This is a genomic window from bacterium (assembly GCA_013360215.1).
Taxonomy (GTDB): Bacteria; CLD3; CLD3; order SB21; family SB21; genus JABWCP01.
Map to the genome: position 1 here is coordinate 1 of JABWCP010000019.1, position 57,671 is coordinate 57,671.

General features: G+C 45.2%; 49 protein-coding genes and 1 pseudogene (1 of these 50 running past the window's edge). 12 read left to right on the forward strand and 38 right to left on the reverse strand.

Annotated features, from left to right (window positions below):
- The 17 genes from HUU58_11395 to HUU58_11475 all read right to left on the reverse strand — a co-directional run.
- The coding region (locus HUU58_11395) for a hypothetical protein (protein NUN46275.1) at nucleotides 1–97 on the reverse strand (97 nt) is incomplete at its 3' end.
- A gap of 31 nt (nucleotides 98–128) precedes the next feature.
- Entirely contained in the window at nucleotides 129–2,210 is a 2,082-nt protein-coding gene (fusA, locus tag HUU58_11400; protein NUN46276.1) for an elongation factor G, read from the reverse strand.
- 44 nt (nucleotides 2,211–2,254) lie between these two features.
- Nucleotides 2,255–2,725, reverse strand: coding sequence for a 30S ribosomal protein S7 (gene rpsG / locus HUU58_11405; GenBank protein NUN46277.1), 471 nt, complete (start codon nucleotides 2,723–2,725; stop codon nucleotides 2,255–2,257).
- 32 nt (nucleotides 2,726–2,757) lie between these two features.
- A complete protein-coding gene (locus tag HUU58_11410) occupies nucleotides 2,758–3,147 on the reverse strand; it encodes a 30S ribosomal protein S12 (GenBank protein NUN46278.1) in 390 nt (129 codons plus the stop codon).
- Between the two features lie 600 nt (nucleotides 3,148–3,747).
- Entirely contained in the window at nucleotides 3,748–5,172 is a 1,425-nt protein-coding gene (locus HUU58_11415; protein ID NUN46279.1) for an SDR family oxidoreductase, read from the reverse strand.
- 214 nt (nucleotides 5,173–5,386) lie between these two features.
- Nucleotides 5,387–5,827 (reverse strand): GNAT family N-acetyltransferase, encoded by a 441-nt coding sequence (locus HUU58_11420; GenBank protein ID NUN46280.1) that lies wholly within the window; start codon nucleotides 5,825–5,827, stop codon nucleotides 5,387–5,389.
- Nucleotides 5,828–5,860: 33 nt separating this feature from the next.
- A complete protein-coding gene (locus HUU58_11425; protein ID NUN46281.1) occupies nucleotides 5,861–6,529 on the reverse strand; it encodes an FMN-binding negative transcriptional regulator in 669 nt (222 codons plus the stop codon).
- A gap of 169 nt (nucleotides 6,530–6,698) precedes the next feature.
- Nucleotides 6,699–7,283: a Crp/Fnr family transcriptional regulator gene (locus HUU58_11430; GenBank protein ID NUN46282.1), complete on the reverse strand. Its 585-nt coding sequence runs from the start codon at nucleotides 7,281–7,283 to the stop codon at nucleotides 6,699–6,701.
- Nucleotides 7,284–7,395: 112 nt separating this feature from the next.
- Nucleotides 7,396–8,079 (reverse strand): 1-acyl-sn-glycerol-3-phosphate acyltransferase, encoded by a 684-nt coding sequence (locus HUU58_11435; GenBank protein ID NUN46283.1) that lies wholly within the window; start codon nucleotides 8,077–8,079, stop codon nucleotides 7,396–7,398.
- Entirely contained in the window at nucleotides 8,080–9,033 is a 954-nt protein-coding gene (locus tag HUU58_11440) for a phosphatidate cytidylyltransferase (GenBank protein NUN46284.1), read from the reverse strand.
- Nucleotides 9,030–9,632: a CDP-alcohol phosphatidyltransferase family protein gene (locus HUU58_11445; GenBank protein NUN46285.1), complete on the reverse strand. Its 603-nt coding sequence runs from the start codon at nucleotides 9,630–9,632 to the stop codon at nucleotides 9,030–9,032. Before HUU58_11445 ends, HUU58_11440 begins: the two co-directional genes overlap by 4 nt.
- Before the next feature lie 244 nt (nucleotides 9,633–9,876).
- Nucleotides 9,877–10,050 carry a hypothetical protein gene (locus HUU58_11450; GenBank protein NUN46286.1) on the reverse strand — a complete coding sequence of 58 codons (174 nt, stop codon included), beginning with the start codon at nucleotides 10,048–10,050 and terminating at the stop codon, nucleotides 9,877–9,879.
- A 10-nt stretch (nucleotides 10,051–10,060) separates the two neighbouring features.
- Nucleotides 10,061–10,393 carry a hypothetical protein gene (locus HUU58_11455; GenBank protein NUN46287.1) on the reverse strand — a complete coding sequence of 111 codons (333 nt, stop codon included), beginning with the start codon at nucleotides 10,391–10,393 and terminating at the stop codon, nucleotides 10,061–10,063.
- A gap of 145 nt (nucleotides 10,394–10,538) precedes the next feature.
- The gene (locus HUU58_11460; protein ID NUN46288.1) at nucleotides 10,539–10,871 is read right to left on the reverse strand and encodes an antibiotic biosynthesis monooxygenase; all 333 of its coding nucleotides are present in this window, start codon (nucleotides 10,869–10,871) and stop codon (nucleotides 10,539–10,541) included.
- Complete coding sequence (locus HUU58_11465; protein ID NUN46289.1) at nucleotides 10,871–11,170, reverse strand: cytochrome c; 300 nt, start codon at nucleotides 11,168–11,170, stop codon at nucleotides 10,871–10,873. The genes HUU58_11460 and HUU58_11465 overlap by 1 nt, the downstream gene beginning before the upstream one ends.
- An 8-nt stretch (nucleotides 11,171–11,178) precedes the next feature.
- A complete protein-coding gene (locus HUU58_11470; GenBank protein ID NUN46290.1) occupies nucleotides 11,179–11,970 on the reverse strand; it encodes a hypothetical protein in 792 nt (263 codons plus the stop codon).
- Between the two features lie 565 nt (nucleotides 11,971–12,535).
- The gene (locus tag HUU58_11475) at nucleotides 12,536–14,248 is read right to left on the reverse strand and encodes a tetratricopeptide repeat protein (protein ID NUN46291.1); all 1,713 of its coding nucleotides are present in this window, start codon (nucleotides 14,246–14,248) and stop codon (nucleotides 12,536–12,538) included.
- Nucleotides 14,249–14,570: 322 nt separating this feature from the next.
- On the opposite strand from HUU58_11475, the gene HUU58_11480 reads away from it, so the two are divergent.
- Together HUU58_11480 and HUU58_11485 are read left to right on the forward strand one after the other, a co-directional pair.
- Complete coding sequence (locus HUU58_11480; GenBank protein ID NUN46292.1) at nucleotides 14,571–16,427, forward strand: SurA N-terminal domain-containing protein; 1,857 nt, start codon at nucleotides 14,571–14,573, stop codon at nucleotides 16,425–16,427.
- 92 nt (nucleotides 16,428–16,519) lie between these two features.
- On the forward strand, nucleotides 16,520–16,810 hold the full coding sequence (locus HUU58_11485; protein ID NUN46293.1) for an ATP-dependent Clp protease adaptor ClpS: 291 nt from the start codon (nucleotides 16,520–16,522) through the stop codon (nucleotides 16,808–16,810).
- Between the two features lie 12 nt (nucleotides 16,811–16,822).
- Here the strand turns inward: HUU58_11485 and HUU58_11490 are convergent, their stop codons facing one another.
- From HUU58_11490 to HUU58_11570, 17 genes are all read right to left on the reverse strand, one after another.
- Nucleotides 16,823–17,812, reverse strand: coding sequence for a cation transporter (locus HUU58_11490; protein NUN46294.1), 990 nt, complete (start codon nucleotides 17,810–17,812; stop codon nucleotides 16,823–16,825).
- 193 nt (nucleotides 17,813–18,005) lie between these two features.
- Complete coding sequence (locus HUU58_11495) at nucleotides 18,006–19,484, reverse strand: glutamate--tRNA ligase (GenBank protein NUN46295.1); 1,479 nt, start codon at nucleotides 19,482–19,484, stop codon at nucleotides 18,006–18,008.
- Nucleotides 19,481–20,704: a bifunctional phosphopantothenoylcysteine decarboxylase/phosphopantothenate--cysteine ligase CoaBC gene (coaBC, locus tag HUU58_11500; GenBank protein ID NUN46296.1), complete on the reverse strand. Its 1,224-nt coding sequence runs from the start codon at nucleotides 20,702–20,704 to the stop codon at nucleotides 19,481–19,483. Before coaBC ends, HUU58_11495 begins: the two co-directional genes overlap by 4 nt.
- Nucleotides 20,705–20,804: 100 nt before the next feature.
- Nucleotides 20,805–21,089: a DNA-directed RNA polymerase subunit omega gene (gene rpoZ / locus HUU58_11505; protein ID NUN46297.1), complete on the reverse strand. Its 285-nt coding sequence runs from the start codon at nucleotides 21,087–21,089 to the stop codon at nucleotides 20,805–20,807.
- A gap of 291 nt (nucleotides 21,090–21,380) precedes the next feature.
- Nucleotides 21,381–24,245, reverse strand: a complete 2,865-nt coding sequence (gcvP, locus tag HUU58_11510) for an aminomethyl-transferring glycine dehydrogenase (protein ID NUN46298.1) — start codon at nucleotides 24,243–24,245, stop codon at nucleotides 21,381–21,383.
- A 36-nt stretch (nucleotides 24,246–24,281) separates the two neighbouring features.
- Nucleotides 24,282–25,319 (reverse strand): diguanylate cyclase, encoded by a 1,038-nt coding sequence (locus HUU58_11515; GenBank protein NUN46299.1) that lies wholly within the window; start codon nucleotides 25,317–25,319, stop codon nucleotides 24,282–24,284.
- On the reverse strand, nucleotides 25,316–27,526 hold the full coding sequence (locus HUU58_11520) for a response regulator (GenBank protein NUN46300.1): 2,211 nt from the start codon (nucleotides 27,524–27,526) through the stop codon (nucleotides 25,316–25,318). Before HUU58_11520 ends, HUU58_11515 begins: the two co-directional genes overlap by 4 nt.
- Before the next feature lie 24 nt (nucleotides 27,527–27,550).
- Nucleotides 27,551–27,931 carry a glycine cleavage system protein GcvH gene (gene gcvH / locus HUU58_11525; protein ID NUN46301.1) on the reverse strand — a complete coding sequence of 127 codons (381 nt, stop codon included), beginning with the start codon at nucleotides 27,929–27,931 and terminating at the stop codon, nucleotides 27,551–27,553.
- 60 nt (nucleotides 27,932–27,991) lie between these two features.
- Nucleotides 27,992–30,403, reverse strand: a complete 2,412-nt coding sequence (locus HUU58_11530) for a tetratricopeptide repeat protein (GenBank protein ID NUN46302.1) — start codon at nucleotides 30,401–30,403, stop codon at nucleotides 27,992–27,994.
- A gap of 20 nt (nucleotides 30,404–30,423) precedes the next feature.
- A complete protein-coding gene (locus HUU58_11535; GenBank protein NUN46303.1) occupies nucleotides 30,424–31,875 on the reverse strand; it encodes a glycosyltransferase in 1,452 nt (483 codons plus the stop codon).
- 125 nt (nucleotides 31,876–32,000) lie between these two features.
- On the reverse strand, nucleotides 32,001–32,528 hold the full coding sequence (locus HUU58_11540) for a hypothetical protein (protein ID NUN46304.1): 528 nt from the start codon (nucleotides 32,526–32,528) through the stop codon (nucleotides 32,001–32,003).
- On the reverse strand, nucleotides 32,525–33,817 hold the full coding sequence (locus tag HUU58_11545; GenBank protein NUN46305.1) for a sigma-54-dependent Fis family transcriptional regulator: 1,293 nt from the start codon (nucleotides 33,815–33,817) through the stop codon (nucleotides 32,525–32,527). The genes HUU58_11540 and HUU58_11545 overlap by 4 nt, the downstream gene beginning before the upstream one ends.
- A gap of 1 nt (nucleotide 33,818) precedes the next feature.
- Nucleotides 33,819–34,388: a guanylate kinase gene (gene gmk, locus HUU58_11550; protein ID NUN46306.1), complete on the reverse strand. Its 570-nt coding sequence runs from the start codon at nucleotides 34,386–34,388 to the stop codon at nucleotides 33,819–33,821.
- Between the two features lie 180 nt (nucleotides 34,389–34,568).
- Nucleotides 34,569–34,982, reverse strand: coding sequence for a hypothetical protein (locus HUU58_11555; GenBank protein NUN46307.1), 414 nt, complete (start codon nucleotides 34,980–34,982; stop codon nucleotides 34,569–34,571).
- 53 nt (nucleotides 34,983–35,035) lie between these two features.
- On the reverse strand, nucleotides 35,036–36,007 hold the full coding sequence (locus tag HUU58_11560; protein ID NUN46308.1) for a DUF1028 domain-containing protein: 972 nt from the start codon (nucleotides 36,005–36,007) through the stop codon (nucleotides 35,036–35,038).
- A gap of 342 nt (nucleotides 36,008–36,349) precedes the next feature.
- Nucleotides 36,350–37,318, reverse strand: a complete 969-nt coding sequence (locus HUU58_11565) for a hypothetical protein (GenBank protein NUN46309.1) — start codon at nucleotides 37,316–37,318, stop codon at nucleotides 36,350–36,352.
- Between the two features lie 69 nt (nucleotides 37,319–37,387).
- Nucleotides 37,388–38,542, reverse strand: a complete 1,155-nt coding sequence (locus HUU58_11570; GenBank protein ID NUN46310.1) for a hypothetical protein — start codon at nucleotides 38,540–38,542, stop codon at nucleotides 37,388–37,390.
- An 817-nt stretch (nucleotides 38,543–39,359) separates the two neighbouring features.
- Between HUU58_11570 and HUU58_11575 the strand changes: the two genes are divergently transcribed.
- The 3 genes from HUU58_11575 to HUU58_11585 all read left to right on the forward strand — a co-directional run bounded on the left by HUU58_11575 (nucleotide 39,360) and on the right by HUU58_11585 (nucleotide 44,772).
- Entirely contained in the window at nucleotides 39,360–41,291 is a 1,932-nt protein-coding gene (locus tag HUU58_11575) for a M13 family metallopeptidase (GenBank protein NUN46311.1), read from the forward strand.
- Nucleotides 41,292–41,407: 116 nt separating this feature from the next.
- Entirely contained in the window at nucleotides 41,408–41,983 is a 576-nt protein-coding gene (locus HUU58_11580; protein NUN46312.1) for an HNH endonuclease, read from the forward strand.
- A gap of 128 nt (nucleotides 41,984–42,111) precedes the next feature.
- Complete coding sequence (locus tag HUU58_11585) at nucleotides 42,112–44,772, forward strand: insulinase family protein (GenBank protein NUN46313.1); 2,661 nt, start codon at nucleotides 42,112–42,114, stop codon at nucleotides 44,770–44,772.
- Between the two features lie 18 nt (nucleotides 44,773–44,790).
- Here the strand turns inward: HUU58_11585 and HUU58_11590 are convergent, their stop codons facing one another.
- The 4 genes and pseudogenes from HUU58_11590 to HUU58_11605 form a co-directional block, all read right to left on the reverse strand.
- Nucleotides 44,791–45,432: an NAAT family transporter gene (locus HUU58_11590; protein NUN46314.1), complete on the reverse strand. Its 642-nt coding sequence runs from the start codon at nucleotides 45,430–45,432 to the stop codon at nucleotides 44,791–44,793.
- A gap of 36 nt (nucleotides 45,433–45,468) precedes the next feature.
- Nucleotides 45,469–47,148, reverse strand: a complete 1,680-nt coding sequence (locus HUU58_11595) for a M1 family metallopeptidase (protein ID NUN46315.1) — start codon at nucleotides 47,146–47,148, stop codon at nucleotides 45,469–45,471.
- A 37-nt stretch (nucleotides 47,149–47,185) separates the two neighbouring features.
- Nucleotides 47,186–48,601, reverse strand: a complete 1,416-nt coding sequence (locus HUU58_11600; protein NUN46316.1) for an MATE family efflux transporter — start codon at nucleotides 48,599–48,601, stop codon at nucleotides 47,186–47,188.
- Nucleotides 48,602–49,084: 483 nt separating this feature from the next.
- Nucleotides 49,085–51,319: pseudogene (locus tag HUU58_11605) on the reverse strand (aconitate hydratase).
- Between the two features lie 314 nt (nucleotides 51,320–51,633).
- On the opposite strand from HUU58_11605, the gene HUU58_11610 reads away from it, so the two are divergent.
- The 7 genes from HUU58_11610 to glgA all read left to right on the forward strand — a co-directional run.
- Nucleotides 51,634–52,878, forward strand: coding sequence for an acetate kinase (locus HUU58_11610; GenBank protein NUN46317.1), 1,245 nt, complete (start codon nucleotides 51,634–51,636; stop codon nucleotides 52,876–52,878).
- A gap of 179 nt (nucleotides 52,879–53,057) precedes the next feature.
- Entirely contained in the window at nucleotides 53,058–54,143 is a 1,086-nt protein-coding gene (locus HUU58_11615; protein NUN46318.1) for a radical SAM protein, read from the forward strand.
- Nucleotides 54,144–54,158: 15 nt separating this feature from the next.
- A complete protein-coding gene (locus HUU58_11620; GenBank protein ID NUN46319.1) occupies nucleotides 54,159–54,998 on the forward strand; it encodes a hypothetical protein in 840 nt (279 codons plus the stop codon).
- Nucleotides 54,998–55,750: a DUF3108 domain-containing protein gene (locus HUU58_11625; protein NUN46320.1), complete on the forward strand. Its 753-nt coding sequence runs from the start codon at nucleotides 54,998–55,000 to the stop codon at nucleotides 55,748–55,750. Before HUU58_11620 ends, HUU58_11625 begins: the two co-directional genes overlap by 1 nt.
- A 43-nt stretch (nucleotides 55,751–55,793) precedes the next feature.
- Nucleotides 55,794–56,507 (forward strand): esterase family protein, encoded by a 714-nt coding sequence (locus HUU58_11630; GenBank protein NUN46321.1) that lies wholly within the window; start codon nucleotides 55,794–55,796, stop codon nucleotides 56,505–56,507.
- Nucleotides 56,508–56,535: 28 nt separating this feature from the next.
- Entirely contained in the window at nucleotides 56,536–57,243 is a 708-nt protein-coding gene (locus tag HUU58_11635) for a hypothetical protein (GenBank protein ID NUN46322.1), read from the forward strand.
- Between the two features lie 8 nt (nucleotides 57,244–57,251).
- A protein-coding gene (gene glgA / locus HUU58_11640; protein NUN46323.1) for a glycogen synthase GlgA crosses the window boundary here: on the forward strand, nucleotides 57,252–57,671 show its 5' portion. Its footprint extends 1,065 nt past the window's final position; the window shows 420 of its 1,485 coding nt (coding positions 1–420); it begins with the start codon at nucleotides 57,252–57,254; its stop codon lies off the right edge, out of view.

Here is a 57,671-nt window from a genome sequence, read left to right on the forward strand (position 1 = left end):
TGATCGCTGCCGTCAATGTCGTCTTACCGTGATCCACGTGGCCTATCGTGCCCACATTCACGTGCGGCTTTGAACGGTTAAATTTCTCTTTTGCCATGGTTAAGTCTCCTGGTGGATATCTATTTATATTAAGCTTTTACTTTTTCAAGCAACTGCGCTTCGACAGCACGCGGCACCGGATCATAGTGATGGAAGTGCATCGAATAAATCGCACGACCTTGTGTCGCGGAACGCAACGCCGTAGCATAACCGAACATTTCGGCGAGCGGTACGTGCGCGTGCACGACTTGTGCATCTTTACGTTGATTCATACCCATGATCTGACCGCGACGGGAGTTAAGATCACCCATTACGGCGCCGAGATAATCTTCGGGTACAACTACTTCCACAAACATGATCGGCTCAAGGATGATCGGGCCGGCTTTTTTAGCGGCCGCTTGGATGGCCATCGAACCGGCGATTTTAAACGCCATTTCGCTGGAATCCACATCGTGATATGAACCGTCGAACAATTTAACTTTGACGTCTTCGAGCGGGAAGCCGGCAATCACACCGTTCTTCATCGCTTCTTTGATACCTTCTTCGGTAGGCTTGATATATTCTTTAGGAACCACGCCGCCCACAATACCGTTGGTAAATTCAAAACCTTTACCGGCTTCATTCGGTTCGACTTCGATCCAGACGTGACCATACTGACCGCGACCACCGGACTGACGAACAAACTTACCTTCGGCTTCAACTTTTTTAGTGATACCTTCTTTATAAGCTACTTGCGGTTTACCGACGTTCGCTTCCACCTTAAACTCGCGGAACATACGGTCCACGATGATTTCAAGGTGCAATTCGCCCATACCTTTGATGATCGTCTGACCGGTTTCTTCGTTAGTCGAAACACGGAATGTCGGATCTTCTTCGGCAAGCTTGCTAAGCGCTTCAGAAAGTTTTTCCTGATCGGCTTTGGTCTTGGGTTCGATCGCAACTTCGATCACCGGCTCAGGGAATTCCATTTTTTCTAAAAGGATCGGAGAATCTTCCGCGCTGAGCGTATCGCCGGTTTTTGTAAACTTCAAACCGACAGCTGCGCAGATATCGCCTGCGTAACACGCGTCAATATCTTCACGGTGGTTGGCGTGCATCTGAAGCACACGACCGATACGTTCTTTTTTACCGCTGGTAACATTGAGCGCATACGAACCGGCTTTGAGCATACCCGAATAAATACGGATGAATGTCAATTTGCCGACATAAGGATCCGTCATAATTTTAAATGCCAGAGCGCAGAATTTTTCACTGTCATCGATACGGCGTTCAATCACTTGCGTGTGATCATCCGGATTATGACCTTTGAGATTACCGCCTTCAAGCGGATTGGGCAAGTATTCGAGAACGGCATCCAGCAAGCGCTGTACGCCTTTGTTTTTGAAAGATGAGCCGCAAAGTACCGGGGTGATTTTGCATTGCAAAGTACCGGCGTGAATGGCTTTTTGAATTTCTTGTTTTGTAATATCCTGACCATTGAGATATTTTTCCATCAGGACTTCATCGTAATCCGCAATCTGTTCAAGCATGAACTGGCGCGCATTGTCCGCTTTTTCTTTCAAATCAGCGGGAATTTCAATCACATCCCAGCGCATACCTTGGGAAGACTCGTCAAATACGATTGCTTTCATGTCGATCAAATCAATCACACCCGTAAACATATCACCTTCGCCCATCGGGAAGGTGATCGGCACCGGATGCGCACCGAGACGTTCTTTCATCATCTTAACGACGTTGAAGAAGTCGGCACCGATACGATCCATTTTATTGACAAACGCGATACGGGGAACGCCGTATTTATCAGCCTGACGCCATACCGTTTCCGATTGGGGTTCAACACCGCCGACTGCACAGAACAACGCGATCGCACCGTCCAATACACGCAACGAGCGCTCTACTTCCACAGTAAAGTCAACGTGGCCAGGCGTATCTATAATATTAATACGGTGATTTTTCCAGAAGCATGTAGTTGCCGCAGAAGTGATCGTGATACCACGCTCTTTTTCTTGCTCCATCCAGTCCATGGTAGCCGCACCATCGTGCACTTCACCGATACGGTGCAGAACGCCCGTATAATAAAGGATACGCTCTGTCGTCGTGGTCTTACCCGCATCAATGTGAGCCATGATGCCGATATTGCGTGTTTTTTCTAACGAAATTGATCTGGGCATTTTATTTATAAGTTCCTGTTATTCGTATTTTCTATTTCTGACTATTACCAGCGGAAGTGCGCAAACGCTTTGTTTGCTTCGGCCATCTTATGCACATCTTCACGTTTTTTGACGGCAGCGCCTTCGTTATTGGACGCGGCTAAAATTTCATCCGCCAATTTAGAAGCCATGCTTTTGCCGGCACGTTCACGGGAATAGCCGATCAACCAACGCAAAGCCAATGTTTGACGACGTTCGGCACGCACTTCGACGGGCACTTGATAGTTGGCGCCACCGACGCGTCGGGAGCGTACTTCTAAAAGCGGAGCGACGTTTTTGATCGCTTTTTCCAAGATTTCCAAACCGTTTTTACCGGTCTTCTTTTCGACGGTTTCCATCGCATCATACAGGATGGATTCGGCAACACCGCGTTTACCTTGCCACATGATCACATTGATCATCTTCGTGACTAAGACGCTGTTGAATTTGGGATCCGCCGGAATGCGGCGCTTGGGACTTCTTTTTCTTCTCGACATATTTCCTCTATATCAAACTTTTATATCTAAGATTACTTCTTAGCGGCGCCTTCTTTACCTTTTTTGGTGCCGTATTTGGAACGACCTTGTTTACGATCTTGAACACCTTGCGTATCCAAAACACCACGAACGATGTGATAGCGCACACCCGGGAGATCTTTCACACGACCACCACGGATAAGCACAATCGAGTGCTCCTGGAGATTATGGCCTTCGCCGGGAATATAGGCGATCACTTCGATACCATTGGAGAGACGCACCTTGGCTACCTTACGGAGGGCCGAATTAGGCTTCTTGGGGGTTGTCGTATACACGCGCGTACAGACGCCGCGACGCTGGGGGCATTCCTGCAAAGCGGGTGACTTCGTTTTCCAAGTCTTGGATTGTCTGCCTTTGCGAATAAGCTGTTGGATCGTTGGCATTAATGCACTTCCTGCTAAACTGTTATTTAGTAGTTATACTGTAACAAACTCTGTTTTTACTCTTATTTGACAGAAAACCTGGGGGTTTTTTATCATTGCCTGCGCATCCGAACTCCGCTTCCGCGGAAACCTGAGGCAGGTTGAGTATCTAAAAAGGCTTGCAAATATATACGAAAGAGGGTCGCATGTCAAGAGAAAATATGAAAATTTTTAAAATAATTTTCGTTGTGAAATAAAGACTTAGCGTATAGTTAGGTTTCTCTGTTTAAAAATGAATCATGACGTGATGTCGTATACTTGATTTGATCTTTGTAGACACGCCGCCCATGTTGCCGTATCCATATCCCTGTTAAACCTCATTACTTATTAATTTCGACTCGCTGACATCAAAGCAAAAACATAAATTTAAGTCATGACTTTAAATCAATTCGGCGGTTGAAGGTAACTATGGTAGGCGTTTATCATATAATGTAATGAGCCGGCAATTATATATTATATATATTGGGATGGATGATGTTTCATGCGCTTGAGTAAAAATTTTTCTATCTCTACCAAGGCCGTCGATAATGCTCTGAGATTAACAAGAATAAACAAACTTCTTCAATGTTCGGCGATCTTATTGATCATACCTCTAAAAATCAGCCCATGAAACGGAAAAACAGTATACCAATATATGCGCCCCAATACACCTAAAGGTCTGAAGGTTGCTGTTTGGGTAAGAATGTTATTTTTATCAATGCTAAACTCAAGCCAGGCTTCTCCCGGCAATTTCATTTCTGCATATAGTAACAGCCTTCTGTCATCTTTGTCTGACAAAAGAACACGCCAAAAATCAAGAGCATCGCCGGCATATATTTCTGTATCACTTTTTCGCCCTCTCCTCATACCTACACCGCCAAAAAGTTGATCTAAAAAACCACGGATCTCCCAAAGCCAGTTACAATAATACCAACCCGTTTTACCTCCGATAGCCCAGATTTTATTAAGTGCTGCATCGGGTTTTGCTAAAGCAATAGAACGAATATCTTTATAACATCCTTCAACAGGTACCTCAATCAATTTAGTCAACCCCGGGCTTAGAAGACTGGTGGTTTGTGCGTCTTTCCAACTTGAAAGCACCTGATTTTGTTCTATTTTTTCAAAGGCTAATCGTATGGATGTGTCATAATCAATAAGCTTAATCCCAAGCACTTCGGCCAAATTATTAGGCTTGCAGGTCACCTCAATTTTCATACTGTTCACTAAATTTTTTGCTAATGCATAAGATGTAGCCGTAACAAAGTATAACCAATAAGAAGAAACCCGTGGAGTCATTACCGGAACGATCACAATATGTCGTTTTAAGCCGCGTATTTTTGCATAACGCAACAACATATCCTTGTAACTTAAAATATCCGTGCCGCCGATATCATAACTCTTATTATATGTTTCTGATTTGCCTATTACTCCGATTAAAAATTCTATCACATTACGAATAGCAATAGGCTGGCATTTGGTTTTTAACCATCTCGGAGTAATCATAATCGGAAGTTTCTCCACCAAATCACGAATAATTTCAAATGAAGCGCTTCCTGAGCCAACTATGATTCCCGACTTAAGCGTGGTGAGCGCAAAACTTGATCCGGATAAAATCATTTCCACGTTTTTTCGTGAGGTGAGGTGTTTTGATAACTGTTCTGCGTTGCTGATCCCGCTAAGATATATGACTTGTTTAACATTTGCTGAAATCATGCAATGTCTAAAATTCAATGCACAGAGTTGCTCCATTTTTTCAAAATCACCGCTTTGTGTTGACATGGAATGAATGAGATAAAAAGCAACATCTATATTTCTTGGTATTACGTGCAAACTTTCTGCATTTAAAAAATCCGCCTCAACGACTGAGATATTCGGGTTCGAATAATTTTTTTCATTAAATCGATTTTTGTCCCTTACGCAACATATGACTTCATGCCCGTTTGCCAATAAAACGGGCAACAGTCGTTTCGCAATGTATCCGGTTACACCGGTTAACAAAATTTTCATGTTATGAATTTGAAAAAAATTTGAACAAAAATGAATTCATACTCAAAAAGGACTTATTCATCAAAGTTTTTTCCGACGACTAACAAACGCCTGGTATATGAACTTTTAAGAGAAGCTCGGATTCTATTGTTTGAAAGCAACTGCGTTGTATACATATCTAATTTTGTACAACATCACCATATGCCGGTTGGTGTTTTTTTGCAGATGCGCTCTATTACTTTAACGCATATGTGAAATGTATCGCATCCATTTCGTAACTGAAAGCCGTTTTTTTATAAAAATTAACCGCATCGGTATCATCACCTTCGGCTTCGACGTATGCGTTTTCAAATCCGTTCACTTGACAATAACGGCACACCTTCGTGATCAAAGCTTTCCCTAAACCTTTTCTTTGGAACTCCGGCGAAATGCCTACGTCATAGATATACGCTTCCGGTTTCACACTGTAGTATCGGTGCAAAACATAGATCGTCAGGCCGCCTACCACATTGCCACCGCTCAGGACGACAAACACCATAAAATCCGGATTGGAAAGCACCCGCCGTAAATGATCCACTGGAGGAATATCCTCATCATTTTCAAAAACATCTTTGAAGATTTCAATTAATCTTTTGAAGTCCGACACTTCATCGGCAGTGAGTTTTTTTATCTCCATGACCTTATGGTGTTTTCTCGTTTATTAGTAAGATTACGAATCAAATTTCGAGGCATCCCATGCAACGCCGGGAGGGAATAATTCCGATTTTCTTTTGATCATTTCTTGAGCGATAAGCGCACTATTGCCGCCTTGCGCTTCAAGTTTGGAAATGATATTCATATAGCTTTTTTCATCCCGATTTTGGCTCAGCTTAAACACGTTATCTAACGTATCCGCTTTGATCTCAAATCCGGCAATAGCCGGCATCATTTTATTCAAGAAGGATTCGGGCAGATTATCATAAATAGTCTGTGACTGCGTGTTGCCTTTTTCAAATTTCAGCGTAAACTTTCGCATAAACCGGATCAACTCCTCCGACGACATGAACTTCATCTTCCCACTGATATACACGCTCATATAATTCCAGGTCGAACCGATTTGAGGATTACTATACCACGAGGCACTCACGTACGTACTGGGTCCTGTAAAAACAACCAGAGCATTCGGATTTTCGACCAAAGCCTTGTGGTGGTCCGTATTTCGCATGATGTGCCCTTGCAAATACAACTCTCCGTCGCGCTCTTCGAACAAAATCGGAATCTGCGTTCCCACTTGGACCCCGGACAAAAAACTACCTGTCAAAAAGGCAAACGGATTACCTTCCATAAACTCCCGTATTACTTGCCGTTCTTTTTCTTTGAAATACGAAAAGTTATACATACGAATCTCCTTCGGTTATATGTTTAGAATACCTGTTTTGTCCTATCGCATGGGATGCACCTTGAGCGGTATCATAAAAATTTTATGCCCGTATGTCTGAAACGACATAACCCTGTCCGCTCAAAATGACAATATTAAACTACAACCTTTTTGATCTAAAAAAGTTGTCTTAGGACAATTTATGTTTTCGGGTGATTTGCCGTCGTATACGGCTTAGCGAGGTGGGGGTAACACCGATGAAGGAAGCGAGGTATTTTTGCGGGATCGTTCCTAAAAAGTCCGGTTTGCCAAGCAGGTCCAGATATCTTTTTTCGGCCGAATCGGTCTGAAGCGCCGTAAATCGTTTGATCAGGTTAAGAATGACATCTTCCCAAAAGTTACGCATCATCTGTTGCATGTTCGGATGACGCACGTAGAGTTTTTTGAGTTCGGTCTTGGAAAGGTAGAGTACTTCACTCTCTTCGATGGCTTGCAGGTAATAATCGGACGGATTTTCACTGATAAAACTGTATATCTCGATCGCGGAGGATTGCGCAAAAGAAAACCAGACGGATACGTCTACGTCGTCTTTTCGATAAAATAAACGCAAACAGCCTTTTTGAACAAACACGATATTTCTGCACACTTCACCTTGCCGCAGCATATAACTATTCTTTCGAAGCCTCTGGCTTTTGAACTTTCCGGCAATGTTTTCCAATTCCGCTTCCGAGAAGTCCGCATACCGGCTGAGAAATTTTTTTAGATCGGTGGTCATGTGAAGATTAGAGTTCTTTGTTTGTTTAAGCAGAAGATTAGCTTAGGATGTCAATAACGTCAATCTGATATAGAAATTATGGGATGTGGCTAGGCTAGGAATCGAATGCTGCTCATGATCTAGAATTAACTGATTCATAACCATTTTTGATAATTGGCGTTTGATTGTTTGAGTTTTTTAAAGTTTCAAAGTCATTTTGAATTTGCCTTAATATATCCCGTATGTTAGCAGTCTGAATTTTCGTCGGTTTTCCGAATGTCAATGACGAACTAAACGGTACGATGAGATTATCACCTTTAGGCATTGCTTTTCCCAAACCCGTCATGAATACAGGCACGTATGTTATGTCGGGTCGTTGTGAAAGAACAAATCCGATACCCGGCTTTAAGGGCTGTTCCTTTTCCGGTTCACCTCTTGTCCCCTCGGGGAAAATTATCAATGAATACCCCCTTTCTAAGGTTCTTATCATCTTAATGATTGGGTCATTATCCGGATTCTCTAAGTCTCGTTTCCTTTGTATGAGAAGTGAATTGATAAAAAAGTTACTCAATTTTTCTTGGAATTTCGTTTTACCGAAATGATCCTGAGCCGCCACCGGTTTAATTTTGTGAATTATTTTTCTTGGAACCGAGGCCAATATACTCATGGTATCCAAATGGCTGTTATGATTAGCAACGATGATAAATTGCTCTTCGCTAAGCAAAAACTTTGAATCATCAAGTTTTACGCCAACGATTAATTTCAAAAACCAACGAATCAAAAAGCTGTAAATAAGCTGGAGTACGATTTTTTGCATTTAGTATGCGATATAATAAACGAGATGAAAAAATGTTGGAGCCGTATAGGCTAATGAGTCAATACGATCTAATACGCCGCCATGACCAGGAATTGCCGAACCCGTATCCTTTACACCCACGTCGCGCTTAATTGACGACATTACGATGTCTCCAATGAAACCTGAAAGCGCAATCATAAAACTAACTAACAAAACCTGATAGTTGTTTAATGGAGTCAAAAATGCGAGTAAATATCCTATACTTGTCGTACAAATGAGCCCGCCAACTAAACCTTCCCACGTTTTATTAGGACTGACTTTGGGAATGATTTTGTATTTGCCTAACAGCTTACCCCACGTAAACTGCATAACATCATTTATTTCGGTCAGAAAAACCAGAAACAATAATAACCCTCTGCCGCCAGAGTTAAAACCTTCTATTTCTGGAAGTGAAAGCAAATAAGCCATGTGACTAAGTCCGAATACTGTAAGCATCAGTATCCATTGAAGCACCGACATCGATTTGGTAATTCCGGCGGTATCACCTTTAAGAACGAGACGAAGCGGGAGCAAAAGAAACATGACTACAGGAATGAAAATAATGAATGCTCCATACCAACCGATATACGCTAAGTAGTATTGAATCGGAATAGACACGAATGCCCAAAAAATCGCCCTTCGGTCAGACTGACGAAATCCAACCAAAGAGTATAGTTCCCTAAATGCCACAAATGACAAGAAAGCAATTGCTACGTATGAAATGTTAGTGTTAAAAATGGTAGCTCCAATGAATACAGAGGCCATGATCCACCACGATTTCGTCCTGGTTTTCAACTCTTGTAGGTTGGCATTTGGATTTATTTTTCCGATTAAAAAAAACAAAAGTGAAGCAAAAGTTAAAATGCCAAAAATAAGCGCAACAACGATGAGTAATTCGTTGTTGTCTATGAATTGTAAGTGAAATACTTCTTTCATGTTGCTTTCAGCGCTTTGTTAATTCTGATGGCTGTACTTATTACAAGCAATATAATGATTACTGAAAAAAACCAATTCGAATACAGTTTAAAGTCTATGCTTAGAAATGAAAATACGCCGTATATTCCCATTACAAAGGCCCTGTCACTTTTACCCATAGGGCCATCATATCTCCGCTCCCCAGACAACGCTTTTCCAATAAGTCCTGCAAATTCATTAATGATACTAAGGCTCATAAATAGGACAACTAAATAAATGATCTGTTTTTCAAAAACCAATAATGGAAAATAAATAAACACATCTGAAATCACGTCGCCAAGCTCGTTTAATACTTCCCCTTCTTTTGTTTGCTGGTTATAAGTTCTAGCCATCATGCCGTCAAGGGCATTAAGAGCCATCCTAACCAAAAGCCCAAAAGGTAATGCAAGAAACAAAAACCGATAAGCATCAGCAAACCAAAAAGCAATTCCAATCAGCAACGAAAGGAAAATGGATGACCAAGTTATTTGGTTGGCTGTTACTCCGATTTTGTGAAGACCGACCAGAATCGGTGATAGGAGTTTCTGAAAACCGGGTTTTATTTTATATATTGAGATCATTTTTTCTCTTTATGGTCAAAAATTTTTACATATATATATATTTATATGTATTTTTAACTGTAGTAAAAACTTATCACTTCATAAGATCATGATCGGCGTGAGAGAATATACCGTTGTGACAGAAAACGTACATAATCTGTTTCAGGATGTCAACCGGAGGTTTGATGTTTTTTCGACGCGCTGTGTGAGTGAGATATAAGATAGAAATTAAATACGGTGTGTTTTGACTAGAGACCATCAGTAATTAAGATTCATACGATACTTCGCACACGAAACGGTTTCTTTTGAGATTTTGAAGGTATTCGAATACTTCTTTGCGACGCAGATCGGCATGGCGCTCCCGCAGCTTGGCCAGTACGGGACATTCGCGGCAAGCCTTCCCTTTTTTCTTATAGTTTTTGCAGCAATCGGGTTTCATCGTTGATCCCTCAGTTATAATACGTCGTGCGTTGGCTTGTCAAACTCAGTACCGTATCCGCTTTTTCCAATAAATCCGTCAGTTTAGAAAGCTCCGAACTCGTGAGCGCCAAATGCCATGCCCTGGAAGAAGTTTCGATGAAAATATTTTTCTCGCGCGGATTGGGTTCCGATTTCAGAGCCCTCCGCTCACGAATAATACGTTCTCTGAAATCGGAAAATTCCCGCCGTGTAAAATTAGCCAGCGCCGTACCAAAACCGACCTGTATGCGTTCGCACGTTTCGCAGACGGAGACGTAGCCCAACTCGTTTTGTTGGACGATGCGGTGATGACAATCAGCCATTCGGTAAATCCGTCATTTTAGTGATACTAGTTGCACACCCATACCGTGACCATGGGCACAATGAGCCACAATACGCCTTTGATTAAAAAAAACAAAAAACCGATGATACCGAGTTTTTTGGCCCACGGCCAGCGATTCGTAAAATTCATCGCGCGATCACCGCGTAGGTTTTAAATTTGGACTCCATAGGTGCGGCTTCTCCGCGCGCTTTGGCAGCACGTACATCGGCAAATCCGCGCTTGTGGCCTTCGATGAATTCCGGCGATTGGGTCCAGGTATCAAACGCTTCCTTGCTATCCCAATGACTCACAATCAGATACGGCTCGCCCGGTTGATCGGGTTTGAGAACCTGCATATCTACAAATCCCGGCATGCGGTCAATGGCATGCGCGCGTGAACTGAAAAGTTCTTCAAACCGTTCGCGATAAGTATCGTTGCAGGTGATATAATTGATCGCCACAAAACGATGCGTACTCATTATTTTTTCTCCGGTTTTTTATAGCTGGTAAGATATTTTAAAATCCGTTCTTTTTGATGATCGGAAATTTTAGCACGCGTCTGCATTTGATCCAGATGCGCTTCCCATGCTTCATCGGAAAAATCCGATGGTACAAAAAGGCTGTGGCAACTGCCGCAATGCTGCACATACATCGCGCGCCCTTCGTTCAAAACCGTAAGTTCGGCGGGATCACTCGTTGTAGCGGCGCTCGGTACATAGAGCGCCGGTGCACAACTAGGCATAAGCAGCAGCGAAAGACAAAAAAAGTATTTTTTCATGGCTGTGCTCAGAATATGTAAGAAAAGATCAGACGCGTTTCGAGGCGCTCATGTTCATCCAATACCAAACCGTTTTTGGTGGCACCTTTTAGCGCTTTAATCTGCGGCAGGATAGTCAGATTGACCCAAAAATTTTCCATCGTGTAGCTCAGTGTAGGACCCATAAATAGCGCGGAATGTTCCCACTTGCCTTCGACCACTTCATTGTGATTGCGGGCTTCAATACCCAAGTACAATCCGTTGCGAACGCGGTAACTATAGCCGAGATCCAATTCGTAAACCGTTTCTTTTTCGTTTTCGATCTCACCGTGTTCTGCTTCTTTTTCAAATTCCAGTTCACCGACAAGGTTGAGTGCCAGAATGGAATTCCCGATACGCTTATCAAAGATCAACTTGCCTTCGATTTCGATCTCATTGCGTCCGATACCGTATTCGCCATACAATGCAAATCCTACCGGATCGGCCACGGCGTCAAATACTTTGTATTTCCATTCATTAGAAAAACTCAGTTCGGTTGCATTTTCTATTGTCGAGTCATTGGTCTGAGCCGCCGATGTTTTTGCGTTGATATAAAACGCCGTTTGAAGATTTTTAGCGAAGCCGAGTTCATATTCGATGCGATTTTCAAATGCTCTGTAAAATTTTTCGCGGCCCCATTTGAAGGTGACCCAAGGTTCGACTTCACGTTGGCCGACATTGAGCACATTACTTTGGTACGTGTAGTTAAAAATACGATCCTGAGCAGTTAATGCATTAAATCCACACCATGTCAAAATCAGGCCCCAAAAAAACGTTTTCATAAAACAATCCTCGGTTATTATTTAATTGGTTACAATTGAAATTGAGATTCAGTCTCAATATTGGAAATAAAGAAAACAAAATTTATTTTCATATTATCTAATAATTGAGAACAGTTCTCAATGATAATTGTCATGTTTTTATGTAATTATAATGATTATTTATTTTATTTAATTGAAATTGAGACTTAGTATCAATTGATGGTTAATATATATTCATTATTGATTATTTTGTCAAGAATTATTTTTCAATAACTGATACTTACGAAGTTACTGAGAACCTCATCGTCTATAGTTCTTCCAAAATCTATGGTTTTGGTATATACTCGTATAATCCCTTATTCACAAAAGGGCTCGTATTAAACAAAATTGCGTTATCTTACTTTTAAATAAAAAGCATAATAGCCACTGTATTAAGTTGCAAACTCGCGCTACATCAGAAGAAGAAATAGACTTTCAAATAAACGCCGACCTTAAAACATTAAGAAAAAATTTGGAAGTAAATACGTCAGGGAGGATAATCAAAAGAAGGAGAAAAATTTATTCGAAATGGAATAACGATCTTACACTATTCCGCTTCTTTGGCACGTTTAACAAATTCGGGATAAAGTGTGTTAAGGCATTCGGGGCAGACACTGTGGGTAAACTCCGCATCGGTATGTTTCTGAAGATACGTTTCGATTTGGCTCCAAAATCCGTGGTCGTCGCGCACTTTTTTACAGTTGGCACAAATAGGAAACATGCCGCGTAACTCTTTGACATTGTGCAGCGCTTCTTCGAGGTCACTGTTTATTTTCGTCAATTCGGCATTTTTGGCATTCAGCAATTCTTCCGATTGACGTTTGACGCGATAGCGTTGCCACAGTAACACCAAAACCACGATTAGCGCCAAAAACCCGCCGATCAGCGAATGGCGTACAATTTTACTCTGACTGATTTCAAGCGATTTGATCGTACTATCACGCTGTAGAAGTGCGATCTGCTGATCCTTACGCTTGGAATCGTAGAGCAACTGAAGCTCGGCTGTTTTACGGTTTGCTTCTACACTCTGTAAAGAATCTTTGATCGCGATGTAACCCTTGTACCAAGTCAATGCCTGCGGCAAATACCCCATCGCTTCATAGATTTCCGAAAACACAAGGCGTACATCACGAATACGATTGCGATTACCCGATGCAAGGTAAATCTGATGCCCCATTCCTGCGTATTGCAAGGCCATATCGTACATTCTGAGTTTTTTATAATTTTGAGCCAAGCTGACATACGCATTACCTTCGGCGGTTAGATCTTTCACAAACTTTGCCATTTCGAGTGATTGGCGCAGGTATGTCGCCGCCTCCGCATAATTTCCTTTTCGATTGTGTACGTCGCCAAGGCTTACCAATGTCCACGCCACGCCGGATTTATTATCCAGCTGCTTATACAGCCCGTATGCTTTCCGATATAAATGTAAAGCGCTATCCAAGCGTTCCTGCTTTTCATAAACAGAACCGATATTTAGAAAACAAAGTGCCGTACCGGATTGGGAACCTATCTTTTCCTGTATTTCCAACGACTTCTGATAATACTCTAACGCTTCAACATATTTGGATTGCTCCAAAAAAACATTACCGAGATTGATATACGATGTGCCTAGGCTTTTTTGGTCGCCGGCTTCTTGGGCAATTTTGAGCGATTTGAAATAATATTCCAAAGCCTCCTCATGATCGCCCATTTCTACATACACGTTGCCGATATTGTTGTATGCGACAGACTGACTTTGTAAATCTGCTCTTCCCTGATACACACCCAACATGTTTTCGTAATAACCCAACGCTTCACGGTATTTACCGCCGATCATGGCAATGCCGGCAAGACTATTGTAAGCACGCGACAAACCGACCGTATCATTATTATTCATCGCCATTTTCAATGCATCGCCATAGAGACGCTTGGCGTCATCTACCCGGCCTCGCTGCTCAAAAACGTAACCGAGATAATTGACGGCCTTGACTTCACCAAATTTGTATTTAAAAACACGGCTGAGTTCTTCGGATTTGCGGATATAATATTCGGCCGAGTCGAGATCCACTTCCAGATATTGGAATGCCAGATCGTGCATCAGATTGACTTTACCGGAATCATACGCCACTCCCTGAATGGCGGTTTTTAAAACTTCAATGCCCTCTTGCTGAGTCCATCCGTCGTTATAAACCATACCGGCACAAAAAACCGATGACAAAATAACCCAACGGCGGATGTGTCGAAACCAATGATTACGGAAAGAAAACAAGTAGCGCATGTTTAATGAATGTATGTTGAGAAAACCGAAAGATATGCCTTGAACGCTTTAAAATACCGTTATGAGACCTCAGAATCAACAGCTTATTGGGCGATTGTACAATACAAGTAGTTCTACGTACTTATTTCCTAACCCTAAAATGGCGAGATATTTTCATATTTCTCCATGTTTTTTGCCGGTTTTTCATCCGCTTTATAAAACAACTCTAAATAGGAAAAAGAATTGCATTTATTGAGGTTTTGGCCTATCTTGCCCAGCTTTAATATGAAGCCGTAAATAATTATCAAATTGACTATAAAGTTATTGCAGGAGAAATGCTCGTATGATGACGTGGATTCGTGAAAAAACGCACTGGTTACTCTATGCGTTGATCGTGTTTTTTATCGCCCTGATCGTGATCGAATGGGGCGCCAACTACACTGACATCGCCAATAAATCCCGCGGCACGATCGGCAAAATCAACGGTGAGGATATTCGCTACGCCGACTTTGCTACCGTGTATAACAACCAGATGAATAATGCCCGCGCCCAAAAAGACGGCGAAGCGTTGACCGATGCGGAGATGGAGCAACTCAGCGACCAGATTTGGAACCAAATCGTCGAAGAAAAATTGCTGCGCGAATACATGAAAGAAAATCATGTTGCGGTCGGCGATACGGAAGTGGTATTTGAATTGCGCAACAATCCTCCGGAGTTTATCAAAAACACACCTGCGTTTTTGACCGACGGTAACTTTGATATGAATAAATACCAGCAAGCGCTCAATAATCCTCAGTACGCCAAAGAATGGGCGCAGGTCGAACAAATGCTGCGTATGCAAATGCCGTACAATAAGCTTCAGGCTATGATTGCTACCTCACCTCGTATCAGCGAAAGCGAATTGCGTCAAGAGTATGCCCGCCGCAATATCAAGCTGAACGGTCAGATTGTATTTTTTAGCCCCGCAGATATTCCCGCATCCAGCGTACAAGTGACCGATGCGGAAGCGCAGTCGTATTACGACAACCACAAAGATGATTACAAACAGGAAGAAAAAGCACGCCTTGCTTTTGTTTCGTTCAGCACGGAAGCTACCAAAGAAGATTCCGCTGAAGTCATCGAACGTGTCAATGAAGTAAAAAAACAAGTTCTCGAAGGTAAAGATTTTGCCGAATTAGCCAAACTCAATTCGGTGGATCGTGCGGCCAATCAACAAGGCGGTTCGCTCGGTTGGTTTACCAAAGGAGCGATGGTTCGTGAATTTGAAGAAGCCTGTTTCAACGCCAAAAAAGGTGATGTGATCGGCCCTGTAATTACGTCTTTCGGTTATCACATTATTAAAATTGACTCCACGCGTTTTGTCAAAGATAAAAAAACACGTGCGAAAAAAGCCGGCGAAGCCGAAGACCGTGATAGTGTCTTGGCGCGCCATATTCTTATTCGCATGGAAGCCAGCCAGACGACGATCGAGACAGCCCGTGAGAATGCCAACGCATTTTATGAAACAGCCAAAGATAACGGATTTGACAAAGCGCTCGAAAAATACGCATCACGCTTTAACCTAACGCCCGACACGACGCTGGACATCGTCAATAATGAAAACGGTATCGTTGCCGGTTTTGCCGAACGCATGAAAAACGTGACACGTTTTGCCTTTACCGAAAAAGTCGGTGCGGTCCATCGCCCGCATCAAACCGGACGCGGCGTTACAATTTTTGCAATCGTTTCGCGCACCGATAAAGGTATTCAACCTTTTGAAGCCGTCAAAGAACGCGTTCGCAATACGGTGATGGAAGAAAAACGCATGACGATGGCCTATCAAAAAGCTCAGGAGTTACGTTCCAAAATCAACTCGCTGGCTGACTTAAAGGCACTTGATTCTACATTGACTGTACGCGATCTGACTAATTTTACGATGAATAACTCCATCATCGGTGTCGGCCGTGACGCTAAAATCAACGGTGTGTTATTTAGTACCGCCGTCGGTGCACTGAGTGAAGCTATCAAAGGCAATCGCGGTGCCTACATTGCATTTGTCGCTACTCGTGATGATATCAACGAATCCCAATTCCGCGATGCCCGGAATGATCTACGTCGCCAATTGCAAAGCACAAAACAACAACGTGCTTATCGCGACTGGGTCGAAAGCATGAAAAAGCAAGCGTCCATCAAAGACTTCCGACCGGAATTTAATTTGTAAGCGCTTATTCAAAAATCGTTCTTCAGGAAATCCGGATGATGAATCCGGATTTCTTATTGGATGATGATTAGTTTTTTAATAGATTCCTCATTATGAAACCCATTACGGCAATCGCCACCCAAACGGAACATGAAGTTTCCGAATCAACCACGTTAGATCATCCTTTACGTGTCATCCTTTTCAATGACGACATCCATACCTTTGATGAAGTGATCGCTCAGGTGATCAAAGCCATCGGGTGTACCGCTCAAAAAGCCGAAGCTATCGCATGGGAAGTGCATACCCGAGGAAAAGCCGTCGTTTATGAAGGTGATTTAGGGGAATGTTTGCGGGTCAGCAGCGTACTTGAGGAAATCGGCTTACACACTCAGATCGAACCCTGATCGGTTCTCTCCTTATTCGTTTTTTCCATTTCGCATTCTTGTACTTGTGATATGCGCTTCGTTGTGGCCTTCGATAGGTTCCAGATGCGATGTGATTTCTGTTTCTATCGGAAATGTATCGGCGATAACTTTTTCGATAGCCGTAGCCTGGGCATGTGCCTGCACGATCGTCAAGCTTTCATGAAACAAAAGATGAAACTCAATGATGATCCGATTTCCTGAACTGCGGTGCTTTAAATCATGAAAACGAATTCCGTACTTTTGTGTTTCCGCTTGCAGGATAGATTCTAATTTGGTTTGCGTCTCCGGATCGGCTTCATCCATCAATCCGCCAAACGCCTGACGTATCAATTTGCCTCCCGACCATAAAATATTGAGCGCTACTAAAATAGCCACGATCGGATCAAACGATAACCATCCCGTCACCATTGTTAACACTAATCCGAAAATCACCCCGAAACTGGTCCAACTGTCGGTCAGAACGTGTTTGCCATTGGCTATCAAAATCAGCGAGTGATTCTTCTTACCTTTATGAACGAGATACCAACCCAAGGCCGCGTTGACGGCTGTGGCTATCACTACGAACATCGTGCCCGACTCAATATTATTGATTTCCAATCCGCGAATCCATTTCATCACCGATTCGTAAATAATATACAGCGCCGCCATCACGATCATTGCACCTTCCAATCCGGCCGAAAAAAAACTGATACGATCGTGCCCGTAGGGATGATTTTTATCGGGGGGTTGCGTACTCAACCAGAGGCTATACGCGGCAAAGGATACCGCCAGAACGTGAACTACCGACTCTGCCGCATCCGAAAGAATCGCAGCGGAACCGGTAATAAAGTAAGCGTATATCTTCATCGCAAACATTCCAAATCCGATAAACAATGACCAACGCATGGCGATTTTATTGTCATGCACGGTAAGTGCGGCAGTTTTGGTGTCCGTTTGCGAAGAAACGTGAATCGGATTTTCGGGTGCTATAGATTTTTCCATAATTTTTTTTAAATTGAAAACCGCATCAATGTACGTATCTGAAAAGCTAAACAATAACATTTTTTTGCTTAGCATGAGACAAGGTCTCATGCGTGTGCATAAAATCAAATAACCCGACCTATGGGCCGGGTTATTGAATTACAAAATCTTCAACACAAAATGCGGTTTTACATTATCGAATCATAACCGTTTCTTATTTCGCAGATTGCGCTTCACCGACGATGCGATCATATACATCAATAGCGCGACGCATACGGCGTATGACGGCTTCCTTACCGATCACTTCAAGAAGTTCAAATAATCCCGGTCCAAGAGTCATTCCGGAAATCGCAATGCGTACCGGATGAATAAGTTCACTGGCCTTGATTTTGAGTTCTTCGGAATAACCGCGAAATACGGCTTCGATGTCCGCATGAATGAATGACGGCGTATTTTCTAAGCGGCCGGCCAATTCCGTCAAATAGGTTTGAGCCTGTGGTGTCCAGCGTTTGCGTACTCCTTCCGGATCATAGGTATCGGGATCGCGGAAAAAATAACTCGAAAACGTCAACACTTCGGATATAAAATTGACGCGTTCTTTCATCAAGCTTATCGCACGCAAAACATATTGTTTGGGATAATCGGAATAACCCGCTTTTTCCAAATCCGGTTTAAGGATCGCATAGATTTCATCATCCGAAAGTTTTCGAATATACATCGTGTTGATCCAATTCAACTTTTGAATATCAAACACGGCACCGGCTTTGTGAATACGTTCGATCGAAAATTCTTTGATCAGTTCGTCCATCGAAAAAATTTCGCGATCATCACCGGGATTCCAACCCAGCAAAGCAATAAAATTGACCAGCGCATCGCGCAGATAACCTTTGGGCGGATACGCGCGCGCCTCGGTATCACCTTGGCGTTTGCTCATTTTGCTGCGATCGGAGTTGAGAAGGAGCGGAAGATGAGCAAACTCCGGCGCTTTCCAGCCAAAATACTGATATAGCAGAACGTGCTTCGGCGTGCTGGAAACCCATTCTTCTCCGCGAATCACATGGGTGATTTCCATAAGATGATCGTCCACGACATTGGCAAGATGGTACGTCGGATACCCATCGGATTTCATCAATACCTGATCGTCCACGTTGTCGGAAGTAAACTCCACATCGCCGCGAATATGATCTTTAAAACGAATTACCGTATTATCCGGCACACGCATACGAATAGTGTGCGGCTCTCCGGCCGCGATTTTTTTCTCAACTTCCTCTGCGGATAGACGCAAACACGTGCGATCATATTTGGGAGGGAGTTTGGATTTTTCCTGAAATTTACGCATTTGATCAAGACGTTCCGCCGTACAAAAGCAGCGATAGGCCTTACCTTCCGTGAGCAATTGCTCCGCATACTGTTTATATAAATGAAGGCGTTCGGATTGATAATAGGGGCCAAATGACCCGCCGATGCCTGGTCCTTCGTCAACTTGTATGCCGGCCCACGCCAGCATATTCATAAAATCATCCACAGCGCCTTCGACCAGGCGCGTACGATCCGTATCTTCGACACGTAAGATAAATTTTCCGCCATGATGACGTGCAAATAAATAATTATACAAGGCTGTGCGAAGACCGCCGATGTGAAGGAAACCCGTAGGGCTTGGGGCATAACGAACACGAACTGACATACTTTTTATATCTCCTTTGCAACTTTTTCGAGAATCTTCCGGGCGACTTGCGCTTTGCTCATTTTGGGCCAGCGCAGAATACTATTTTTATCTATGATTGTTACGATATTGGTGTCGGTATTAAAACCTGCACCTTGTTCTTTGGGGTTATTGGCTACAATAAAATCCAGGTTTTTTGCATGCAATTTGCGCTGCGCATTTTCTATTTCCTGATCGGTTTCAAGAGCAAATCCCACGACATATCGGCGGCCTTTTTGTTTGCCGATATTCGCCAAAATATCCGGCGTGCGTGTCAATTCTAAAGTAATATTTTTCGCGTCGGTTTTTTTAATTTTTTGTTTTTCCTGTCGTACCGGTTTAAAATCGGCGACCGCAGCGGTCATAATCAACGCATCATGTTTGGTAAACTGCCCACGCACGGCTTTATCCATAGCATCGGCTGTCGTAACTTGCATCACCGACACACCCGGCGGCACCGGAAGTGCGGTAGGACCCGAAATCAACGTCACTTCAGCGCCCATCAACGCCGCTTCACGAGCGATGGCGTAACCCATTTTACCCGAGGAATGATTGGTCAAAATACGCACCGGATCAAGCGGCTCTTGGGTCGGTCCGGCGGTGATCAAAACGCGCTTGTTCTTCAGTTCATTTGTGCCCAGCAAAATTTTATCCGCTTCCCAGATCAACGATTCAAACTCGGCAAGGCGCCCTACACCTTCATAACCTTCAGCTAAAAAGCCGTTACCCGGATCAATAATATGATAACCGTGGTCACGCAATTTTTTGATGTTTTGTTGAACAATGGAATTGGTGTACATGCGATCATTCATCGCAACAGCCAACGCTACGGGTTTGGAACAAGCCATGACGATAGTCGTCAGTGCATCATCGGCAATACCTGAAGCGATTTTACCGATCACATTACCGCCGGCCGGTGCGATCAGCATGATATCCGGCCACTGGGCGATATTGACATGATGCGTACCCCACATTTCAGGATAATGCGCATCGTGTCCCGGAAACGTATCGGTTGTAACGCGGTTATTGGAAAGCGTTTCGATCGTCAGCGGCGTAATAAATTCCGTAGCATTTTTGGTCATGACCACGCGCACTTCCGCACCCGATTTGACAAAATAACGGATCAGCTCGGCGATCTTATATGCCGCGATACCACCGGTAATACCGATCAGTATTTTCTTTCCGGAATATTTTTCAGAATCGTTTGCCATCATGCCAGAGGTTTGCTGTATCATCCATAAACGGCAAATTCCAAATAACCGGCGTTATACCGGCATTTGGAATTTGCATCGAAACTTTTGTAAAACGCGGTTATTCTTCTTCGCGATTGAGATATTCGTGCTTGATTTTACCAGCGAGCAATTCATCCAACGCCGTTGCGACAGGTTTGGGAAGTTTTTCCAAATCTAAAATATCATCGCGGTTAATTTTTACTTCTTCACCATCCATAGCTTCATCGCCTTCTGTCAACGTGCGCACATGTATCATTTGTTCGTCATTGATCTGACGTGCACGACGCGCCGCAACGATCACGGCTTCGTAGACATTTTCGATCGATGCATCAATTTTATCAAAGGGAAACGCTTTGACCGGCATCGTGAACTCCTTATTGAAATTATTACACTTATATTGCCAAATGGGACGCCAATATAGACGTTTTGTCCTATTCGCGCAATAGAAAAATATATATTCATCATTATTTCTAATAATAACGAATACCCGATCTCTGATTTCTAATTTTTATAGACGGTTTATATACAATTTTTAGTGCTTGTGAAGTATTAACCAATAATCTTATAGCTTTGTCTTCAGGTGATGGCAAGCTTCGATAAAAAAAGCTCCGAAATTAGTTTTCGGAGCTTTCGAATATCTGTTATTTAAATCGTGTCATGCATACGATTCTACCGGCGGGCAACTGCAAATCAGATTGCGGTCGCCGTACGCATCATTGACGCGGCCGACGGAAGGCCATATTTTATTGGTACGCAACGTCGGCAATGGGAACGCTGCTGTTTCTCTTGTATAAGCGTGCGTCCATGTATCGGAAACCACCGTTTCAGCCGTATGCGGTGCATGTTTGAGCACGTTATCTTCTTTGTGCGCTTGACCATTTTCGATTTCTCGAATTTCATTGCGTATGGATATCATCGCTTCACAAAAACGATCCAGCTCGGATTTGGGTTCGGACTCTGTCGGTTCCACCATCAGCGTACCGGCCACCGGAAACGAAACAGTCGGCGCATGAAATCCGTAATCCATCAGACGTTTGGCCATATCAATTACTTCGATATTGGCGGTTGTTTTAAACCCGCGTGTATCCATGATCATCTCATGCGCTACAAAACCGTTTTTCCCGACGTAGAGCACATCGTAGTGATCTTTGAGACGTGCACGAATATAGTTGGCGTTGAGAATGGCATATTGGGTCGCATCGGTCAATCCCGCCGCGCCCATCAGACGGATGTACACGTATGATATGAGGAGAATGCTGGCACTGCCCCATGGCGCTGCCGAAACCGCCGTCATCGCTTTATTACCACCTGTTTTGACTACCGCATGACCCGGTAAAAATGGAACAAGATGTTTGGCAACACAGATCGGACCCATGCCGGGGCCACCGCCGCCGTGCGGAATACAAAATGTTTTATGTAAATTGAGGTGGCACACATCCGCGCCGATCATTGCCGGACTGGTAAGGCCGACTTGTGCATTCATATTTGCACCATCCATATAAACCTGGCCGCCATTGGCATGAATGATCTCGCATATTTCATGAATGGCTTCTTCAAATACACCGTGCGTCGAAGGATAAGTCACCATCAGAGCCGCGAGTTCATTTTTGTATTGCTCGGCTTTAGCGCGCAAATCTTTCACATCTATATTTCCCATATCATCGCATTTTACGACGACGACTTGCATTCCGGCCATCACGGCGCTCGCAGGGTTCGTGCCGTGCGCCGAGGACGGGATCAATGCGACATGACGATGCGACTGGCCGATGCTTTTCAGATATTCACGGATCACAAGTAAACCGGTATACTCGCCCTGCGCACCCGCGTTGGGTTGCAGCGAAGTACCGGCAAATCCGGTGATCGCATTAAGATACGACTCCAGTTCGCTAAAAAGCTGTTGATAGCCGGCCGTTTGATCCGACGGAGCAAACGGATGCAGGCCGCCAAACTCGGCCCAGGTTACCGGTTCCATCTCGGTGGTCGCATTCAGTTTCATAGTACACGAACCGAGAGGGATCATCGAATTGGCCAACGACACATCTTTCAATTCCAAATATTTGATGTATCGCAGCATTTCGGTTTCACTGTGATACGTATTGAATACCGGATGTGTAAGGTAAGCGCTTTGACGAACAAATGGTTTACCCCACGACGGCGTTTGTAAATCCGAATGTTTTACAGTGACCGAAGCGGATTTCGCTTTAGCAAAAATTTGTGTCAGAATTTCTATATCTTTTGCACCGGTCGTCTCATCCACGGCGATCGTGATTGTTTGCGATCCGTGGTAACACAGATTGATTTGTGCTGCCAGTGCCGCGCTTCGAATCGCATCATACGTTTTGGCATCGCCGGTATCAATTTTGATCGTATCAAAATACACCGCGTTCAACTGACGGTAACCGGCGGACACGAGCGCACCGGCAAGTGTTACGGCACGATTGTGAACGCGTAAGCCGATTTCCCTCATCCCTTTGGGACCGTGGTAAACTGCGTACATACCGGCCATATTGGCCAACAATACTTGCGCTGTACAAATATTACTCGTCGCCTTTTCACGGCGAATATGCTGTTCTCGTGTCTGCAACGACATACGTAATGCACGTTTGTTATTCGCATCAATGGTCACCCCGATAATACGACCCGGCATCTTACGTTTAAATTCATCTTTCGTCGCAAAAAAAGCCGCATGCGGTCCGCCGTAACCCATAGGAACACCCAGACGCTGCGTGGATCCGACAACGACATCCGCACCCCATTCACCGGGCGGTGTTAACAGCGTGAGGGCCAATATGTCCGCCGCTACGGCGACGTAAATACCTTGTTCGTGGCATTGCTGTGTAAATGCGGCGTAATCATAGATCGCGCCATCCGCTGCGGGATATTGGATCAACGCGCCGAAATATTCTTTCGAAGGTTTAAACGTCGTATGATCGCCGACCACGATTTCGATGCCCAAAGGATTGGCGCGTGTTTTCATCACATCTATCGTTTGCGCAAAACACGACGAGGCAACAAAAAATTTATTGCCGGTACCTTCATTGGCGGACGCATGGAACATGTGCATGGACTCCGCCGCAGCCGTACCCTCATCCAGGAGCGAAGCGTTGGCAATTTCCATTTTGGTGAGGTCCATGACCATGGTTTGATAATTCAGCAACGCTTCCAGGCGGCCTTGCGCGATTTCAGCCTGATACGGCGTGTACTGTGTGTACCAACTCGGGTTTTCCAGTATGTTCCGCAGAATTACGCCGGGCGTGATCGTATCATAATAGCCTTGCCCGATGTACGACTTGTAAATTTTATTTTTTGCCGCTAAAGCACGCAGTTCAGCGAGCATCTCATATTCACCGATGGCCGGGGGCAAATTCATCGGCGAAGTCAGTCGAATGGAAGGGGGAACGGTTTTTTCGATCAGTTCATCCAAGGAGCCCACACCGATGGCCTGGAGCATGGACTTCAAATCCTCTGCGCGTGGTCCGATATGACGCTTTTGGAAGCTGTCGTTATGCAACGTATTCATATTAACTCCTTATGGGAAAATTCGATATAAGCGGGATTACTTGCGGGCAAAAAATACATAGTCTTGATTTGAGCGGTTTTGCAATAAGGATCGTTCAAAAGCTTCGATGAGATCGGCTTCCGTGCGCACCCAGTCATGATTTAATCCGGTCAACGATATTTTTGCACGGATTCGGATTTCTTTTTTATCCAGTTCATTTATTTTTTCAGACGGAATAAGATCATCGTAAATGGGAAATGGGTATGCGGCTACGGCTTCCACGATCATACGCGCTTTGATCAACGCACTGTCTTCGGAAGTGTGCGTAAAAATAACGGCAAATTTACCGCCATCAAAACGCGTCACAATATCGGAATTACGGACGCTATTGACCAACAGGCTGGCCATTTCCTTAAGAATGACGTCGGCTTGCGGTACACCGTACTGTTCGTTAATGCCGCTATAGTTGACGATATCTACCATCGCCGCACTGGCTTCGGCTTTGTAGCGTTTGACCGCGCTGATTTCCTTATTGATGCGTTGGTGAAAATATTTACGATTGAAAAGCGCCGTGAGCGGATCCGTTACCGTAAGCGACTTCAGATGTTCGGTTTTTTCTTCGAGCTTATTATTTACTTTTTTTAGTTCTTCATTATGCTGTTGAAGCTCCGCTTTCATGCGATCAAGTTTGCTGACTTCCTGGAGCAAACTATCGTATAGAACTTTATTGCGCAGGAGTGCTTTTACTTTGATCGCCAGTTCACGCGGATCGTACGGCTGGATCACATAATCATCACCGCCTTTTTCAAACCCATGAACCTGATCAACAAACTCTTTAAGATTGGCCGTAACAAAAACAATGGGCAGATGCGCGGAAATTTTTCGAATACTTTCACAAATCTCAAATCCGTCAATGCCCGGCAAACGTACGTCCAGCAACATGATATCGGGATCGTGCGCCGTTACGGAGCCCAATGCATCTTCGCCGCTGTGCGCTTCAAAAAACACATACTCCGGCCGTTGCAACGTTTTGCGCAGGGAGTACACATGGTCGGGATTATCGTCAACGATTAAGATTTTATACGTGCGGCTCATGGTTTTGCGGCGTTACGCTCAGCCTCCATGATGCGGTGAATTTGCTCCAGTAATTTTTCGCGTGAGAATGCGCTTTTCTGGAAAATATAATAATGGTTACCTGAAAGTTTCCGATGATCTTCCTGCGTAAGTAATTTGCCGGTCAATACGAGTACCGGTAAATTTTGTGTGATCGGGTCACTCTGTAAACTCGATAAAACGGCAAAGCCGTCAATCTGCGGCATCATCAAATCAAGAATTACCAAGTCGTAGGATTTGCGTCGGGCCGCCTGGATGGCTTTTTCACCGCTGGTCGCGACCTCTGATAAAAAATCATCGCTCTCCAAAATTTCTTCGATCAGTTCGGCCTGTGACAAGTCGTCATCCACGATCAAAATTTTACGCAATCCCTTCATCTCCGTCAGCTTTTGAATGCGTTTCATAAACGCATCACGCTGTACGGGTTTTACCAAATAATCCGACGTACCGAGGCTGTATCCGAGTTTCTTATTGTCAATCATCGAAACGATGGCCACCGGAATATTTTTAGTATCGGGATTTTTCTTCAGTTCCTGCAGCACTTCCCAACCGTCTTTGCGCGGCATCATGATATCCAGAGTGATAACGTTCGGACGATATTGCGCAGATTTGACCAACGCCGTTTCGCCGTCTTGCGCGAAAAGAATATTGTAATGTTCTTCTTCAAAATATTTCCGAAACGCATACAACGTTTCTTTATCATCATCTACCAAAAGTACAGTTTTTTTAGCCGAATCGATCGCGCTGTCGGTTATAAGTTGGTCCGCTTCATCTTGCTTGCGGGTAAACATGGCCTCAATTTCTTGCGCACTAAACGGCTTGCTCGAGTCACCGCGTTTTTTGGCCGGAAGAATAAATTTGAATGTTGAACCTTTTCCGATTTCGCTTTCGACGGAAATTTTACCGCCGAGCAGCTCCACCATACGTTTGGTTACAGCAAGCCCCAACCCGGTGCCGCCGTATTTTCGGGTGGCCGAACCGTCGAGTTGCCGAAAGGGATCAAAAATTTTTTCGTAGTTTTCGCGATCAATGCCGATACCCGTATCAATTACCGAGAATTCGAGAACATCGGCAAATTTGGTGGGACGAACTTGCAATCGCACTTTGCCGTGCGGAGTGAACTTGATCGCATTGGATAAAAGATTGAGCAGTATTTGTTTGAGCTTATTTTCATCGGTGCTGTGAATGTCCAGTGTCTCATCAACATCCACTTCCATTTCCAGATTGGATTCACGCACCATCGGCAGAACGGTCATACGAATACTGTCGGCAAATTCACGAACGGCGTATTCTGCAAAAAATACATCCATTTTGCCGGACTCGATTTTGGAAAGATCCAAAATATCGTTGATCAAGGCCAGCAAATTTTTGCCGCTTTTTTCGATAATGCGAATTTGTTTTTCCTGTTCCTCGGTCAATTCACCGTCCATACGCGCCAGCAGAATGCTTGATAACGCCATGATGGAGTTAAGCGGCGTACGCAGTTCGTGGCTCATATTGGAAAGAAACTGGGACTTAAGCTGGTTGGCTTCGACGACATCGCGTCGCATTTCCTCAAGGCGGCGGTACGCATTTTCGAGTTCCTGATTTTTTTCTTCAAACTCGAATTTCTTCTTTTCTATATCACGGTACACGACCGCAATATGCCGTTCATACGTGACATCACGAAATTTCCAAAGGCGACCGACGATTTTTCCCCGTTCATCGGGTATCGGTAAAATCTGTCGGAGAAAAAAACGACCCGACATGTGTGTGAATTCGATTTCATCCGACACGATGTAGTTTTCGTTGTCAATCAGGTCACGTTCTTTAGTAAATCGTTCCGCCTCGCGGACCAGTGATGTAAATCGCATCACTAAATCCGATTCTTTCCATGACGTCAGTGTCGGTTCGTCCGCATTGAACAAATCGCAGAACTTGGCATTCACGGCTACGATACGACGTTGATGATCAATCACCAATATGCCGGATGCCGCCGAATCCAATAATGCGCGAATCATCGGTGTGATGACCGACGAAGGCGTCTTTTGTGCTGAAAGAATTACGGAGGAAGAAGAGCGGGGCTTGCTTTTTTTAGTCGCTGTAGTTGATTTCTTTTTGGATTTTGATTGCACGGGCTTTGCCGTACGCGAGGCCACGGTCTTTTTGGAAGATCGTTTTTTGAGCGACGTTTTTTTTCTAGATTTCATAGTGCAAAGCCGTGTGAAGTCCGATTAATGCGCTGTTGATTCGCGGTATTTATTTGCCGATAAAAGACTTGATTTAGCGCTCATATCGGAAACTTTGATTTTTACAATCCAACCGTTACCGTACGGATCGCTGTTTATTGTTTCGGCTTTGTCGGCCAGTACGCCGTTTACTTCGATCACTTCACCCGAGAATGGTGCATACAGATCGCTTACAGTTTTTACCGCTTCGACGGAACCAAAGGGCTGACCTGCGGTAACTTTTTTGCCAACTTCAGGGAGCTCAAGAAAAATAATATCGCCTAATTCAGATTGCGCATAATCAGACACACCGACGGTAGCTATATCGCCTTCGAGACGTACCCATTCGTGGCTTGCTGCGTAAAGTAGTTCTTCGGGAAAATTCATGACAAGACTCCTATATAAACATTGATTCAGGGGGCAACGAAAATTACCAATCCACCATAACTAACCGACCAGCTGACTGCTCCAAAGGTACAGGCGCTTGAGTTCCAGCACTTTGCGATCCACCTTGGCATCGGTCGGATTTTTCATTTTCAGCATTTTGCAAACTTTATAGGACATACCAAACTGGCCCGCTTGTGCAAATTTTTCAACCATCTCCATCGTCGCATCTTGCGGGTTAATGTCTTCTTCGGTGATTTCTACTTCTTCAGTGACAACCTCCGCCTCTTCTTCAGCTGTCGCCACGGCGACCGGTTTTGCAGTTTCTTCTTTTACAGCTTCGACTACCGGTTTAGGCGTTTCCTGAACGACGGGTACTCTCGGAGGCGCTTCAGCAACAAGTGCTTTAGTTTCGACCTTCGGCGTATCTATTTGCTTCAGTTCCGTTACAAATGCTTCCGTCTGAGGCATCTCCGGTTGTTTGACCGGTTCTTCCACAGCTTTAATCTCAGGCGCCGGCTTCTCTTCCGTTTTTTCCGGAATGATTGCAGCCGGTTGTACAGCTTTAGGTACTTCCTCCGTGACTGCATCCAACCGCGCTTCCGCGCGCTCCGCTTCATCACTTAGGCCTGCAACATATGCGGCATAGGATATCGCGGGTTCTTCGTCGGTAATTACACTTTCCGTTGAGGCAACATTTTTCGGCGTTTGCTCTTCCAAACCTTCCATCATCTGATACGTCGCGTAATCAATCGTATCATCGCAGGTATCCAACCATCCGGCAAAGGCAGCAAAACGCATGACCTCATTATCATCATCCAGCAACGCTTCGTTGCGCTCTTCATCGCTTTCGACGCGTTCGAGGTAATCGCTATAACTCATCGGCGCGTCTTCTTCGTCGATAAAATCATCATCCGATGCAGCCTGGACTTTAGCCAAACGTTCCGTGATCGCGTCGGTTTCATCATCAGCGACGACGGATTCCTCTTCATCGTCTTTGAAAAGCGATTCTTCAAGATCGGCTTCATCTGTCAGTACATCCAGATAGTCTTTGTAAGACATTTCAAGATCATCCAGCGCCGCTTCTTGTTCTTCGGCTGTCAATATATCTTGATCGGCTACTTCGGAATAGGGTACGACTTCATTATCTTCAGCCGATGCTTTTTCAAAAAAGGCCGTCTCCTGTTCCGGCGTAATAAACACACCCGTATCTTCACCGCTGCCAAATGCCGAGTCCACATGACGATGAATGGTATCATCCTTATGTACTTCATGTTTGTAGTCGTCCGCTTTACGCTCAGGAGGCCGTTTGACGACTTTGGGCTGCGATGCGGGTTTTTCTTCGGGTTTGGGAATTTCTTTTTTAACAGATGGCGCCGTCGGCACTTCTTTGACAGCAGGTGTTTCGATTTTGGCGCGAATCTCTTCCGTTTTCTCTTTTGGACTTTCCGGAGCAACCTGTTTTTTGACAGTACCTCCGGCGGCGGCTATTTTTTTATCCAGCGCCGCACGATCCATGATCGCCGCACGACCGACCTTTTTCAGTTCCTGACGCTGCTTGAATTCAGCAAACGACACTTCTTCATCATCATAAAAATACAAAATGCCTTCGCTATCGATCCACGCTGCCGACGCTTTTAATGCTTCATCCACATCGGACGTTTCGGCCGCGGTTTGTGCGACCGTCGTTGATACTTCGCTCGCCGAATCCGAAATCAATTCATCACGTTTTTCTTCCAGCACCGGCTCTGCCAAGGGCTCAGATTTTACTTCCTCCGCGACCGGAACCGCTTTTTTCTTTGTCATTTCTTTGACGATAAGATCTTCGACCATTTCGGTCGGCATCTTCAGTTCTTCTTTTTCAGCCGGAGGTTCAAAGGAAGGTTGCGCTTTTGCTGCAGGTGTTTCCGCTGTCGGTGAAGGGCGTTCCGCGGATGAAACAGGTTTCCGAACAACGGAACGCACGCCGTCCTCGTCTTCTTCTTCAGAGCGCGAAGCCTTCAGTTTTTGATATTGATCTTTAAGGTCAACAAGCGATTGGATCAGTGCTTTATTAATCGGATCGAAGCGCAACGCCACGCGGTATTTTTGTACCGCAGAAACGACATCATCTTCTTCAAGTGCCAAATCACCGAGTAATTTATGCGCCGCTACGTGTGCCGGATGCGATTGGAGAAATTCACGAATATACTCCTGCGCCTGCTTTTTTTCACCGCGCCGGTAGTACGCCTTGGCCAAAATCAGGCGGGCCGTATCATAGTATGGAAATTTTTGTAGTCCGTCGGTAAGAATAGTTATCGCCTGATCGTACTGCCCCATGTCAAGGTACGCATCCGCAAGTTGTGCGAAGCGCACACTCTCCGGTTGATACGCCAGTTTGCTCTCAATCTGCTTGATCGCATCAATGAGCGTCACTTCAGCGAGAATCGCTTTATTGCCGACGGCGGGGACCGCCTGTTTTTCTGCTTTGGCCATAGGAAAAATTGATATTCGCGTTATGCCGAGGCTCGGTTGTCGTAAAAATGCTTCAAGGACAGGAATACCACCATCGAAAACCCGACAAGAATCCAAACGTTAAAAAAGATCATGCCGATGAAGTTGGCTTTTTCGGTATAGTAGTTGCGAATACCGACTACTAAAGATACCAAAATAAAAGCAAGAAACAACAATTCTATCAAAAAAAGTGCATCCAATTTCACGCCATGAAAACGTGTTTTTTCTTTGCGTTTCATCGTGCCCCATTTGGGGGTACGTACGAAGGACGACTTGATATCAAAAAAACCTTCGATTACGGCTTTTGCATTACTGATCGAAAGTCCGATACTTCCCATCATAAGCACCGGCAAAATAACCATCTTTTTCTTCCAGTTGGGGTTGATCATTTTTTCCGAGTAGAAGAAAAATATAAACAGACCCAACATACTGAGTACGAATACCGCCATAATGTCGAGAATAACATTAAAGCGTCCGTTTTCGTTGTGTAAAAACAAAATGGAAGAATTGAGCAAACACGAAATCACGACAAAAATGTACGAAAAATTGGCCGTGAGGTGAAAAAGCGATTGGATTTTGGTCCACATCGGCAGTTCGGCTTTCAGAATTTTCGGTACTAATTTTTTCGCCGTTTCCACCGAACCTTTGGTCCAGCGGAATTGTTGCGTTTTCAATGCATGGATACCTATCGGCAATTCGCCGGGCACCACAATATCATTCAAATAAACAAACTTCCATCCTTTGAGCTGCGCTCTGTAACTCAAATCCAAATCTTCGGTCAGCGTATCGTCGTGCCAATTACCGGCATCGGTAATACAGGATTTGCGCCAGATACCGCCGGTACCATTGAAATTAATAAAAAAGCCTGCACGGTTACGCGCCAACTGTTGAATCACAAAATGTCCGTTGAGCCCGATCGCCTGTGTTTTGGTGAGCATCGAAAAATCTTCGTTTAAATAGCCCCAGCGACTTTGCACCATACCGATCCGGGATTGGGAAAAATGCGGCATCGCTTTACGCAGGAAATCTTTTTCCGGAATAAAATCCGCATCAAAAATCGCGACAAATTCGCCGTGCGCATACTCCAGCGCTTCGCGCAAAGCGCCGGCTTTGTAACCTTTTCGATCCGTACGATGAAACAGACGAATCATGTAACCTTGCGCGGCCAAGCGTTCGACGCATGCCCGCGTCAGTTGGACGGTGTCATCCGTCGAATCATCCAGCACCTGAATTTCCAGTTTGTTTTTCGGCCAATCCAGCTGGCTGGTCGCCAAAATCAGCCGTTCGGCTACCGTACTTTCATTGAAAATCGGCAACTGAATCGTGATCACCGGAAGTTTTTCTTCCGGTAAGTGTACCCAGTCTTCTGACGGTTGCGGATGATCATCACGATGCTTCAAAAAATAATAAATCATGATGAAATTGTGCATGCTGAAAACAAACAGCACCGTCATACACGCGAGGTACGCGTAGAATAAGAAAGAACCTGCATCCATGGTAAAGAACATCTCGAGTTTAGGGTTTAGGGTATTAGGGTTTTTTAAAGGGTAAAAAAATTAGGGTTTTTTATTACTCATAATTACCAATCCGACGTAACCTTATTGATCACGTTCTGCGTCAGCATCTTGATCGCATCCTCCATTCCGTCGCTGCGTTTGCGGGTACCGGTGAGTGCGTAACGCCCCCATCCGGAAAATGTTTCTTCCCACATTGTTTTTTTCTCGCGGCGATTTTCAAATTTAATGATCGCCGTAATAGTGATCTTGTAATCCGATGTGGTAAACTGATTGCCGCTGCCTTCGAAGGCAAACACGATATCATCAACTTGGGTGATTTTTCCGCTCAGCACGGCATCGGCGGATTTGAAATCGGCTATGCGCAGGTTATTGTCGTCCAATATACCCTGCGTCAGACCGGTGGTGACTTTTTCGCGAATACCGGGTTCGGCCGTCAAATTATCGAACATCGGAACGGCGACGGTTTTCAGTTCACCAAGGTTGGCTCCGGTAAACGAATAGACGCATCCGATAAGACTGATCAGCAGTATGCCAAAGAACAAATATTTGAAATAACTTTTCATCGTTACATGTACCGGCTCGACGTTCACAGATCGAGATTGTACTCCTTGATCTTGCGATACAACGTGCGCTCGGACAGTCCCAGGGAACGCGCGGCGGCATTACGTTTGCCGTCAAATTTTTTGAGCGCCTTGATGATCATATCCCGTTCCAGATCGCTCAGCGAAAGACTGTCGCGCTCTTGCCCTTCGTCCACGTTATACACTTCCGTTTCAACGATCTTACCGTCGCGAGTTTCTTTGTCAAAGTGCGGTGCGTATCCGGCGTGCGGAAAATCGCTGCCGCCCAAAGGCCGCGGTACGTTGCCAAACTTAGCAACCAAAAAATGTTTGATATCATCCACATCCCGTTTCAGCGACAGAAGCGTTCTGTACAACAGTTCCCGCTCCGCTTGCTCCGGTGTCATATGTGTGGGAATCGGCAACATGGTATCGTCAGCGTCATTTTCAAACGCATCAATACCTTTAAAGTTTTCCAACTGCTTGGTAATATCTTCCGCCGTTACCGTTTCACCGCGCTTGATCGTAATCAGGCTTTCAACAAAATTCTTCAATTCGCGTACATTGCCTGGCCAGCGGTAGTTGACCATCATATCCATCGCTTCCGCGGTAAAACCGCGAAACTTGGCATACGTCTGCGCGCTATAATCATCGGTAAACCGCTTGATCAATACCGGTATATCCGCCCGCCGCTGACGTAGCGGCGGCATCGTAATGGTGATCGCTTTGAGACGATAATACAAGTCTTTGCGAAATTCACCACGGCGCACCATTTGTTCCAAATTGCGATTGGTCGCGCCGATCACACGCACGTCGCACCGCCGGACGACCGAACCGCCGACTTTTAAAAATTCACCGGTTTCAAGAACGCGCAAGAGTTTCACTTGCGTTTGAAGCGGCATGTCGCCGATTTCATCCAAAAATATTGTACCGCCGTTGGCGGTTTCAAAATACCCTTTACGCTCAGAAACTGCACCCGTAAACGCTCCGCGTTCATGGCCAAACAGTTCGCTTTCCAAAATACCCTCCGCGATGGCGCCGCTATTGACGATCACCAGCGGTTTATTGCGACGCGCACTCAACTGATGTATGGCTTTGGCCATCACGTCTTTACCTGTGCCGCTTTCACCGATCACCAGCACGGCCACATCCGACGGAGCGACCCGGCATACATCCCGAATGATGGTTCGGATGGTTTCTGATTCGCCGTAAAGCCCTATGCTTTCTCCGATTGAACGAAGGTTCTTTTCGATCTCCGTTTCGTTACTGTTCAGAACGAAACTGCGGAGTTGATCGTTATGTGCGGTATCAGCTGGCATATCAGCGACGGATGATATCCAAAATTTCGTTGGCAGCCCGTTCGATGGTATCATTGACCACAACGTGATCAAATAAATGCGCGCGATCCATTTCCTCTTGCACGCGCGCCAAGCGTATTTTCAACGTTTCTTCTGTTTCTGTACCACGGGACATAAGACGCTTACGCAGCTCATCCATAGAAGGCGGTTTAATAAATATAAGTACCGAGGTCCCTCCGTATGATTTTTTTACGTTGAGCGCGCCATTGACATCCAGATCCATGATCACGTTACAACCCATTCGGAGATCCGGTTCGACGGCCATACGTAATGTCCCGTAATAATTTCCGAAATGGTGGTCGTATTCCACAAAATCATCATTCTGTATGTGATCTTTAAATTCCTCTTCTGAAATAAAGTAATAATCTTTGCCGTCATTCTCACCTTCACGTTTGGCACGTGTCGTCGCCGAAATGGAAAATACCAACGTCGGGTCCATCTTGAGCAAGGTATTCTTAATGGCGGTCTTTCCTGTACCCGATGGAGCACTAAAGACGATCAGCTTGCCTTTGGATGATGAAAGATTAGCCATTTTTAAGTACTGACATTTTTACAGTTTATTACTTTACAATAAGCGGAAATATAGATTTTACTTAAGTTTAAGGCAAGAAATAAATTAGCAAAAATTATTATAGCACGGTTACGACCAAAACACTTCCCCGGTGTTCGGGTTGCTCAAAAATACAATAATTTGGTACTCGCTTTATATCTGTCAGGTACGAGGTATTTGTATGTAAGCGATACTATAGAAAACGAGCGGCAAGGTCATAAATGTCAGCGGTGCAGCAAAAAAATACATGGTGCATATTCCCGTGGCTATCGCCATACCGGCTATATTGATCTTCAAAACCCCGCGCATCACTTCTATCCGATCGGTCATCCGTGAAGCGATAAAAAGATTTAAAACGGCGACAAACAAACAAAAAAGCGCGAAAAACAAACTAAATCCGTTTTGAAAATCCATCAGTGAACGTGAACTACCCATGATTTCAAATTTATAATTTTGAGCCAGTTCAAATAGTTGTTTTTCGGTTTCGTTGGCCGGTATTCGTTCCTGAAAATGACCGAGCAGGTGAATAAAGGTCGTAGACAGTAGGATATAAGAACCTATTTTGAAGAATTTCATACGACTGAGCTTCCTTTCTATACTTAAAAACGATTATCGCCAGGGATCAAAAACTATTGTGAAAGAATAGATTTAAATTCCTCCGGTTTGACTGTCAGCAAACCCACACCCGGTAAACGTTCCGTGAGAATACGCCAATTATTATCCTTGGCGAATATTTTTTTGAACATCGGGAGCGCATCGTTCATTTTACCGGCGTTGGCCAGTGCGACAGCATGCCAGTATTGCATTTCAAGGTTATCGGGAAACATTTTTTCAGCACCACCATACAGAGCCATCGCCTTGTCCATTTCGTGGTGCTCGATAGCCAAATCACCTTTATTCATCAGTTCGTAAGCGCGATACATTTTGAGAAGGCGGCGTATTTCGAGAACCGGCTCGGCATGATCTTCAACGCGTAACTCAATCATCCGGTCTTCCCAAATTTTTCCGGTAGCTTTCGCCTTAACGACAAGAATGGCGGCGGACTGTTTACCGCGAATATCGCCTCCGACGCTTTGCCCGGCTTCCAGTGCGGCAACCATCCGTTCGGCGAGCGGCCCCTGCGCTTCCTTAAAAGCTTTATGCATCGCCGGCCATACTTTGTCATTGAGCATCAGATTCGCCTGAACTGAAAATTGTTCGCCTAACGCGTGACCGGCTGCGGGAATACACTTTTCGCCCGTGTGAGCGGCAACATTTCCTTTGGCATCTACGATAGCCAATTGGCGAACGGCACGCCCTTCGTCGGAATCAATTAACATTTTAAGTACTTCCTGCGCCGTTTTGCCTTGCTTCAGGAGTTCCAGACCGCGCGGCCCGAACGACGGATTGACAAACGATTGTGTAGCGATCGCACCGACACCGGCCTCCGCCCAAGTCACAAGCGATCCGACGGAAAACCAATTGGACTGCACCGCGACGCCCATATCACCGGTTTCGGGATCGCGCGCGACGATCGAATACGTGTGCACGAGACGATTTTCAGGTATGATCTGCGCAACCAACGACGATGTCATAAAATAAATAAAAAATATTTTTCTCATACACACTCCATGTGAAATGGTCTATTTATAAAAAACCTGATAATTGTATAGACATCAGTCAGCCGTTCCCACAAAACCAGAAACCATCAAATTTATCCGTAGTTCGTCACTCAAAAAGGCGGTTTGAGATCAGAACGGTGATGCGATCAAACTAATCGCGTTTATAGAATTACAATACCTCATTGGCTCACCGAATGAGCCTAAATGTATCAGTGCCGGTTTACATGCGCAAGAATAAGGTGCTTTTGTTTGAAAAAAAATAAACCCCGCTACTCTTAGCGGGGAAATTCATATTTCATAAATCGCCATAGTACGTAACGTAAAGCCGAGCACTACCCTATGTCAATCGCAAGTGCATGAATCGGGTTTCATTTCGATAACAAAACTAATAGTATCCGATAACGTATAGGCTCCGAAATATCCGGCTATCTTGCGACCGTCTTCATCGGTGATATTTGACCTGTATGTGATCGGAGCATTGTATCTCCAATACGTAAGCGAATCAAATAAATCATATGCGAACCCTGTAGTTTCGCGCATGCCCCATGCCCGGGTCAGTATCGTATCCATCGCCATGGAGACATACCACGGTATCACATCATATACATCACCTGGAACGCATTCATTTCTTTGCGCGGCTAACCCTGACTTATTTTTTGATTGTAAAAACACAAGATCTTGGTCGTTGGGGTCAAGAGGATAAGGCGTTCTGAAACGATAAATGTATGCGCCTGAAACCTCCGGGCCCGACATCGAAGCCGACGCTGCGCAAAGCGGAGAAACCGGAGTTTGTTTTTTAGGATAAACCGTGATAGTATCGCCGGATAGAGGGATAGTGATCGTGATATTGTCCGGTACGCGTACGGTCGCCTTGTACTCCTTGCCATGCGGGCGCGTCACACGGAGCGAACACACCTCCAGCGCCGATATGTGCAGGGCATTGGCCACATCCCGATAGGTGCCTTTGCCCACATGCTCAAGCTCTACGGTCGCGCCTCCGGCGGTCATATAGACTTTGGCATCGTCGTGGTATGTAAGTACGCCACGGTAGTCTTCCACATAAGCTCTAAGCTGGATCTGCATCGTAAAGTCGAGCAGATTGGCGGCATCGGTCGAATCCGGATAGACAGCCAGTAATCGTCCTACAAATACTTCGATGGGATATTTACGGTCTTCATCCGGTACAGCATGGGCGATGATAAGATCATAGTCTTTATCCAGACGACCGTCATAAGGCTTTTTTTTATCCTCCGAACATCCTGCGCACCCATAAAATACCCAAACGATAAAGAAACCGAAAAAAAATTTCATAACAACTCCGTAAATAAAACCCTATCCGGTTTTTAGGCCGGATAGGGTATAAAGCGTGCGTTCAATAGCTCATTGATACGTGATCATCTTGATAGTCCAGTCCATGTGTTGGAGTGCACCGCCGTTGGCGTTTACAGTCTGAATAAAGATTGCGCCATTGTCCGTACGAGCATTCAATGTGCGCAGATTGATGCTTTTGATGGCTCCTTTTTCGTAACGATCGTCATTGAGACTTCTCCGCTCCTGAACATAATACGCCGAGTTTTCCTGAATTTTTTTGGTATTATCCGTCATATCGTAATAGTCTGTCGCTAATGTGCTGATTGTACCCGCTTGCTGATCCCGATTATATTTACCCGCGATATTATCCTCTATATAGTCGCCTGAGCTCCAGTCTGCTTCTATGGCGACCATACGGACGCTGTCGGTAAGATTATCCACGCGTACCAATGCAATTTCCTGATCTTTAAGCGTTGTATAAGTCAGTTTAGAGTTTACATCCGGATAATATCGTGAAGCTCCTCCGGCATCAGGACGGGTCATACCATTAAAAATATGATTCGTTGTACCGTTGAAGTAACTATTGATGGGATCCGACCCATCGGAAAAATAGACTTCAAATTCCTCGTAACTTTCGTCACTCTTGTATTTGAGATTCACAGCCCTGAATCCGAAATAAACACCGGGAACAATATTTGTTTTGCCAAGCGCCACGTTATTATCGTAGGCATAGTTGACAAAGAAAATAAGATTTTCGGTAGAATTATTGGGGTCAAGCGTGACGGTCGTTTCTGTAAGCGTGCCTTCATTCATATAGTAAGCCGGGATTTCCAATACAGGTAAACCGTCTATTTCTTCTTCAGTTTCCTGTCCGAAATGAAATACATCAGGATCAAGGCTTACATAGTAGGAGCCTTCATCAAATTTTTTGGCGAGACCATCTATTTTTGAGTTATGATAAAGCTCGATTTCAACCGGTTTGCCGTTGGCGGAAACTTTTGAAAGAGATCGATTGGCGGTAATTTCGCTTAACCTGACCGATCCATTCTTAAGCATAGCCAAATTTTCGGCAGTAACCCAGGATGGATCCTGTACAAGGCCCTTTGCCACTTCTTCCAGTCCGGTGCGGGATGCACGATCTGTTTCTATTGATGTTTCAGTATTTTTTTCCGAACAAGAAATCGTAAAAAAAACAAATCCTAACCATACAAATAACTTCTTCATAAACACTCCATAATTACGAGAACAGTTGCATAAACGTCCTTTGCGTTTTATATTGCACTGGGGAAGGACATATTACTTTGTTTCTTTGTACCTGCCTAGGGTTCAAGACGGTAATATCGTTCTTCCCTTTTTTGTTCTCAGGTTAAACATAATCTTCAATTTCAGGCGTAAGACTTTATGTAATGACATATATGCCGTTACAGTTTACGCGTAAGTAATTTTATTAGGTAAAATCAAATGATGAAGAAAACAACCACCCCCCTTTTGGCGAAATCATTATCTCAATGCAGTTCTATATTATTCTTTCACGTCAAGAATAGAATAGAATAGAATAGAATAGAATAGAATAGAATAGAATAGAGACAATAATCCGAAATAAACGCATATTACTATAGAAATTTTTTTTCATCAAGTCAATGATTTTTATCACTCTAAAATTTATCCATTGCATTAAACTTCACCAAAATATAGATAGCTATAATTTTTTATATTTTGTTATATCAAAGCAAAAAAACGCCGTTGATATCGAAAACGTCATACCAAACCATAAATAAATATGTATCAGCGCAGGTTTACATGCTCAAGAAAAAGGCGTGTTTTTATCGCCTGAATTTTATACTATAATTTTTTGCATTTATCTCGCTCTTTACCTACTATTGTTCGCCTAAAAAATTACATCCATAATAATCGGAGTAAACCCTTTATGCGAACGTTACGTTTCTTTATGCATGCATTGTTATGTATAACCGCGCTGTCCTATATCGCCTGCGCTGATAAAGCGCCGACGATCAAAGGCAAAACCATCGAAGCAGAAAACTTGGACACTACGGTTGCGCCGTGTAATGATTTTTATCAGTACGCCAACGGCGGTTGGTTGAAAAACAATCCCATTCCGGCTGCATTCAGCCGCTGGAGCAGCTTCAATGAATTAGCCGATTTTAATACGACGGCACTGCGCGGTTTATTGGAAACCGCAGCCAACGATAAAAACGCTCAGAAAGGTTCCAACCAACAAAAAATCGGCGATTTTTATTATACCGGTATGGATAGCGCCGGCATCGAAGCTGCCGGATTAAAATCTCTGGCATCGGAATTTGCACGCATTGACGGTATCAAAGACACCAAAGACCTAGCCGTCGTGTTATCGTATTATCATCAGTTGGCGATGGATCCGGCGTTTAATGTTTTTGTCGGACAAGACGATAAAAACAGCACCATGATGATCGCAAACGCGTACCAGGGCGGACTCGGTTTACCCGATCGCGATTATTACACCAAAACGGATGAAAAAAGTAAAACCATTCGTTCGGCCTATGAAAAATACATCGCAAAACTTTTAACTTTATCCGGCATGGACGAAAAATCATCCGTCAAAGCCGCGTCGGCGATCATGGGAATCGAAACGCAATTAGCTAAAGCCTCCATGACCCGCGTCGAACAACGTGACCCTAATGCCGTGTACCATAAGATGACGGTTGAGGAATTGGAAAAAACGGCTCCCAATTTCATGTGGAAAACTTATTTTGAGGGCCTCGGTCTTTCCGCAATGAAAGACCTCAACGTCGCCCAACCCAATTTTTTCAAAGAACTCAGTGGCATGATCCAATCGGTATCCATCGCCGATTGGAAATCTTACCTTCGTTTTCACGTACTGAACTATGCCGCACGGTATATGAATTCAGATTTTGTGAATGCCTCGTTTGAATTTCATGGAAAAACGCTGACCGGACAAAAAGAAATGCAACCGCGCTGGAAACGTGTCAGCAACGTCACCGATCAATCGCTCGGCGATGCGCTCGGCCAGGTCTATGTTGAAAAATATTTTCCTCCCGCGTCAAAGAAAAAAGCGCTCACGATGGTTAACAATGTAAAAGAAGCTTTCCGTGATCGCCTGATGAAACTGAACTGGATGAGCGACAGCACACGCCAGAAAGCGCTCGCCAAGTTGAATACCTTTGTTGTGAAAATCGGTTACCCGGACAAATGGAAAGATTATTCGACTCTCGAAATCGACAGGCAATCCTATCTCGGCAACGTCATGCGCGCACAACAATTTGAATTCAAACGATTACTGGCGCAAGTCGGACAACCCGTGGATCGCAATCGCTGGGGCATGACACCGCCGACCGTCAATGCGTACTACAATACGGGTATGAATGAAATCGTTTTTCCCGCCGGCATTTTACAATATCCATTTTTTAATCCCGATGCCGACGATGCATTTAACTATGGTTCGATGGGCGCCGTAATCGGTCATGAGATCACACACGGATTTGATGATCAAGGCAGCCAGTATGACGCCGAAGGCAATCTCAAAAACTGGTGGTCCCAAGAAGACCGTAAACAATTCGAATCCCGTGCTGACCGCGTAGTGAAACAATTTGACGGTTTTCTCGCGATCGACTCCATGCATGTTAACGGTAAACTCACGCTGGGAGAAAATATCGCCGATCTCGGCGGGCTGTCCATCGCTTACGATGCCATGATCAAAGCTCAAAACGGAAAAACACCGGCTAAAATCGGCGGGTTCACTGCGGAACAACGGTTCTTCCTCGCTTGGGCACAGATATGGCGAACCAACACACGCGACGAACGCCTGCGTCTGATGATCAACACCGACCCCCATTCGCCCGGAAAATTCCGCGTCAACGGTCCACTCGAAAACATGCCGGAATTCTACAAAGCCTTCGGATGCAAAGAAGGCGACGGTATGGTAAAAACCGACAGCAGCCGCGCACAAATTTGGTAAATAAAAAATATAACAAGAGGTGAGTAATATTATTCACCTCTTGTTATCTATATAGATTTTTATTAGTATCCGTTACCGTCTATTATTTTTTTATAAACGAAAGGTCTTGAATTCTGATGGAACAACACCACGATACTATCGTGGGGGAGATTTGGAAACAATTGAGGGAAAATCCGACGTATTTTATCAGTAACATGGGTCGGGTAAAAAGTTTTAACTATGATAAAGTCAATGGCCGTATTCTGAAACCGCGTATCTCCGGTAAAGGCCATTATGTAGTCAGCTTCCGCAAGTACAACATCAAACAGAGCGTTTACATTCATCATCTCGTCGCGCGCTATTTTTTGCCGCCACCATCACCCGATCAGAAATTAGTTTTTCACATCAACGGCGATCATACCAATAATCAAGCGACCAACTTGATGTGGGGCACGCACAAAGATCATCTATTACGCTCTTCACAAAAAAATCCGCGCGTGCATTATTATTTCTTTGCAAATCGGGCATCGCGCTACGATACTAGCAAAATAACAGCCGCCGACGCCGAAGATATTCGCAAAATGCTTAAAAACGGCGTAACCGGACGTCGTATTGCCAAAATGTACGGTATCAGCGAGATGCAGGTAACGCGCATTCGTCGTTTTGAAAATTGGAATCCCGATAAAAAGAATGTTCAACCTTTGGCATCGTAAGACAATATCTTACATTCGTTAAAAAGCGCGGTCGCATCCGCGCTTTTTTTTTGCGTTGAAAATATGATCCCGTTTAGAGATACTCATTCACAACTTATTTGAAAACTAATACGCGAGCGATAAAATCCATGATCGATATTCCTTTCGAAAAACACATTCTGGACAACGGATTGACTGTAATTTTACATGAAGATCACAAAGCACCCGTTGTCGCGGTGAATGTGTGGTATCATGTCGGATCTAAAAACGAAAAACCGGGTAAAACGGGTTTTGCGCATCTTTTTGAACATCTGATGTTCAACGGCAGCGAGCACATGGATGTGGATTATTTTCAGGTCATGGAAAATATCGGTGCCACGAATCTGAATGGTACCACCAACGAAGATCGCACCAATTACTTCCAAAACGTACCGGTATCCGCATTGGATATAGCATTATGGATGGAGTCTGATCGTATGGGCCACATGGTCGGCGCGATCACGCAAGCCAAGCTTGACGAACAGCGCGGTGTGGTACAAAATGAAAAACGTCAGGGCGAAAATGAACCGTATGCCGTCGAAGAAGAATTGATCGTGCAAGCCACATGGCCGGTCGGTCATCCTTATTCATGGACCGTCATAGGTTCTATGGAAGATCTGGATCATGCTTCGCTGGAGGATGTCCATGCTTGGTTTCGTAATTATTACGGCGCAGCCAATGCGGTGCTTGTCATCGCCGGCGCCATAGATCCCAAAGATGCTTTGGTACGCGCTAAAAAGTATTTTGGTGAAATACCCTCCGGGCCCCCCGTTTCACGATACAAATCATGGATCGCCCGTCGCAGCGGACACCAACGCGCTGAAACCCATGATCGTGTGCCGCTCGCCAAAATCACCAAAGTATGGAATATTCCGGAATGGGGCACGACCGAAGCTCATCATTTGGATCTGATCAGCGATATCCTCGGCAGCGGAAAAAATTCACGTTTGTATAAACGTTTGGTATATGATGAAATGCTAGCCACCGATGTCAATGCGTACGTGGATTTGCGTGAAATCGCAGGTCAATTTACCATCACGGCCAAAGCACGCCCCGGAATAGACATCACTCAATTGGAAAAGGCCATAGATGAAGAATTAGTCAAACTATGCACGGAGGGTCCTTCCGAAAAAGAACTCACACGTGTACGCACACAATTTTTTGCAGGATTTGTGCGCGGTATCGAACGTATCGGCGGATTTGGCGGCAAATCGGATATATTGGCGCGTGGGGAAATTTTTAGCGGTAACCCTCAAGCCTACAAAAAAAACATGCGCGATGTCGAATCCGTTACAACGGAAATGCTTCGTGATACGGCCCGGCATTGGCTAAGCGACGGTGATTATACTTTGACAACCAAACCGTTCCCGGAATTCCGAATAACCGACGCCGCGGCAGATCGCAATCGGTTGCCGGAAGCCGGTGTTCCGCCTGAAGTTCGTTTTCCGAAAATGGAACGTCATACTTTGGCCAATGGTCTTAAAATCATTTTAGTACCACGGCATTCCGTTCCCGTTATCAATATGAGCCTCGTGCTTGATGCGGGATATGCGTCGGACGCTTTATCCATTCCCGGAACCGCAAGCCTTGCTATGGCCATGCTTGATGAAGGTACAGCCGGCCGCTCCTCTCTCGAAATCAGCGAATCATTAGCCATGTTGGGCAGCACACTGACGACCGGTTCATCACTGGATGTCTCCACCGTCAATCTTTCTACTTTGAAAAATAATCTCTCGCCGTCGTTAGACATTTTTGCCGATGTGATTTGCCATCCTATGTTTCCTGAACAAGACTTCCTTCGTCTCCGTGAACAGCAGCGCGCCGGTATTCGTCAGGAAAAATCTTCACCCGTGCCGATGGCTTTGCGCGTATTACCGCAATTGCTCTACGGACCATCGCACGCGTACGGCATACCTTTTACAGGCTCCGGTACGGAGTCGGCACTTGATCGCATCACGCGTGACGATTTAAAACGGTTTCATCAAACATGGTTTCATCCCAATCACGCCACGTTGATCGTGGTCGGCGATACCACAGCGGATGTAATAATACCATTGATTGAAAATAAATTGAAGGCATGGCAAAGCGGCACAACACCGCAAAAAAATGTAGTGTCGGTAAAGATACCCGATGCGCCTGTGGTATATCTGATGGACCGGCCGGGTTCACAACAGTCCACGATTTTTGCAGCACACATCGCGCCGCCGACTAATAATCCGGATGAAATCGCCATTCAAACGATGAATAATATTCTCGGCGGTGATTTTACTTCGCGTATCAATATGAATCTACGTGAGGACAAACATTGGGCTTATGGCGCTTTCAGTTTTCTGTGGGACGCACGCGGGCAACGTCCGTTTATCGCCTATGCACCGGTACAAAGTGATAAAACCAAAGAATCCGTCGCAGAAATACGAAAAGAAATATCCGATTTTATTACGATAAAGCCGCTGTCTGAAGAAGAGTTTATGAGAACACAATCCAATCAAGTACTGCAACTGCCGGGTACTTGGGAAACGAATAACGCGGTATTAGGTTCGCTTCAGCAGTTAGTCCAGTACGGATTTAACGATGATTATTTTGATCATTACGCACAATCGATCCGAAATCTTTCATCCGCGGATGCCCGAAAGGCGGCGCAATCGTTATTGAAACCGGATCATCTTATTTGGGTGATCGTCGGTGATCGCAAACAAATCGAAAATGAAATTCGTTCCCTCAATATGGGTGTTATCCGATATATAGACAGCGACGGAAATGTATTAGAATAACACAAGCGGCTTTCTGTTTCATCCGACCGTTTGCATCATGCGTACGACAAACGGTTTGATACCGGCGAAGAAAAATTCGACGGCGATAACCATGATGATAAGGCCCATCAGGCGCATGAGGATTTTATTTCCGGTTTCACCGAGAATATTTACGAAACGACTTGCGCCTAAAAGCCCGATCAAAGTGATCAGGCAGATGAGCAATATTACGCCGAGCAAAACAGCTTTCATTTCAAACGTCTTGGCATCTTCCATTAAAACGATGGACGTCGTGATCGCTCCGGGGCCGCAGATCATGGGGATTCCAAGCGGTGTGATCGATATATCTTCCACGTACGATTTGACCGATTCTTCGTCGATTTCGACACGGCTCAGGCGCGCCTGAAGCATCTCATATCCCATCATAAAAAATATCACGCCGCCGACCACGCGAAAACTATCCACGGAAATTCCAAAAAATTTGAAAAGCAATTGCCCTGACAAAGCGAAGCCGACCATACTGATAAACGCCACCAGCACGGCCTTGCGAGCCGTGCTGTTCCGATGCGCGGCATCAAGATCCGCCGTCATCGTCAGAAAAACCGGCATCACACCCAGCGGATTGATCACTGAAAAAAAAGATGTAAAACATAAAAGACCGAAAGCGATGAGTTCGTACATGCGGCAATAGCCTTTACGTTAATTTATTACAAGATGTTATTGCAAGCGTTCATCCAAAAACATCCAATAGATGTTTTTATCTACATAAAAACGATCTTCTTCGATCTTAAAATCTCTCGGATCCAGGTTTTCCAATTTCATCATCTGCCATTCCGTCGTCGGCGTGACCCATTCATACCGATCTTTAGTTGTCGTTACACGAATAGGCATACGAAAACTTTTAACATCCGCCGTCCAGCGGTATCGCATCGTCGTAGTCGAACCTTTTTTGAATAGCGCGACATCGAGTTTGGGCAACGCCTTGTGTTTGAGATATTGATCAAAAAAATAACCGTAATCCGTTCCGGTTTTCAGGCGAACGTAATTGAAGATAGAATCGGCATCTATCGTTTTGTAACGGTACGTATCCTGAATACCGCGTAATATTTCAAACCAAAGTTTATCATTATTGATTACGCTGCGCAGCGTGTTGAGCATCAGTCCGCCTTTGGGATACATATCGCCGGAGCCTTCTTTATTCACGCCCCGCGGACCGATGATCGGACGGTCATTTTTGACGAGCGTTTTATTGGCATTGATATAGCGCAGAGACGTCGGATAATCGTACACACCTTCGAGATAAATCGTTTCGGCGTAATTTCCGAAACTTTCGTGAATCCACATATCGGCTAGATCATTGGAACCTACGGCGTTGCCCCACCATTCGTGCGCCGTTTCATGAATGATGATAAAGTCAAACAACAATCCTTCCGCCGCTTGCCCTGTGCCTTTGTAACCGTTGACGTAATTATTACCATACGCTACGGCGCTTTGATGCTCCATACCCAAATGCGGTGACTCGACTAATTTATATCCATCACGATAAAACGCATATTTGCCGAACGATTTTTCAAACGCGTCCATCATACCTTTGACTTGAGCAAACTGTACTTTGGCTTTTTCGAGATTGTACGGCATGACATAATAATCGCATGTCAGCTTCTGACCGTCGTAGGATGTATAGGTTTCTCCAAAATACGCAAATTTGCCCACATTGAATGTGACGTTATAATTATTAATGGGGTACGTAACGGCATAATCAAAACGCGTCCAACCGGAACCCATATCTTTTTGTTTTCGCAAGCGACCATTAGAAACATTGGTAAGGCCTTTGGGTACGGTAATGCTGATGAGCATACTGTCGGGTTCGTCCGACTGGTGATCCTTATTGGGCCACCAACTGCTGGCGCCGAAGCCCTGGCATGCGACAGCAATCCACGGATTTCCCGATTTGTCACGCGACCAGATAAATCCACCATCCCAGGGCGGGTTTTTAGCAACAATGGGTGTGCCCGAATAAAACACGGTAAAGCTTTGTCGAGAGTTTTTGCGAATCGTCTCAGGAAATTCTACGAATACGGCATTGAACTCACGAGAAAACTTAAGTTTTTTTCCTTTCCATTCGATCCGATCAATCGTGTAATGATCGAACAAATCAATTTGTAATCGGGTAAAATCCTGCATTGCGACCAACGTGATCATATTGCTTCCGCTGATACGGCGTGTAACGGTATCTATTTTTACATCCAGAGCATAATGCGTCACATCAAAACATGTTCGCAGCGGCGTCAGCATACCACGCAACGAATCCGCACGGGTTACGGTTTCATCGTTATCCAAAACTTGCGCGTACAATGAACAACTTATCGTAAGAAAAATAGTTATTAAACTTCGCATAACGTTTTTCCTTTGGTATGTGATGATTAAAAAAAAATCATATTTTTTGCAGTTTCCAATGTCCTTTTCTAAACATAATCACGCTTACGACAGTCGCAACCGATTCCGCAATCGGTATAGCGGCAAACACACCCTGCGCACCGAATCCGTAGATAACCGCTAAAACATACGCCAAAGGAATTTGGAACATCCAATAACAACCGAGATTGATCCACGTGGGTGTGCGTGTATCGCCGGCACCGTTAAATGCCTGCACCATCACCATACCGCAGGCATACACGACGTAACCGTAGCTAATGATGCGTAAACAATCCACGGCGTAATAAACGACCTGCGGATCATCGGTAAACCAAGCGATGATCATCTCTGCAAATGAAATAAAAAGGATTGCCACAACACCGAGAAAGAACATATTCGCGCGCGCCGTGAACCACACCGCACGTTCGGCACGATCGGGCTTTTGAGCGCCGAGATTTTGACCGACCAGCGTCGCGGCGGCGTTACTCATACCCCAGGACGGCATGATGGCAAAAATAATCACGCGTATGGCGATAGTGTAACCGGCCAAAGCCGCGCTGCCTGACATTGCTACGATACGTACGAGCCCAAGCCAGCTTGCTGTCGTAATAAAAAATTGGAAAATACCTCCCACCGATACTTTGATCAGGTTCCACAAAACTTCGGGATCCAATCGCATCACGGCCGGCGAAAAAACAAGTCGCCGTTTTCCATAAATCAGAATGTATAACTGAAACAACACACCCACGCCGCGACCGATATTGGTTGCTATGGCCGCGCCGGTAACACCCATGGCCGGCACGGGACCAAAACCAAAAATAAAAATCGGATCGAGGATCATATTGAGCAAATTGGCAACCCACAAAGCATGCATGGCTGTGACAGCATCACCCGCGCCGCGAAAAATAGCGTTATTCAGAAAAAGCAAAACAATGGTGAGATTGCCGCCGATCATCCATACGGCATAACCGGTTCCGTTTTCGATGATACCGGCCGAAGCGCCCATTTGCTCCAAAAGCCAAGGCGTCATCGTCAGTCCGATCACGCTGACCGGTAAGGAAACGGCCACGCCGATCAGTACGGCCTGAAAACCCGCTATGGAAGCCGCTTCGGGGTTGTGTTCCCCGATACGCCGAGCAACCATGGCCGTCGTCGCCATGCTCAGGCCGATCGCCACGGCAAAAATAATTGTCAGCATGGATTCGGTTAACCCGACGGATGCTACCGCATCCGGGCCAAGCCGACTGACAAAATACACGTCCACAATACCGAACAGCGATTCCATAAACATTTCCAAAACCATCGGTATGGATAAAAGTGTAATCGCTTTTCCGAGACTGCCTTCCGTATAATCGTGTTCGGTGCCACGAATGCCGTCGAGAATATGACTGAAAAACGTTTTAATCGAAAATTTTTCGGGTGTCGTAGTGGACATAGTGTGCGTCAATAATAATTAATGAAATAGGTTTCTGAGTCCGGATAAATAAAAGACAGGCCTCGCGTTGTACGAACCGATCAAAATGATGTTCCACAGAATGACGTGAATTTATTGATCTGTAGATAAAATAAAAAAGGCTGCATCATAAGCTACGACATATCGCTGTGTATTTTTCGGCATGATGTACAAACCGCTGCGATCGTATTCGTAAACTTTTGATACAGCCCGGTAAGGGAAATGAAAAGTCTATCGCTTCCGTGAGTTTTTTTTCACGGGTTTACGGTTTGTTTTCTTTGTCGCTTTTTTGACTGTTTTTTTAACGGCCTTTTTTACCTTTTTTGTAGCGGCCGCTTTTTTGGGAGCGACTTTGGCGCTTTTTTTGGTTTTGGTCTTCGCTTTCGCTTTTTTAATTACCGTTTTTTTCTTGGCTGCTTTTTTGGTTTTAGTTGCCGTTTTTTTACGCGACGAAGCGGCCGTTTTGCCGCCTATCAGATTGAGTGCGCTACCGGCTTTGAACCAACCGATCTGTTGCGCGTTATACGAATGGTTGAGTTCGATCGTCTCCACGGAACCGTCGCTATGTTTAATGTCCATCGTCAGCGGCACACCCGGTGTAAACGCCGTCAAACCACGGATCGCCAAGCGATCGTCTTCACGAATTTTATCATAGTCCGCCGGGTTTTTAAATGTCAACGCCAGCATACCTTGTTTTTTGAGATTCGTTTCGTGGATGCGTGCAAACGATTTGACGATGATGGCGCGACCGCCCAAGAAACGCGGTTCCATCGCCGCATGTTCGCGGCTTGATCCTTCACCGTAATTTTCGTCGCCGATAGTTATCCAGCTAATGCTCTGGGATTTATAATACCGCGCGTTATCGGAATAACCTTTGGTTTCGCCGGTAATCACATTTTTACCTTTGCCGGCTTCACCGGTAAATGCATTAACGGCACCGATAAACATGTTGTTGGAAATATTATCCAAGTGCCCGCGGAATTTGAGCCACGGCCCAGCGGGCGAAATATGATCCGTCGTACATTTGCCTTTGGCTTTGAGAAGTACCACGGCATTTTCGATATCGCGACCATCCCATGCCGTAAAAGGACTCAACGCCTGCAAACGTGAGCTCGCGGGATCAATGATCACCTGCACTTTGGAACCGTCTTTTGCCGGTGTGACATAACCACTCTCTCCGGGCGTAAATCCGTTGCGCGGCAATTCATCACCGTCGGGCGGCAATAAGCGAATTTGCTGACCCTCCGCATTGGTGATCGTGTCTGTCATCGGATTAAAGCTCAGGCGTCCTGCGATGGCCAGTGCCGTTACTATTTCCGGGCTGGCAACAAATGCATGGGTACCGGAATTACCGTCATTGCGGGCTTTGAAATTACGATTGTACGATGTGACGATAGTATTCGGATCGCCCTCACTGACACCATGGCGTTTCCACTGGCCGATGCACGGACCGCAGGCATTGGCTAAAACTTTACCGCCGATTTTAGCGAAATCTTCCAATTGACCGTCGCGTTCGATCGTCGCACGAATCTGCTCGGAACCCGGTGTGATCACAAATTCGGCTTTGGCTTTAAGACCGTGTTGCGAAGCGATGCGCGCTAAACTGGCCGAACGTTCGATATCTTCGTACGATGAATTGGTACACGAACCGATCAATGCCACACGGATTTCATCCGGGTAATTATTATCGGCAACGGCTTGTTTCAATTCAGAAATTTTCCATGCTTTGTCCGGTGTAAAAGGCCCGTTAACATGCGGCTCCAATTCGCTCAGATTGATTTCGATGACTTCATCGTAATACGCTTCCGAACCTTCGTCGGCGGTAAGTAACGCGGCGTACTGATCCGCCAGTTTGGCGACGGCTGCGCGCTCCGTCGAACGAAGATACGCCGCCATACGCGTGTCATAGGGAAAAATAGAAGTGGTCGCGCCGATTTCCGCACCCATATTACAAATCGTTCCTTTACCGGTACATGAAATGGATGCCGTGCCGGGACCAAAATATTCGACGATTTTCCCGGTGCCGCCTTTGACAGTCAGAATACCGGCTAATTTGAGAATCACGTCTTTGGGTGAAGTCCATCCGCTGAGCGAACCCGTGAGTTTGACACCGGTAATGCCGGGCCATTTGAGTTCCCACGGCAATCCCGCCATGACATCCACGGCATCCGCACCGCCGACACCGATAGCGATCATGCCAAGGCCGCCGGCATTGGGTGTGTGCGAATCCGTGCCGATCATCATACCGCCGGGAAACGCATAATTTTCAAGCACGACTTGATGGATAATACCTGCGCCGGGTTTCCAAAAGCCGATACCGTATTTATTGGAGACGCTGGCCAAAAAATCATACACTTCTTTGTTATCACTATTGGCTTTTTTCAAATCGTCCGCCGCACCGACTTCGGCTTGTATCAGGTGGTCGCAGTGCACCGTGGAAGGCACGGCCACTTTGGCTTTGCCGGAAGACATAAACTGAAGCAACGCCATTTGTGCGGTCGCATCCTGCATGGCTACACGATCGGGTGCAAGATCTACGTAATCTTTGAACCGTGCGGGCGCGGCTTTGGGGTTTTCCGCAAAATGGGAAACGAGAATTTTTTCCGTCAGCGTGAGCGGACGTCCGAAAAGTTTGCGTGCGCGGTCTTGTTTGGCCTTCATGCCGGCATATACGCGCTTTATCATATCGAGATCAAACATGGCAGTAAAACTCCTTGATCATAATTCTATGTACATAAAAGTAGAAAGATTGCTCTGAATTGGCTGATGCATTATTAGTCGGTGAGTTATTCATGCGAGCGCAAAATACATAACTTAGAAAGTTTACGCAAGGGAATATCTCGAATTTTGCTCCCGATGAAGATTTTTTTATCGTCAACAGACTTTATGTAACGGCTTGGAAATCATCTCGCATTACGCAGGTAGATGGCAACTTGATGCCATATCTTCATAATTCTTATTCCGCCTTGCAACGCATATTTCAAATTGCGATATTAAAAAAAGTAAAGGATATCATGAATATACTAGTTCTCAACAGCGGCAGTTCTTCCGTAAAATTTCAGGTCATCAATACGGACCTCACGCAGATCCGCGACAATGCGGATACACGCCTTGCCTCGGGTATCATCGAACGTATCGGCAGCGAATCCATCATTTCGTTTAAAGCCGAAGGCCAACCTACGCTCAAACAAACCGCACCGATGCGCGATCATAAGATGGCCGTCGATAAAATCGTCAAATGGATTATTGGGAAAGATACAAAAATAAACGGCATCAACGGCTTATCCGATATCCACGCCGTAGGTCATCGCGTGGTGCATGGCGGTGAAAAATTTACCCGCTCGATTTTGCTCAACGAACAAATCATCCAAGAGATCGAAGATTGTATTGAACTGGCGCCCCTGCACAATCCGGCTAACCTCAAAGGCATTTATGCGGTTACCGAAATTTTCGGCGCAGGCATCCCGCAAGTGGCAGTATTTGATACGGCATTTCACCACACGATCCCCGAAGAAGCTTATCTCTATGCTATTCCGTATCAGTTTTACCGCCGCTACAAAGTGCGCCGGTATGGCTTTCACGGTACGTCCCACCGTTATGTCGCGTATCGTTACAGGACATTGACGGGGCAAGCCAAAGAGCAGGTCCACATCATGACACTGCATTTGGGTAACGGCGCCTCCATTTGCGCCATCCGTGGCGGAAAATCCGTGGACACATCCATGGGTCTGACACCACTGGAAGGACTTGTTATGGGAACGCGTTCAGGTGATATTGATCCGGCTGTATTGGAGTTCCTCTCCCATAAAGAAGGATATTCGCTGCAGGAAATCGAATCCGTACTCAATAAACAATCCGGTTTGCTCGGGATCTCAGGTCTTACCAACGATATGCGTGACATCATCGCGGAAGCGAAAGAAAATGATGATCGCCGCGCTAAACTTGCCATCGAAATATATTGTTATCGCATTCGCAAATATATCGGAGCATACTGTGCGGCCGTCGGAAAACCCGAAGCTTTAGTATTTGCCGGCGGCATCGGTGAAAATTCGGCGTATATTCGCGAAAGTATTTGTAAAGGCATGGAGTTTTTTGGATTAACGCTCGATCCCCATCTTAATGCCGCAACCGTCGGCGGTAAAGAAGGTGTCATCTCTTCGCCGGATGCACACCTCAAAACATGGGTCATCCCCACCAACGAGGAACTGCTCATCGCGCGAGATACGGTGCGTTGCGTAGAAAAGGCACCGCTGCCGTGATAGTTGAGTGACTTTCGCAACGAAATAACGCGAAAAACAGACACTGCGTTTGTATTCATTGTTTTTTTTAAATTGAATAGCAAGCGTAAGACCCCTGGCTCAAATAACCTGACACCTCATTCCGCAAAGACTGGGCTTGATTTTAGGGTAATAAATAAGGAAATTCGCCCGTATCCAATATGAATTATATCTTACGGGAAGCATGGGATGTATTAAAAAATCCCGGCATTATTCCCAAACTGCCCAACATGATGCGGGCATCCGCATCGTACGCCCTTAATAAATTGACACGAAAAAATATCGTGTGGGGTTACCCCTTTGTCATGATGGTGGAGCCTACCAATATCTGCAACCTCCGTTGCCCGCTATGCATCACGGGGAGCAAACTGATGACCCGCGACGACGGCATGATGACACTGGAACGATTTAAACAATTGATGGACGAAATGGGCCCCTATCTGATGCATCTCACACTTTGGAGCCAAGGCGAACCTTTCGTCAATCGTGATTTTGTAAAAATGATTCGTTATGCGCATGACAAACATATCAAAACGGTTACCAGCACCAACGGTCATTTCCTTAGTGAAAACGCCGAAGCGATCGTCGAATCCGGTCTGGACACGCTGATCATCGCCGTGGACGGCGCATCACAGGATACGTACGAAAAATACCGCGTGAACGGAAAATTTGAAAAAGTATTCAACGGCATGAAAGCCATTGCTGCAGCGAAGGCCAAATTAAAACGAAAAACTCCGGCGATCGAACTTCAATTCATCGTCATGAAACATAACGAACATGAACTGGATGCCATTCGTCGTATGGCGCACGAATGCAATGTACAGGTATTATCGCTCAAAACGGCGCAAGTCTATACTGCGGAACAAGCTCAAGAATTTTTACCGAACAATGAAAAATACCGGCGTTATGAAATCAGTAACGACGGAACGTTCGCCGCAAAAATCGGGTCCATCAATTTTTGCCGATGGGTATTGATGTGCCCTGTGATCAATTGGGACGGCACCGTATCGCCATGCTGTTTTGATAAAAATGCGGATTACCCGTTGGGCAATGTATTTGATCCCGGCGGAATGAAAACCATCTGGAAAAATAAAGCGTACCATGATTTTCGTCGCCGCATTTTTACACAGCGTAGCGCTATACCGATTTGCAGCAACTGTTCCGAAGGACTCGAAGTCGAAGTTTACGAAAAAGAATTGATCCCGTCACGACCGGCCTCTGCGGTTGCACTGGATCACGTCGCTTAACCATAAAAGGCCGCCATGAGCAAGAAAAAGGAAAAAAAGAAATCCGAAAAAAAGCAGGGCAAGAAGAAACCGGCCAAACCGGTTCCCGTAAAAAAATCAACCGGCAAAAAAGCCAGTTCTAAACCTGCATCCAAAAAAGCAAAACCGACCAAAAAAAGCGTCGCGGCCAAATCCCCTTCCAAAAATACAACCCCCACTGTTGATAAAAAACAGACGTCCGCTAAGTCAACCAAAAAACAACCGTCCCGCCCCCCAATCCCGCGTACACCGGCAGATAACGTGCGGCGACCTTTTAACATAATTGAGAGTTATATGGGTGAATATCGTTTTAACGACATGTTTGCAGTGCTTTTTGTTTGTACCGGTAATATGTGCCGCAGTCCTTTAGCCGAAGGTATCTTTAAGCGCAAATTGGCCATTGAGTGCCCCGAATCCATCAAACACAAAATCTGGGTAGAATCGTGCGGCATTTACGCGTACGACGGGAATAAGCCTTCGGAAAACGCCATCAAAGTCGGCCATCAAAACGGCGTTGATATTTCCGCAATTCGATCCAAACCGATCAACCGTGTGCTCGTCGAGCAATCCGATCTTATTTTTGCGTTGTCCATTGATCATTTAAACTATATTCAGGAAAATTTTCCGACCGCGCGCCATAAAACATATTTGATGAAAGTATTCGGCAAAGATCGCGGCGTCACGATTTCCGATTCGATCCCCGATCCGATGGGTTTCAGTATGGACTTTTACCTGAAGACCTATAATGAAATCCATGTTACCATAGATGAGATTTTTCAAAAAGTCGTCGCTATGGCCGAACAAAAGCTGAACCCCAAATCATCCGAAAGCATGTAATGCGTTTTGCCATCGTTTTTTTGTTCTTTTATATAAGCGGTATCGCTCATGTCACGGCCGGCGACCCCCTGCGAACGTTGCCCAATAAAGCGTTCCCCGTAGGGGAAAAACTCAAATTTTCCATCGGCTGGGAATTTATCAGCGCGGGCACCGCGACATTGGAGGTGGAGCAGCTCACCGCACACCGCGATCGCCCGTGTTACCTTATTTCCGCGACGACCGTATCCAACGCTTTTTTTTCTACCCTGTATCCGGTCAAAGATCGTTTGGAGTCGTACATTGATCAGGACGGATTGTATCCCCTGAAATATGTGAAAAATACTTCCGAAGGCGGCTATAAACGTAATTTTACTACCGAGTTTTATCACGAACAACGCAAAGCCACGATAGATGACCGCGACTCGGGATACAAAGAAATTGCAATTCCTGAAATGGTACAGGATATCATTTCTGCATTCTATTATTTGCGCAATCAACCGTTGGAAATCGGAAAAACGCTGTCGCTTGCGACGTACGACAACGGCAAAATAAATCAGGCCACGGTGAAGGTGGTTCGTAAAGAAACCATTTCCGTAGATGCCGGTGAATTTCATTGTATTCTTGTACAAACGCCGATCGGGCCTTTTAATAATAAATCCGATCTGAATATTTGGCTTACCGACGATGATCGCAAAATACCGGTTTTGATGAAATCCAAAATTGCCATCGGATCGGTACGGGCTGAACTCGTCGAAATGAGCGGTACTTTTTAAGTTCACCTCAAACCTGTCATTGGTACGCTAACGGGAGAAAACCATGCAGCATTACGTTCACGGATGGTATTCCGAACGCCTCGGCAAACAAATGAACTTTCAGCATTTTGGCCACGGCGGCGCGCCGGTCGTGGTATTTCCCACCACACTCGGCAATCTGTACGAATTTTCCGATCGTCGTATGATCGATCCGCTCGCCGAAAAAATCGAAAACGGACTGATCCAAATTTTATGCGTGGATTCGATCAATAACGAAAGTTGGTACAACGATCAGATTCATCCGCATGAAAAAGTTCGCCGCCATGTTTTATACGAAGATTATCTGATCCATGAATTTTTACCCTATTTGCGTAATAAAACCGGGACGGATTATCTGATTCTTTTAGGTTGTAGTTTCGGCGGTTATCATGCGGTCAATTTTGCAATGCGTCACCCGGAAATGGTCAACCGAGCTATCGGCTTGAGCGGTTCGTACACGATTCAAGGCTTTCTGGGCGGCTACTACGACGACTTGTGTTATTACAACAATCCCGCACATTATGTGCAACATCTCTCCGACCCATATTATATTGACCGTTATAATACACACACGGAAATCACGCTTGTAACCAGTGATCTGGACCCTTGCCGGGAGCGCAACGAATATTTTCATCAGATTCTCTCGGAAAAAGGAATTCGTCACAATTATTTCTTTTGGGACGGAGGCATCGGCCACGATTGGCCTTACTGGCAACGCATGATCGGGCATTACGTTTAAATCGCTTTAGACCACATTCTACATTATTATGATCGGCATACGTTTACTACTTTTTATATCCGTTCTTTTCTTTTTTTATTTTCTTGCGCGCCAATCCGATACGACCGAAACCATGCGTTGCGACGCGTCGTTTTACGGTCACGGCCGGATACCGGTCAAATTGCGCAGGCCGGTAAACGATTCGATCCCTGCAACCCCGATTCGCGTAGCACAGTTTTTCAGGTGGACGCTATCGCAAGATTCATTGATCCAACATATGGACGTCTTACCTGAATCGGAGCCCGTTACAGGATTTGAAGACCGTACCGTCTGCATTGAAGGTTACGCCGTAGCTATACGCTACGATCATAAAGACGGTCTGTATCAAAAAGACAATGCGCTGTATTTGGAAATGACCGATTCACCGCGTTGGGATGCACCGCATCTGATCGTACGGATACCGCCGGGCGAGGCTTATTGCGATGCGCGTACAACATTGTGGAACATCGCACATTGGGATGCTTCCGCGGCCAAAGAAAAAATTTCGGCTGGAATGCGTTTGATGCGCAGACCCACACGCGTACGTGTGACCGGTTTTTTGTATATCAATCCGGAAACCAAAAAAAAATACGACCGGCACGGCATCAGTTATCAAACCAAAGGTATTCCTGACGGCATACAACGAAAAAGAACACCGCCTCAAACGCAAGGCGTTTGGGAAATTCAGCCGGCTTTTCGGGTCGCGTTGATAAACTAACTATACGCATGAAAACACCACTCAAAATTGCTTTGGCTTCAAGTGAAGTCGCTCCGTTCGCCAAAACCGGCGGCCTGGCCGACGTATCGGGTGCCTTGCCCAAATACCTGACGCGTTTGGGATGCGACGTCAAAGTGTTTATGCCCAAATATGTTTCCGTGGACGACAGCAAGTGGGATTTACATTACTGTGCCGATATCGGCGAAATCCTCATTCGTATGGGACGCGTTACACGGAGTGCCCATGTACTCAAGTCCGCTATTCCCGGCTCCGAAGCCGAGATCTATTTTATCGAATGCCCGCACTATTATCATCGCCGCCATATTTATACGATGGATCGCGACGAAGATGAGCGGTTTATTCTTTTTTGTAAAGCCGTCATCGAAGTGATGCAGCGCATCCAATGGGCGCCGGATGTCGTGCACTGC

What these genes read in the sequence shown, in the direction of transcription:
- HUU58_11635 (NUN46322.1), top strand. Translation starts at nt 56,536, where the DNA reads ATGATCGGCATACGTTTACTACTTTTTATATCCGTTCTTTTCTTTTTT.
- HUU58_11610 (NUN46317.1), top strand. Translation starts at nt 51,634, where the DNA reads ATGAATATACTAGTTCTCAACAGCGGCAGTTCTTCCGTAAAATTTCAG.
- coaBC (NUN46296.1), bottom strand. Translation starts at nt 20,704, where the DNA reads ATGGCAAACGATTCTGAAAAATATTCCGGAAAGAAAATACTGATCGGT.
- HUU58_11630 (NUN46321.1), top strand. Translation starts at nt 55,794, where the DNA reads ATGCAGCATTACGTTCACGGATGGTATTCCGAACGCCTCGGCAAACAA.
- HUU58_11515 (NUN46299.1), bottom strand. Translation starts at nt 25,319, where the DNA reads ATGAGCCGCACGTATAAAATCTTAATCGTTGACGATAATCCCGACCAT.
- HUU58_11420 (NUN46280.1), bottom strand. Translation starts at nt 5,827, where the DNA reads ATGGAGATAAAAAAACTCACTGCCGATGAAGTGTCGGACTTCAAAAGA.
- HUU58_11465 (NUN46289.1), bottom strand. Translation starts at nt 11,170, where the DNA reads ATGAAAAAATACTTTTTTTGTCTTTCGCTGCTGCTTATGCCTAGTTGT.
- HUU58_11625 (NUN46320.1), top strand. Translation starts at nt 54,998, where the DNA reads ATGCGTTTTGCCATCGTTTTTTTGTTCTTTTATATAAGCGGTATCGCT.
- HUU58_11480 (NUN46292.1), top strand. Translation starts at nt 14,571, where the DNA reads ATGATGACGTGGATTCGTGAAAAAACGCACTGGTTACTCTATGCGTTG.
- HUU58_11455 (NUN46287.1), bottom strand. Translation starts at nt 10,393, where the DNA reads ATGGCTGATTGTCATCACCGCATCGTCCAACAAAACGAGTTGGGCTAC.
- HUU58_11490 (NUN46294.1), bottom strand. Translation starts at nt 17,812, where the DNA reads ATGGAAAAATCTATAGCACCCGAAAATCCGATTCACGTTTCTTCGCAA.
- HUU58_11475 (NUN46291.1), bottom strand. Translation starts at nt 14,248, where the DNA reads ATGCGCTACTTGTTTTCTTTCCGTAATCATTGGTTTCGACACATCCGC.
- HUU58_11435 (NUN46283.1), bottom strand. Translation starts at nt 8,079, where the DNA reads ATGCAAAAAATCGTACTCCAGCTTATTTACAGCTTTTTGATTCGTTGG.
- HUU58_11535 (NUN46303.1), bottom strand. Translation starts at nt 31,875, where the DNA reads ATGACGGTGCTGTTTGTTTTCAGCATGCACAATTTCATCATGATTTAT.
- HUU58_11440 (NUN46284.1), bottom strand. Translation starts at nt 9,033, where the DNA reads ATGAAAGAAGTATTTCACTTACAATTCATAGACAACAACGAATTACTC.
- HUU58_11585 (NUN46313.1), top strand. Translation starts at nt 42,112, where the DNA reads ATGATCGATATTCCTTTCGAAAAACACATTCTGGACAACGGATTGACT.
- HUU58_11520 (NUN46300.1), bottom strand. Translation starts at nt 27,526, where the DNA reads ATGAAATCTAGAAAAAAAACGTCGCTCAAAAAACGATCTTCCAAAAAG.
- HUU58_11580 (NUN46312.1), top strand. Translation starts at nt 41,408, where the DNA reads ATGGAACAACACCACGATACTATCGTGGGGGAGATTTGGAAACAATTG.
- HUU58_11560 (NUN46308.1), bottom strand. Translation starts at nt 36,007, where the DNA reads ATGAGAAAAATATTTTTTATTTATTTTATGACATCGTCGTTGGTTGCG.
- HUU58_11415 (NUN46279.1), bottom strand. Translation starts at nt 5,172, where the DNA reads ATGAAAATTTTGTTAACCGGTGTAACCGGATACATTGCGAAACGACTG.
- HUU58_11425 (NUN46281.1), bottom strand. Translation starts at nt 6,529, where the DNA reads ATGTATAACTTTTCGTATTTCAAAGAAAAAGAACGGCAAGTAATACGG.
- HUU58_11620 (NUN46319.1), top strand. Translation starts at nt 54,159, where the DNA reads ATGAGCAAGAAAAAGGAAAAAAAGAAATCCGAAAAAAAGCAGGGCAAG.
- HUU58_11545 (NUN46305.1), bottom strand. Translation starts at nt 33,817, where the DNA reads ATGCCAGCTGATACCGCACATAACGATCAACTCCGCAGTTTCGTTCTG.
- gmk (NUN46306.1), bottom strand. Translation starts at nt 34,388, where the DNA reads ATGGCTAATCTTTCATCATCCAAAGGCAAGCTGATCGTCTTTAGTGCT.
- gcvP (NUN46298.1), bottom strand. Translation starts at nt 24,245, where the DNA reads ATGAATACGTTGCATAACGACAGCTTCCAAAAGCGTCATATCGGACCA.
- HUU58_11595 (NUN46315.1), bottom strand. Translation starts at nt 47,148, where the DNA reads ATGCGAAGTTTAATAACTATTTTTCTTACGATAAGTTGTTCATTGTAC.
- HUU58_11615 (NUN46318.1), top strand. Translation starts at nt 53,058, where the DNA reads ATGAATTATATCTTACGGGAAGCATGGGATGTATTAAAAAATCCCGGC.
- HUU58_11555 (NUN46307.1), bottom strand. Translation starts at nt 34,982, where the DNA reads ATGAAATTCTTCAAAATAGGTTCTTATATCCTACTGTCTACGACCTTT.
- HUU58_11485 (NUN46293.1), top strand. Translation starts at nt 16,520, where the DNA reads ATGAAACCCATTACGGCAATCGCCACCCAAACGGAACATGAAGTTTCC.
- HUU58_11470 (NUN46290.1), bottom strand. Translation starts at nt 11,970, where the DNA reads ATGAAAACGTTTTTTTGGGGCCTGATTTTGACATGGTGTGGATTTAAT.
- HUU58_11430 (NUN46282.1), bottom strand. Translation starts at nt 7,283, where the DNA reads ATGACCACCGATCTAAAAAAATTTCTCAGCCGGTATGCGGACTTCTCG.
- HUU58_11530 (NUN46302.1), bottom strand. Translation starts at nt 30,403, where the DNA reads ATGGCCAAAGCAGAAAAACAGGCGGTCCCCGCCGTCGGCAATAAAGCG.
- HUU58_11570 (NUN46310.1), bottom strand. Translation starts at nt 38,542, where the DNA reads ATGAAGAAGTTATTTGTATGGTTAGGATTTGTTTTTTTTACGATTTCT.
- gcvH (NUN46301.1), bottom strand. Translation starts at nt 27,931, where the DNA reads ATGAATTTTCCCGAAGAACTACTTTACGCAGCAAGCCACGAATGGGTA.
- HUU58_11460 (NUN46288.1), bottom strand. Translation starts at nt 10,871, where the DNA reads ATGAGTACGCATCGTTTTGTGGCGATCAATTATATCACCTGCAACGAT.
- HUU58_11450 (NUN46286.1), bottom strand. Translation starts at nt 10,050, where the DNA reads ATGAAACCCGATTGCTGCAAAAACTATAAGAAAAAAGGGAAGGCTTGC.
- HUU58_11600 (NUN46316.1), bottom strand. Translation starts at nt 48,601, where the DNA reads ATGTCCACTACGACACCCGAAAAATTTTCGATTAAAACGTTTTTCAGT.
- rpsG (NUN46277.1), bottom strand. Translation starts at nt 2,725, where the DNA reads ATGTCGAGAAGAAAAAGAAGTCCCAAGCGCCGCATTCCGGCGGATCCC.
- fusA (NUN46276.1), bottom strand. Translation starts at nt 2,210, where the DNA reads ATGCCCAGATCAATTTCGTTAGAAAAAACACGCAATATCGGCATCATG.
- HUU58_11565 (NUN46309.1), bottom strand. Translation starts at nt 37,318, where the DNA reads ATGAAATTTTTTTTCGGTTTCTTTATCGTTTGGGTATTTTATGGGTGC.
- HUU58_11445 (NUN46285.1), bottom strand. Translation starts at nt 9,632, where the DNA reads ATGATCTCAATATATAAAATAAAACCCGGTTTTCAGAAACTCCTATCA.
- rpoZ (NUN46297.1), bottom strand. Translation starts at nt 21,089, where the DNA reads ATGCCGGTCAAAGCGTTTCCCTTTGATAAAATTGATGCATCGATCGAA.
- HUU58_11590 (NUN46314.1), bottom strand. Translation starts at nt 45,432, where the DNA reads ATGTACGAACTCATCGCTTTCGGTCTTTTATGTTTTACATCTTTTTTT.
- HUU58_11410 (NUN46278.1), bottom strand. Translation starts at nt 3,147, where the DNA reads ATGCCAACGATCCAACAGCTTATTCGCAAAGGCAGACAATCCAAGACT.